This is a genomic window from Sporosarcina beigongshangi, assembly GCF_033485195.1.
Classification (GTDB): domain Bacteria; phylum Bacillota; class Bacilli; order Bacillales_A; family Planococcaceae; genus Sporosarcina; species Sporosarcina beigongshangi.
The window spans coordinates 1-57671 of the sequence record NZ_JAWLIR010000021.1 but is presented as its reverse complement, the minus strand read 5'-3'; the positions used below and the strand labels follow the sequence as shown (position 1 = coordinate 57671).

The 57671-nt window shown below is 42.3% G+C and carries 58 protein-coding genes (1 of these 58 running past the window's edge); 15 read left to right on the top strand and 43 right to left on the bottom strand.

Annotation, left to right across the window (positions count from 1 at the left end; translation table 11 throughout):
* A protein-coding gene (locus R2B77_RS11170) for an MFS transporter (RefSeq protein ID WP_203248136.1) crosses the window boundary here: on the bottom strand, nucleotides 1-343 show its beginning. It extends 971 nt beyond the left edge of the window; the window shows 343 of its 1314 coding nt (coding positions 1-343); the start codon lies at nucleotides 341-343; its stop codon lies beyond the left edge, outside the window.
* A gap of 230 nt (nucleotides 344-573) precedes the next feature.
* Between R2B77_RS11170 and R2B77_RS11165 the strand changes: the two genes are divergently transcribed.
* On the top strand, nucleotides 574-1812 hold the full coding sequence (locus R2B77_RS11165; protein WP_203248137.1) for a helix-turn-helix domain-containing protein: 1239 nt from the start codon (nucleotides 574-576) through the stop codon (nucleotides 1810-1812).
* 45 nt (nucleotides 1813-1857) lie between these two features.
* On the opposite strand, the gene R2B77_RS11160 is transcribed toward R2B77_RS11165, so the two are convergent.
* On the bottom strand, nucleotides 1858-3183 hold the full coding sequence (locus tag R2B77_RS11160; protein WP_322555694.1) for an L-cystine transporter: 1326 nt from the start codon (nucleotides 3181-3183) through the stop codon (nucleotides 1858-1860).
* A 457-nt stretch (nucleotides 3184-3640) separates the two neighbouring features.
* Between R2B77_RS11160 and cls the strand changes: the two genes are divergently transcribed.
* Entirely contained in the window at nucleotides 3641-5092 is a 1452-nt protein-coding gene (gene cls / locus R2B77_RS11155; RefSeq protein WP_203248139.1) for a cardiolipin synthase, read from the top strand.
* 54 nt (nucleotides 5093-5146) lie between these two features.
* Here the strand turns inward: cls and R2B77_RS11150 are convergent, their stop codons facing one another.
* On the bottom strand, nucleotides 5147-6040 hold the full coding sequence (locus R2B77_RS11150) for a M15 family metallopeptidase (RefSeq protein ID WP_203248140.1): 894 nt from the start codon (nucleotides 6038-6040) through the stop codon (nucleotides 5147-5149).
* Between the two features lie 116 nt (nucleotides 6041-6156).
* Between R2B77_RS11150 and R2B77_RS11145 the strand changes: the two genes are divergently transcribed.
* The gene (locus R2B77_RS11145; protein WP_203248141.1) at nucleotides 6157-7314 is read left to right on the top strand and encodes an MFS transporter; all 1158 of its coding nucleotides are present in this window, start codon (nucleotides 6157-6159) and stop codon (nucleotides 7312-7314) included.
* Between the two features lie 53 nt (nucleotides 7315-7367).
* On the opposite strand, the gene R2B77_RS11140 is transcribed toward R2B77_RS11145, so the two are convergent.
* The 4 genes from R2B77_RS11140 to R2B77_RS11125 form a co-directional block, all read right to left on the bottom strand.
* Nucleotides 7368-7616 (bottom strand): hypothetical protein, encoded by a 249-nt coding sequence (locus R2B77_RS11140; protein WP_203248142.1) that lies wholly within the window; start codon nucleotides 7614-7616, stop codon nucleotides 7368-7370.
* A gap of 50 nt (nucleotides 7617-7666) precedes the next feature.
* Nucleotides 7667-8521 (bottom strand): membrane protein insertase YidC, encoded by an 855-nt coding sequence (yidC, locus tag R2B77_RS11135; RefSeq protein WP_203248143.1) that lies wholly within the window; start codon nucleotides 8519-8521, stop codon nucleotides 7667-7669.
* A gap of 58 nt (nucleotides 8522-8579) precedes the next feature.
* Nucleotides 8580-9383: a helix-turn-helix domain-containing protein gene (locus tag R2B77_RS11130; RefSeq protein ID WP_203248144.1), complete on the bottom strand. Its 804-nt coding sequence runs from the start codon at nucleotides 9381-9383 to the stop codon at nucleotides 8580-8582.
* 139 nt (nucleotides 9384-9522) lie between these two features.
* Nucleotides 9523-9864, bottom strand: a complete 342-nt coding sequence (locus R2B77_RS11125; protein WP_203248145.1) for a hypothetical protein — start codon at nucleotides 9862-9864, stop codon at nucleotides 9523-9525.
* 200 nt (nucleotides 9865-10064) lie between these two features.
* Here R2B77_RS11125 and R2B77_RS11120 point away from each other — a divergent pair, with 200 nt between their 5' ends.
* Nucleotides 10065-10559 (top strand): GNAT family N-acetyltransferase, encoded by a 495-nt coding sequence (locus R2B77_RS11120; RefSeq protein WP_203248146.1) that lies wholly within the window; start codon nucleotides 10065-10067, stop codon nucleotides 10557-10559.
* 53 nt (nucleotides 10560-10612) lie between these two features.
* On the opposite strand, the gene R2B77_RS11115 is transcribed toward R2B77_RS11120, so the two are convergent.
* From R2B77_RS11115 to mntR, 5 genes are all read right to left on the bottom strand, one after another.
* Nucleotides 10613-11083, bottom strand: coding sequence for a DUF4064 domain-containing protein (locus R2B77_RS11115; protein ID WP_203248147.1), 471 nt, complete (start codon nucleotides 11081-11083; stop codon nucleotides 10613-10615).
* 329 nt (nucleotides 11084-11412) lie between these two features.
* Nucleotides 11413-11694 carry a GNAT family N-acetyltransferase gene (locus R2B77_RS11110; protein ID WP_203248148.1) on the bottom strand — a complete coding sequence of 94 codons (282 nt, stop codon included), beginning with the start codon at nucleotides 11692-11694 and terminating at the stop codon, nucleotides 11413-11415.
* A 227-nt stretch (nucleotides 11695-11921) separates the two neighbouring features.
* Entirely contained in the window at nucleotides 11922-12818 is an 897-nt protein-coding gene (locus R2B77_RS11105) for a DUF1002 domain-containing protein (protein ID WP_212391649.1), read from the bottom strand.
* A 58-nt stretch (nucleotides 12819-12876) separates the two neighbouring features.
* The gene (locus R2B77_RS11100) at nucleotides 12877-13734 is read right to left on the bottom strand and encodes a CvfB family protein (protein ID WP_203248150.1); all 858 of its coding nucleotides are present in this window, start codon (nucleotides 13732-13734) and stop codon (nucleotides 12877-12879) included.
* Nucleotides 13734-14159, bottom strand: coding sequence for a transcriptional regulator MntR (mntR, locus tag R2B77_RS11095; RefSeq protein WP_203248151.1), 426 nt, complete (start codon nucleotides 14157-14159; stop codon nucleotides 13734-13736). Before mntR ends, R2B77_RS11100 begins: the two co-directional genes overlap by 1 nt.
* A gap of 116 nt (nucleotides 14160-14275) precedes the next feature.
* Here mntR and R2B77_RS11090 point away from each other — a divergent pair, with 116 nt between their 5' ends.
* Complete coding sequence (locus R2B77_RS11090) at nucleotides 14276-14431, top strand: lmo0937 family membrane protein (RefSeq protein ID WP_203248152.1); 156 nt, start codon at nucleotides 14276-14278, stop codon at nucleotides 14429-14431.
* A gap of 107 nt (nucleotides 14432-14538) precedes the next feature.
* Here R2B77_RS11090 and R2B77_RS11085 read toward each other — a convergent pair whose 3' ends face one another.
* The 3 genes from R2B77_RS11085 to R2B77_RS11075 are packed head-to-tail and all read right to left on the bottom strand — an operon-like array spanning nucleotide 14539 to nucleotide 18131.
* Nucleotides 14539-15642: a GNAT family N-acetyltransferase gene (locus tag R2B77_RS11085; RefSeq protein ID WP_203248153.1), complete on the bottom strand. Its 1104-nt coding sequence runs from the start codon at nucleotides 15640-15642 to the stop codon at nucleotides 14539-14541.
* 28 nt (nucleotides 15643-15670) lie between these two features.
* Nucleotides 15671-17779 (bottom strand): heavy metal translocating P-type ATPase, encoded by a 2109-nt coding sequence (locus tag R2B77_RS11080; protein WP_212391650.1) that lies wholly within the window; start codon nucleotides 17777-17779, stop codon nucleotides 15671-15673.
* Entirely contained in the window at nucleotides 17766-18131 is a 366-nt protein-coding gene (locus R2B77_RS11075) for an ArsR/SmtB family transcription factor (RefSeq protein WP_203248159.1), read from the bottom strand. Before R2B77_RS11075 ends, R2B77_RS11080 begins: the two co-directional genes overlap by 14 nt.
* 231 nt (nucleotides 18132-18362) lie before the next feature.
* On the opposite strand from R2B77_RS11075, the gene R2B77_RS11070 reads away from it, so the two are divergent.
* From R2B77_RS11070 to R2B77_RS11060, 3 genes are read left to right on the top strand one after another with little or no spacing between them, the layout of a single operon-like run.
* On the top strand, nucleotides 18363-19808 hold the full coding sequence (locus tag R2B77_RS11070; RefSeq protein WP_212391669.1) for a SulP family inorganic anion transporter: 1446 nt from the start codon (nucleotides 18363-18365) through the stop codon (nucleotides 19806-19808).
* A gap of 15 nt (nucleotides 19809-19823) precedes the next feature.
* A complete protein-coding gene (locus R2B77_RS11065; protein ID WP_203248161.1) occupies nucleotides 19824-20243 on the top strand; it encodes a universal stress protein in 420 nt (139 codons plus the stop codon).
* A gap of 57 nt (nucleotides 20244-20300) precedes the next feature.
* Nucleotides 20301-21311: a DmpA family aminopeptidase gene (locus R2B77_RS11060; RefSeq protein WP_203248163.1), complete on the top strand. Its 1011-nt coding sequence runs from the start codon at nucleotides 20301-20303 to the stop codon at nucleotides 21309-21311.
* A gap of 76 nt (nucleotides 21312-21387) precedes the next feature.
* On the opposite strand, the gene R2B77_RS11055 is transcribed toward R2B77_RS11060, so the two are convergent.
* The 9 genes from R2B77_RS11055 to R2B77_RS11015 all read right to left on the bottom strand — a co-directional run bounded on the left by R2B77_RS11055 (nucleotide 21388) and on the right by R2B77_RS11015 (nucleotide 29939).
* Entirely contained in the window at nucleotides 21388-21564 is a 177-nt protein-coding gene (locus R2B77_RS11055) for a hypothetical protein (protein ID WP_203248164.1), read from the bottom strand.
* Nucleotides 21565-21641: 77 nt separating this feature from the next.
* Nucleotides 21642-24023: a penicillin acylase family protein gene (locus tag R2B77_RS11050; RefSeq protein WP_203248166.1), complete on the bottom strand. Its 2382-nt coding sequence runs from the start codon at nucleotides 24021-24023 to the stop codon at nucleotides 21642-21644.
* Between the two features lie 116 nt (nucleotides 24024-24139).
* On the bottom strand, nucleotides 24140-24520 hold the full coding sequence (locus R2B77_RS11045; protein ID WP_203248168.1) for a Na+/H+ antiporter subunit G: 381 nt from the start codon (nucleotides 24518-24520) through the stop codon (nucleotides 24140-24142).
* Nucleotides 24498-24782: a Na(+)/H(+) antiporter subunit F1 gene (locus tag R2B77_RS11040; RefSeq protein WP_203248169.1), complete on the bottom strand. Its 285-nt coding sequence runs from the start codon at nucleotides 24780-24782 to the stop codon at nucleotides 24498-24500. The genes R2B77_RS11045 and R2B77_RS11040 overlap by 23 nt, the downstream gene beginning before the upstream one ends.
* Nucleotides 24782-25264: a Na+/H+ antiporter subunit E gene (locus tag R2B77_RS11035; protein ID WP_203248170.1), complete on the bottom strand. Its 483-nt coding sequence runs from the start codon at nucleotides 25262-25264 to the stop codon at nucleotides 24782-24784. The genes R2B77_RS11040 and R2B77_RS11035 overlap by 1 nt, the downstream gene beginning before the upstream one ends.
* A gap of 38 nt (nucleotides 25265-25302) precedes the next feature.
* On the bottom strand, nucleotides 25303-26781 hold the full coding sequence (locus R2B77_RS11030) for a Na+/H+ antiporter subunit D (protein ID WP_203248171.1): 1479 nt from the start codon (nucleotides 26779-26781) through the stop codon (nucleotides 25303-25305).
* Complete coding sequence (locus R2B77_RS11025) at nucleotides 26774-27112, bottom strand: Na(+)/H(+) antiporter subunit C (protein WP_203248172.1); 339 nt, start codon at nucleotides 27110-27112, stop codon at nucleotides 26774-26776. The genes R2B77_RS11030 and R2B77_RS11025 overlap by 8 nt, the downstream gene beginning before the upstream one ends.
* 3 nt (nucleotides 27113-27115) lie before the next feature.
* The gene (locus R2B77_RS11020) at nucleotides 27116-27538 is read right to left on the bottom strand and encodes a Na(+)/H(+) antiporter subunit B (RefSeq protein ID WP_203248173.1); all 423 of its coding nucleotides are present in this window, start codon (nucleotides 27536-27538) and stop codon (nucleotides 27116-27118) included.
* Nucleotides 27525-29939 carry a Na+/H+ antiporter subunit A gene (locus R2B77_RS11015; protein ID WP_322555693.1) on the bottom strand — a complete coding sequence of 805 codons (2415 nt, stop codon included), beginning with the start codon at nucleotides 29937-29939 and terminating at the stop codon, nucleotides 27525-27527. Before R2B77_RS11015 ends, R2B77_RS11020 begins: the two co-directional genes overlap by 14 nt.
* Nucleotides 29940-30298: 359 nt before the next feature.
* On the opposite strand from R2B77_RS11015, the gene R2B77_RS11010 reads away from it, so the two are divergent.
* A complete protein-coding gene (locus R2B77_RS11010; protein WP_203248175.1) occupies nucleotides 30299-30973 on the top strand; it encodes a universal stress protein in 675 nt (224 codons plus the stop codon).
* A 95-nt stretch (nucleotides 30974-31068) separates the two neighbouring features.
* Here R2B77_RS11010 and murB read toward each other — a convergent pair whose 3' ends face one another.
* The gene (murB, locus tag R2B77_RS11005) at nucleotides 31069-31983 is read right to left on the bottom strand and encodes a UDP-N-acetylmuramate dehydrogenase (protein WP_203248176.1); all 915 of its coding nucleotides are present in this window, start codon (nucleotides 31981-31983) and stop codon (nucleotides 31069-31071) included.
* A 263-nt stretch (nucleotides 31984-32246) separates the two neighbouring features.
* Here murB and R2B77_RS11000 point away from each other — a divergent pair, with 263 nt between their 5' ends.
* The gene (locus R2B77_RS11000; RefSeq protein ID WP_203248177.1) at nucleotides 32247-32771 is read left to right on the top strand and encodes a YceI family protein; all 525 of its coding nucleotides are present in this window, start codon (nucleotides 32247-32249) and stop codon (nucleotides 32769-32771) included.
* A 65-nt stretch (nucleotides 32772-32836) separates the two neighbouring features.
* Here the strand turns inward: R2B77_RS11000 and R2B77_RS10995 are convergent, their stop codons facing one another.
* The 3 genes from R2B77_RS10995 to R2B77_RS10985 form a co-directional block, all read right to left on the bottom strand.
* Complete coding sequence (locus R2B77_RS10995; protein WP_203248178.1) at nucleotides 32837-33484, bottom strand: DsbA family oxidoreductase; 648 nt, start codon at nucleotides 33482-33484, stop codon at nucleotides 32837-32839.
* Nucleotides 33485-33810: 326 nt separating this feature from the next.
* Entirely contained in the window at nucleotides 33811-34737 is a 927-nt protein-coding gene (locus R2B77_RS10990; protein ID WP_203248179.1) for a manganese-dependent inorganic pyrophosphatase, read from the bottom strand.
* A 42-nt stretch (nucleotides 34738-34779) separates the two neighbouring features.
* Nucleotides 34780-35223, bottom strand: a complete 444-nt coding sequence (locus R2B77_RS10985; RefSeq protein WP_203248260.1) for an RrF2 family transcriptional regulator — start codon at nucleotides 35221-35223, stop codon at nucleotides 34780-34782.
* Nucleotides 35224-35388: 165 nt separating this feature from the next.
* On the opposite strand from R2B77_RS10985, the gene hmpA reads away from it, so the two are divergent.
* Complete coding sequence (gene hmpA, locus R2B77_RS10980) at nucleotides 35389-36576, top strand: NO-inducible flavohemoprotein (RefSeq protein ID WP_203248180.1); 1188 nt, start codon at nucleotides 35389-35391, stop codon at nucleotides 36574-36576.
* 91 nt (nucleotides 36577-36667) lie between these two features.
* Here hmpA and R2B77_RS10975 read toward each other — a convergent pair whose 3' ends face one another.
* Nucleotides 36668-37264, bottom strand: a complete 597-nt coding sequence (locus tag R2B77_RS10975; protein ID WP_203248181.1) for a DNA-3-methyladenine glycosylase — start codon at nucleotides 37262-37264, stop codon at nucleotides 36668-36670.
* 91 nt (nucleotides 37265-37355) lie between these two features.
* On the opposite strand from R2B77_RS10975, the gene R2B77_RS10970 reads away from it, so the two are divergent.
* Nucleotides 37356-37646, top strand: a complete 291-nt coding sequence (locus R2B77_RS10970; RefSeq protein WP_203248182.1) for a nucleotide pyrophosphohydrolase — start codon at nucleotides 37356-37358, stop codon at nucleotides 37644-37646.
* Between the two features lie 5 nt (nucleotides 37647-37651).
* On the opposite strand, the gene R2B77_RS10965 is transcribed toward R2B77_RS10970, so the two are convergent.
* The 10 genes from R2B77_RS10965 to R2B77_RS10920 form a co-directional block, all read right to left on the bottom strand.
* Entirely contained in the window at nucleotides 37652-38296 is a 645-nt protein-coding gene (locus R2B77_RS10965; RefSeq protein ID WP_203248183.1) for a uracil-DNA glycosylase, read from the bottom strand.
* A gap of 70 nt (nucleotides 38297-38366) precedes the next feature.
* Complete coding sequence (locus tag R2B77_RS10960; protein ID WP_203248184.1) at nucleotides 38367-38705, bottom strand: DUF6054 family protein; 339 nt, start codon at nucleotides 38703-38705, stop codon at nucleotides 38367-38369.
* Between the two features lie 117 nt (nucleotides 38706-38822).
* Complete coding sequence (locus tag R2B77_RS10955) at nucleotides 38823-38993, bottom strand: hypothetical protein (RefSeq protein ID WP_203248185.1); 171 nt, start codon at nucleotides 38991-38993, stop codon at nucleotides 38823-38825.
* Nucleotides 38994-39183: 190 nt separating this feature from the next.
* Complete coding sequence (locus tag R2B77_RS10950) at nucleotides 39184-40392, bottom strand: MFS transporter (RefSeq protein WP_212391652.1); 1209 nt, start codon at nucleotides 40390-40392, stop codon at nucleotides 39184-39186.
* 229 nt (nucleotides 40393-40621) lie between these two features.
* A complete protein-coding gene (locus tag R2B77_RS10945) occupies nucleotides 40622-42604 on the bottom strand; it encodes a flagellar assembly protein A (RefSeq protein ID WP_203248187.1) in 1983 nt (660 codons plus the stop codon).
* Nucleotides 42605-42749: 145 nt separating this feature from the next.
* Entirely contained in the window at nucleotides 42750-43724 is a 975-nt protein-coding gene (locus R2B77_RS10940) for a siderophore ABC transporter substrate-binding protein (RefSeq protein WP_203248188.1), read from the bottom strand.
* Nucleotides 43725-43743: 19 nt separating this feature from the next.
* Nucleotides 43744-44505: an iron ABC transporter ATP-binding protein gene (locus R2B77_RS10935; protein WP_203248189.1), complete on the bottom strand. Its 762-nt coding sequence runs from the start codon at nucleotides 44503-44505 to the stop codon at nucleotides 43744-43746.
* Nucleotides 44502-45452, bottom strand: coding sequence for an iron chelate uptake ABC transporter family permease subunit (locus tag R2B77_RS10930; RefSeq protein ID WP_203248190.1), 951 nt, complete (start codon nucleotides 45450-45452; stop codon nucleotides 44502-44504). Before R2B77_RS10930 ends, R2B77_RS10935 begins: the two co-directional genes overlap by 4 nt.
* Nucleotides 45445-46395 (bottom strand): ABC transporter permease, encoded by a 951-nt coding sequence (locus R2B77_RS10925; protein ID WP_203248191.1) that lies wholly within the window; start codon nucleotides 46393-46395, stop codon nucleotides 45445-45447. Before R2B77_RS10925 ends, R2B77_RS10930 begins: the two co-directional genes overlap by 8 nt.
* 536 nt (nucleotides 46396-46931) lie before the next feature.
* Entirely contained in the window at nucleotides 46932-47807 is an 876-nt protein-coding gene (locus R2B77_RS10920; RefSeq protein ID WP_203248192.1) for a DUF6612 family protein, read from the bottom strand.
* Between the two features lie 249 nt (nucleotides 47808-48056).
* On the opposite strand from R2B77_RS10920, the gene R2B77_RS10915 reads away from it, so the two are divergent.
* Nucleotides 48057-49775 carry an ABC transporter ATP-binding protein gene (locus R2B77_RS10915; protein ID WP_203248193.1) on the top strand — a complete coding sequence of 573 codons (1719 nt, stop codon included), beginning with the start codon at nucleotides 48057-48059 and terminating at the stop codon, nucleotides 49773-49775.
* A gap of 98 nt (nucleotides 49776-49873) precedes the next feature.
* On the opposite strand, the gene hflX is transcribed toward R2B77_RS10915, so the two are convergent.
* From hflX to R2B77_RS10895, 4 genes are all read right to left on the bottom strand, one after another.
* A complete protein-coding gene (hflX, locus tag R2B77_RS10910) occupies nucleotides 49874-51145 on the bottom strand; it encodes a GTPase HflX (RefSeq protein WP_212391654.1) in 1272 nt (423 codons plus the stop codon).
* A gap of 83 nt (nucleotides 51146-51228) precedes the next feature.
* Complete coding sequence (locus tag R2B77_RS10905) at nucleotides 51229-51912, bottom strand: VOC family protein (protein WP_203248194.1); 684 nt, start codon at nucleotides 51910-51912, stop codon at nucleotides 51229-51231.
* Between the two features lie 63 nt (nucleotides 51913-51975).
* Entirely contained in the window at nucleotides 51976-53460 is a 1485-nt protein-coding gene (gene putP / locus R2B77_RS10900) for a sodium/proline symporter PutP (protein WP_203248195.1), read from the bottom strand.
* Between the two features lie 386 nt (nucleotides 53461-53846).
* Complete coding sequence (locus tag R2B77_RS10895; protein WP_203248196.1) at nucleotides 53847-55394, bottom strand: FMN-binding glutamate synthase family protein; 1548 nt, start codon at nucleotides 55392-55394, stop codon at nucleotides 53847-53849.
* Between the two features lie 88 nt (nucleotides 55395-55482).
* On the opposite strand from R2B77_RS10895, the gene nfsA reads away from it, so the two are divergent.
* Complete coding sequence (gene nfsA / locus R2B77_RS10890; RefSeq protein ID WP_203248197.1) at nucleotides 55483-56214, top strand: oxygen-insensitive NADPH nitroreductase; 732 nt, start codon at nucleotides 55483-55485, stop codon at nucleotides 56212-56214.
* A gap of 11 nt (nucleotides 56215-56225) precedes the next feature.
* The gene (locus R2B77_RS10885) at nucleotides 56226-57389 is read left to right on the top strand and encodes a class I SAM-dependent methyltransferase (protein WP_203248198.1); all 1164 of its coding nucleotides are present in this window, start codon (nucleotides 56226-56228) and stop codon (nucleotides 57387-57389) included.
* The last annotated feature ends 282 nt before the right edge of the window (nucleotides 57390-57671 follow it).

Sequence of the window (57671 nt, the reverse complement as noted above, 5' to 3'; positions counted from 1 at the left end):
AGATCACGGTCGTTGCATAGATTGCCACAAGAGATAGCCCCGAAGTCAAACTGATGGCGAGAAGCCCCGCAATTGCGCAAGAAGAGGCAATTTGCGCCGTAATGACAATCATTTTACGAGAATATTTATCCGCTATATAACCGGCAAATGGCGCAATGAGCGTCCGAGGTAAGATGCTACAAATAAGGTTCGTTGCAAAGCTCGTCGCAGATCCCGTCAACTGTATAATATAAAAGCTGATGGCAAACGTGTATACCTGTGCACCAAATGAAGAAATAAGCTTACTCGTCATGAATGTCCATAGATGATACGTCGCCTTTTTAAGCTTCAAAGCCTCTTCCATAAAAAACACTCCATTCCGTAATGTTTAATTAGATTAAACAAATGATAACATGCAAATACTTCCATTACAAGCCAAAGTTTAATATAATTAAACTATATTCGAATTAATTCAGTAAGGTTCTAGCCCTAGCTGAATTAATTTGAAGCCTCCGGCGGATGTCACAGATTTTGAATTGTGCTTTACTTAATTCAAAATCTGGACGCAATTACGCCGAGGCGTAATTGATAATCATGGAGGTGTGCCATATCGAAACGTTAGGTGAGCGAATACGGAAATTGAGGAAACAACAGCAGCTAACACTCGAGGCGTTAGCAGGGAAACAGTTGACAAAAGGTATGCTAAGTCTGATTGAAAATAACAAAGCCAATCCTTCGATGGACAGCCTATCTTATATAGCAGAAAGACTCGGCGTTGAGGTTTCAGAGCTACTGGAAGAAGTGAGTACGCAGGAATTAAGGGAAGTGTTGGACAAAGCGGAGAAACTGTATAATACGGAGTTTGATCTATTAACAGATGAATATAGCCAACTTATTACGTTAGTTGGACCGTATACAGAAAAATTGCTGCAAGGATATGAAGCCGCACGTTTATTGGAAATGTACAGCCGCTGTCTTTACCATGAAAAAAAAGAAGCTTGGCAAGAGCCTTCTAACAGAGCTGCACAAATCTATGAGCAGATGAAAATTACTCCAAGGCGCGCGAGTATCGGCATATTCCGAGCAATGATCAAATTTACAGAACATCAATATGACGATGCATTAGCTATCCTTCTCCGAGAACGCTCTGAAATCGAAACTAACAATGCATTTATCGACCCGATGACACGACTGGATTTGGACTACACTGAAGCAATTCTCTACTTTGCTGTAGGTGATTCCGCAACTGCAATCCAAATCATGGGGAGAGCCATTGAATTCTCTAAAAAAGAGCAAGTATTTTATCGTATTGACCACTTGTACAGGTTAGCAGCTGCACATGCAATGATGAAGCGGGATGAAAGCGAATATGCGTATTATATTAAGAAGCTCACGCAATATGGGGACTTTGCAGACGATAGAGATGCGCTCTTTTTCGCAAAGTTTTCAAAGGCTCATTATTTAAATTCATTCAAAAAATCGTATAAAGAAGCTAATTCATTACTACATTTAATTTTGGAAAAAGGTGATTTTCCTAAGGAATTTGATTCATTTCTCAATCTAGAAATAGGGGTCTCTCTTTTCGGACTTCAAGACTTCGAACATGCACTTGTATTCCTTGAAAAAGTTACAATCGCAGATTATATCCATCATCCATTTGACCTATCCTCACTTTACCAAAAGGATGCGTACCAAGCACTTTGCCATCTGGAACTTAGCAATCCAACTGAAGCAATGCGCCTTATTGACGTAGCGGTAAACAATATATCAGTGATGCCACACACGCCTTACAAAGACTTTATCATGAAGACATACGATTTGATCACAACATAAAAATCCCCTAGAAGACAATATAGTCTTCTACGGGATTTTTGATATTTAAGCTTCAGCTGTCTGTTTTGCAAGTGGTTCATTATAGACGTTTGTGTCAAGTTCTCCAGACAGGCGTGCTGTTGTTACGCCTGCCGTCATCGAGCCACTGACGTTTACCGCTGTACGTCCCATGTCGATCAGTGGTTCAACAGAAATTAACAACCCAGCTAATGCGACAGGAAGGTTCATAGCCGAAAGGACAAGAATTGCGGCAAATGTCGCTCCCCCGCCAACACCTGCTACACCAAATGAGCTAATTGCAACGATGGCAACCAATGTGAGTAGGAAAGTCGGTTCTAGTGGATTTTGTCCAACAGATGGTGCAATCATCACAGCGAGCATCGCTGGGTAAATCCCCGCACATCCATTTTGCCCAATCGACAATCCAAATGATCCAGCAAAGTTTGCAGTCCCTTCAGGCACACCCATGCGGCTAGTTTGCGCATCAATTGTTAACGGTAGTGTTCCTGCACTTGAACGTGATGTAAACGCAAATATCAAAGCATCACCAGCTTTTTTCACGTAAGTGATTGGATTCAAACCTGATAATGTGATGATGATTAGGTGAATACCAAACATCACCAATAGTGCAACATACGAAGCGAGCACAAACTTCCCAAGACTATAGATAGCCGCAAAGTCCGATGTCGCGACAGTGCGAGCGATAATCGCCAAAATTCCGTATGGCGTCAAACGTAGGACGATTCTGACGACACCCATAATTAGCGCGTAAATAGCATCAATTCCTTTTTTCACTGTTGCTGCATTTTCCTCATCTCTTCTTGTAATTGCCAAGTAAGCAAAACCAAGGAATGCTGCAAAAATAACTACCCCAATTGTTGAAGTCGGGCGTGCGCCTGTGAAGTCAAGGAATGGGTTTGCAGGTAATAAGTCAATCAACTGAGTAGGTAATGCACGATCAGCTACACCAGTAGAGCGTTCTTCAATGGAAACTCCACGTGCAACTTCCGCTTCGCCTTGTACAATTTCAGATGCATCAAGACCAAAAAGAAGTGATGCTGAAATTCCGACGATAGCCGCAATGGCTGTTGTACCGATTAACATCCCTAAAATCGTTCCCGCCATTTTTCCAAAGTTCTTGCCGATTGTTATTTTTGTGAATGCCGCAAGGATTGAAATGAAAACGAGTGGCATAACAATCATTTGAAGTAATTTAACATAACCGACTCCGATTAAGTTAAACCATGGCATAGACTCTTGCAATATTGCAGAGTCTGATCCGTACGTAAAGTGCAAAATAAGTCCGTATGCAATCCCGAGCCCAAGTCCTGTAAAAACTCGTTTTGAAAATGAAACTTTTTTACGGTTCATCCCATATAATATACCAACGAGCAACAGCAGCCCAGCGATATTCAATAAAAGAAATAGTGTATCCAATTTCTGTTCCTCCTCTATTTTTACATAAGTATAGAATGTACTTTATACCATTAATACCTATCAGTCAAGTAGGTATTCGATTTTATTTAGTAGACATCCCCTTTCTATCAATTATGCCACTTATAGAAGTGCGGGACTTCTGTAGCTGACGCTTCGCTTACAGTAGAAACACATTTGCTGAATCAAATTAAATTTAAATGTCGTTATTAATATAAAATATGCATATCATTCAATAGTGATTCAAATTTATTGCAAAAAGTTAGTATCCGCCTAATACCATTGGGCACAGCATTTTTGATAATAATTAGTTGTTCTAGTCCCTTTATCTTCTTTTACTTTCATTATCCGTTATACTAATGAAATAAACATCTATTTGCAAAGGAGGGCGCTTATGACACAATTAATCGGCCTGGCAGTAATAGCCACCCTTATTTTAAATATTTTTCTTGCGGTTGCCCTTATTTTTCTAGAACGAAGAGATCCAACCTCAACTTGGGCATGGCTTCTCGTCTTATTCTTCATTCCTATTTTCGGATTCTTCATCTACTTATTACTCGGAAGACAGTTACGTGAGAAGCATCTTTTCCGCTGGGAAGGCCGCAGCAAAATCGGTATTGAGAAATTAATTGACTACCAAATTGAGGCGATTGAAGAGGATACACTTGATTTTCGTCTCGATGACACAGCTCACTACCAAGATATGATTTACCTTCATCTACGAAATAATCATGCTGTTTTAACGCAGGATAATGACGTCCAAGTTTTTAACGATGGGGAAGCAAAATTTGAAGCACTGATCCATGATTTGGAACACGCCAAAGATCACATTCATTTTCAATATTATATTTTGCGCCTCGATCACCTAGGGAAAAGAATATTGGATGTGTTAGTCCACAAGGCCAAGCAGGGTGTCAAAGTTCGTGTATTATTCGATGATATCGGCTCTCGCGGGCTTCATAAAAGACATTTGCGGGAATTGACGGATCACGGTGGAGAAGTCGAAGCCTTTTTCCCAGCTACCTTGCCTCTTATTAACCCGCGTTTAAACTATCGTAACCATCGGAAAATCGTTGTCATTGACGGACGAATCGGCTATGTAGGCGGCTTCAATGTCGGAGATGAATACCTCGGTTTAAATAGTAAATTCGGCTATTGGCGTGATACACACCTTCGTATCGAAGGAAGTGCATTACATCCACTCCAGACCCGATTTATTTTAGATTGGAACCAAGCATCTGAAAAACATGATATCGAATATGCAGAACGTTATTTCCCTGCTATTCCTCGAAAAGGTTCTGTCGGTATGCAAATTGTTTCTAGCGGTCCCGATGAGGAATGGGAACAAATTAAAGATGGCTATTTGAAAATGATTTTCATCGCAAAAAAGTATATTTATATTCAAACACCTTATTTCATTCCAGATATTAGCTTCCTTGATGCATTGCGGATCGCCTGTTTGTCGGGCGTTGATGTTAGGATTATGATTCCGAACAAGCCTGATCATATGTTCGTTTATTGGGCTACGTATTCAAATATTGGTAAACTGTTAAAGGCTGGTGCCAAAGTTTATATTTACGAAAACGGCTTCCTCCATACGAAACAAATTGTTGTTGATGATGAGCTCTCAACTGTTGGTACGGCTAATATTGATGTTCGCAGCTTCAAGCTGAACTTTGAAATAAACGCCTTCATCTATGATCGTGAAAAATCGCATGAGCTCGCTGAACTATTCGAACAGGATATTCAACTATCCACTGAATTGACATACGAGGCGTATTTGCAGCGTTCACGTATGATTAAAATCAAAGAATCCATTTCACGCTTATTATCACCTATTTTATAATACAAAACAGGGACGCCCATTTAGTCGGGCGTCCCTGCTTTCTTTATCGGTCCATTAGATTCCAAGATATTCTTCAAGCGTAATATTACGCTCGTAAATAGCGGTTGCTTTTTCAATACCAACAAAACGAAAATGCCAGGATTCATGCATATAGCCTGTCACTGATTCTTTTCCCAAAGGATAGCGTAAGATGAAACCAAAGCGATGAGCGTTTGCCGCTACCCACTTGCCGGCTTCTGTCTCGCCAAAGGATGACGAAGCCCAATGTTTCTCAAAGTTCACTTCGCCAATATCAAATGCAAGTCCTGTTTGGTGTTCGGAATAACCTGGACGGGCACTGTATGTATCAGCTGCTTCCTTACCGTCACGCGCGACATATCGTTCGTAAAGCGTCGTCTGATAGTCGAACGCTCTATATGTGCTAAAAGCTGTAAGTTTAAAGCCAGACAGCGTAGCTTCCGCTGCCATCTGATTAAACGCTTCACGTGCCGTCTTATCTTCACCTGGTGCAAATGTTGAAGGCAGGGGGTGCTTCTTATTAGCAACCAAAACTCCCTTTACGTATGTCGGCTCTGTAGGTAGTTTTTGGCCTTCAATATAGCCACCATTATCAACGGTTGGACTCTGCTCTACATCCGTGTTCGGATCAGTAGTTTCTTCCGGGTCCTTAGCGGGCTCTTTTACAGGCTCATCCTCGTCAATTACAACTTCAGGTGGCTTCACTACAGCTGGCTCCTCTTTTTGAGGCTCAGTAGGCTCCACTTCAGGAGCTGTTGGCCCGAACGCTATTTGAAACTCCTTTAGACTCTTTTCCACACTCCAGTCGTTCATGCCGAGCCAAGTGACGAGTCCCGTCATAATAATTGCTGAAATGAACAACGTTATTGTTAGGGCCTTACTTTGCCCTTTTTTCTTTTTTTGATAATTATATTTGGTTTTCTTTTTCATCGTAATGCCTTCCTTCTCACTATGTATATACAGTTTACCATCATTTCTCTTTCAAGTCTGCGTGTGCTATCATTTAATTCTCAACGAGTGTCATAATTTTTAAGGAGGTGTGGAGAATGATGAATAACCAACGATGGCTGTCAATAAGCTTTCTCGCCTTCTTCTTTACATGGGGCGTATTCCTTCCCTATTGGACTGGTTGGTTAACCATTGAAAAAGGATTAACCGTTACTGCGGCAAGCGTAATTATGGGGGCAGGCATGGTTGCGCGAGCGCTGTCGACTTTTCTTATTTTCCCATATATGACACAAAGAATTTCGCTCATCCGAACAATGAGATGGCTGTCATTTTCAGCGCTTATTTTAGCACTTCTTTACTTACCAAATTCATCTTTCATTGTTTTGCTCGTCATTACAATACTTTTTAGCGCCATCTATCCGATGATTTTACCAGCGGTGGAAAGTGGTGCATCTATACTCATAAAGACAGATCGAATCCACTATGGTAAAAGTCGATCATTCGGCTCTTTCGCATATACCGTTGCCTTGCTAATCATAGGGGCTGCTACGGCTATTTGGTCGGAGCAAGCCATTCTCTATTTGATGATTGCTGGATTAGCTGCTTCTACATTATTCTTTATGCGCCAAGCACCAGCAGCTCTGCAAGTAAACCCTGTGAAGACGGATAAAATAAAATACTCCAGTGACATCAAGGCGCTCTTTAGCTCGAAAGGCTTCGCTGTCGTGTTACTTCTAGTCATTTTATTGCAAGGTGCACACGCCTCCTATTATAATTTTGGCTTCATCTTTCTAGATGATCTTGGCGTGAACGGATTTTACATAGGCGTCATTTTAAATATTGCAGTCATATTTGAAATTTTATTTTTCATACAGGCTGACAAATGGCTCGGCAATATGCGGGTTTCTACGATGTTCCTGATTGCCGGAATTGGTTCTACGGTCAGATGGTTGGCCATTTTCCTATTCCCTTTCACATCTGTTTTCATCGGGAGTCAACTTTTACACGCGGCATCGTTCGGTGTGGCTCATTTCGCATTTATTAAATTCATTTCGGAAAAACTACCACACCACCAAATTGCAGCTGCACAAGGAATGTATGCTGCATTTGCAATGAGTCTGAGTACAGCTATTCTAACATTCCCGGGTGGCTACTTATACGATATTTCACCAAGACTAGCGTTTCTCGGCATGATAGTTTGTACTGTTCCATCCATTTTCATTGTCTTCCTGACCCGAAAAAAATACGCTTACTAACACTCTAAAAGGACGCACAAAGGGAATTTCAGTTCCCTATGTGCGTCCTTTCTTCAACTCACCAAAGTAAAAATGAGTAACACGATAAATGTAACACCAAAAAAGAGTGCCATCCACCGCATCCACTTCGCCTCACGTTCCAATCCTTGATCCTGAAAAGATTTTGCACGTGCTCCATTCGTCAATGAAAAGAGTGCAACCATCGTCAATACAACATAGCCAAAGTTCAGTTGAATAATAAAATAGAGTGACGCAAGAAATGCCACTACAATTCCAATACCAAACACCCATTTCACTTGCATACGCCTCTCAACCTCCAAAAAAAGACCGGAGATTGCTCTCCAGTCTACTTTCATTTATTGCCATCATTCTTTTTTTCTAGCTTTTTTGGTTCATCGACTTCTTCTGTTGATTCAACAGCTTCTTCTACCACTTCTTCTTTAACTACTGGTTGGACTTCCTTGTAGTAAAACTTACGTCCTAAATACGTTTGGAAGATTAAAAGAATTCCTCCAACTGCCCAGTACAAAGGTAAAGCCGACATCGCCTTGAATGATATGAACATAATCATAATTGGAGACATATAGATGAACATTTTCATCTGCTTCTGTTGCTGTTCAGGCATTGTCCAAAGTGAAACACGTGCTTGAACAAAGTACACGACACCCGCCAACACCATCATAATCATATCCGGTTCCCCAAGATTGAACCATAGGAATTGATGCGATTTTACATCTGGCGAATAAAGAATAGCGAAATAGAGACCCATAATAATTGGCATCTGGATGATCAATGGTAGACAGCCCATATTCAGCGGGTTGACTCCGTGCTTCGAATAGAGCCCCATCATCTCCTGCTGAAGCTTAGCTTGCCCTTCTTTATCATCTTTTTCTTTCGCTTCTTTAATGCGTTTTTGAATATCTTCCATTTCTGGACGAAGTGCATCCATCTTCACTTTCATATTTTGCTGCGACTTATAGTTTTTCAGCATAAGTGGCATAAGAACTAGCCGGATCAATACTGTAATCAATATAATCGCAAGACCATAGCTACCATTGAACTGATTGCTAAAGAATTCTAATAACCAATCCATCGGCTTAACAAAAATAGAATAAAACTTACCCTCTTTGTTCTCAACACCGGCACAACCACTTAGGAAAACAGCAGTCATCATTAACATTGTCACTAACCCAATTTTCTTTTTCATCTGAGCTCACCTTCACTAATTCAAACTACTGCAAAGTATACCCTAGTTAGCTACCTGATTACAACGATTGACCGTCCATAGATTGGTTTTTTTCTTCCGGAATTGTGAACTGAAGGTAATCCCCTGTTAAACTACGACGAAATTCCCTTGGTGTTTGTCCCGTATATTTCTTGAATATACGTGTAAAATAGCTTTGGTTACAAAAAAAGAATCGGTTTGAAATATCAGCAATTTTTTTATCTGAAAAACGCAGATAATATTGTGATTCTTCCACTTTACGAATGTTAATATATTCAACGAGTGTGGATCCTGTATTCCCTCGGAATATACGCGATAGATGGCTTGCGCTGACGTTAAAATTCTTCGCAATATCCTCTACAGTGAGCAACGTCTCAATCCTTTCATCAATGTAGCGAATGACGCTGTTCACGGTATTATGCATAAGTATCGGTCGTTTTTTTTCTGCCAGCACATGCATATAAAATTCAATGAGCTCATCCGCCACTTCAATTGCATTGTCATTATTCAGTTTCGAATCTATCACCATAAAACAAACAGTATTGAATGTAAACGCCTTGTTAGCGACGCGTGGATTACTTTCTAGCGACCTGGCCATCATCGAAGACAATGACACTAAATAATATTTAACTGCATTTATGCTACCATTCTCCCCGAGCACCGGTATACAGTTGATAACTTCTCGCACCGCCTGATGTGCTTCTGTTTTTTCCCTTAACAACAGATGATGCAGCAACTTCTTTTCTACAGTAAAAAAAGATATGGAGTCTTCCTTCTTTCTGCTTTGTTCAACTTCATGCATCAAAGCTTCAGTAGACGCTATTTTCTGCCCCCCGATTTGCATCTAATCACCCTTTTCATTCTTTTTATTAACAAAACGTTGGTTTTATTTCGAATCTATATTTTAATTGTATAGATTATTAACTTATTTTCAACAAAAAAATGCTTCTTTATTATGTAAGAAGCATTTTCTATGAAACATTTTACTGTTGGTCTGAAGTGCCTTGCTCTTTCTTGTGATAAAGCCCATCCGTTTCGGACGTCATCTTCACGTTATCCTCAACTTCTTGGTTATAGTAATGGACACTTGTCTGAGCCCCTTCGCTTACCATTTTATTGTCCTGAATATCATATGGGTCTGAGTGACCAACTTTTGTTTCCGAAGAACGGTTAAGCTTTTGTGATCCTATAAAAGAATCCACTTTAGTTTTCATATTATTGAAGGCCACTTGTGCCTTATCACGGTTTTCTTTTTTACTAAAATACGCATAAGCACCCGCTGCCATCGTCGCTATCAGTAGGCTGTTATTTCTTTTACGTGCCATTTACATCATTCCTCCAAACTTAGATTCAAATCCTCTATCATAGTGTACCCGCTTATTATGGTTTACAAACTTTCTTTTTCTTGTGCATTTCAATCGTCTTCATAATCACATTTTTGTTATATAACATTTTGATGACAACAGTAGTTTTCATCCTCATAATTTGTTATGATGACAAAAAGAAATACTGAGGTGACAGTGCAATGATCCGACTGATGACAGCCAAGGATAGTGCGCATGTTCAACATATTGCTCGTGTAACTTGGTACGAAACATATAATGGTCTTATTCCTGAAGATATTCAGAAAAAATTTATCGATCGGTCTTATTCAAATGCTATGATGCTAAAACGCATGGAGAAATCTACTGTACTGATTGCAGAGTGCGAGGGAATGCCTATCGGTTTTGCCAACTTCACTAAAAAAGATGAAGATGGTGATTCTGAATTGACGGCGATGTATATTTTACCGTCACATCAGTCTATTGGCTATGGGGAAAAATTACTTAAACACGCACTGTCCATGTTAAGTGGCGCACAACAGTTTTTTGTCTATGTAGATGGACGCAATTCCAATGGACGTGCTTTTTACGAAAAGCATGGCTTTGAGCTACTAGATGTATTTGAAGAATATTTCGAAGGCCATCTCGTTGAAACAGCACAATATGTCTATTATATTCATAATACCGTCTGTATATGATCCAAAACAAACCGCTTTCCTCCATGTAGAGGAAAGCGGTTTGTTTGTGATTTTTATAGCGGTCTCATCGTTCCATCATACGAATCATCTGTAAACGGTGCTTTGTCTGTTAGTGGCGGTTTTCTTGTAAAGCATAGAATTCCAGCGATATAAAGAAGAATCGATGGGATGGAAATAAATCCAGCCAACACCCCTGCGATAATAAACAGTATACCGGCAAGCTTAGGGTTTTTATCGTTCCAAATCTTCACAATACCGACAATTGTCAATATCAAACTGATGATAAGAGCAATGACGATAAACCACAATGTACCTCCGAAGAGATCAAAAAATACATTCAAAACTTCAATATCCTCGGGCTTTATTGCAGGATCTAAAAGTAGCTCCTGTTCTAGACCGCTCCAGAACATTGGATCTTCTTTCATAAAATTAAATAGCGACACCAAACCAACGCTTATAATGATACCTATTAATGATAGTACGGCACTTATAATGGATAAGGATTTTTCTGCGGTACGCTTCATAAAGTGCACCCCTTTCTTTTATTCTCTATATGAGTATACGTTATTTGGAAGAATAGGTTTCACTTTTTTTCAAATAGGGTACTAAATATATATGTAACAACTACAACTGAAGAGAAAGGGGACGTTACGAATGGAAAAATGGCCAACCTTTAGTCCAGCAGACCTATTGTACACCGTCGCCGGTGCATCTATGTTAACAGGTATTTTGTATTTCATTATTTTATTGTGAGGGATTAGACATGCAGTCAGTATTTTTAGTATTACAATAAAAGGCAATCCGTCGGAAGCACTCAGCGGATTGCCTTTTATAATTATGCCCAAATTTGGAATTATACTTTGACATCGTCATAGTCTTGATAACGTTCGAACGCAGACACTACATAGGAGCAAACAGGCTCCATTTTCAATTCGTTGCCGCGTGCATAGTCAGCAGCGCGATCTAGCAATGCCTTTGCAACGCCTTGCCCGCGAAGAACAGGTGACACGAATGTGTGATCCATCACCATAACATCTCCAAGAAGTGTCCACGTAATTTCAGCAAGCAGCTCGCCTTCTTTTTCGTGGCGGAATGCAAAAGCATCTCCACCTAATTCTACAAATTCAAATTCCATTTTCACTACCCCTCTCCACAAGCTTCGTTTTAACTTTATTCAGCAGAAGTCCCCCACTTCTATAAATGGTGGGATGAATGCTAGACATGCATTTAATTCAGTGGGGGTTCAAAACCCCAGCTGAATCAAGTTAAGCCTCCGGCAGATATCACAGATTTTGAAGGGAGTTAATTGCGCAAGCGCAATTCAAAATCTGGACGCAATTACGCCGAGGCGTAATTGATTAATTACTTAAACCATGATTGAATGGAGTCAAAAATATTCGTAAAGAAATTTTTCACTGCATCCCAAAAACCTGGGTCAATTTCTCCAAGCTTATCTTTAATTTTGGATGCCATATCGTCTAGTTGTTCAGATAGCTTACTGAAATCGATGTCCAATTTACTAATTCGATCCATCAAATCAATGAGTAATTGACGATCTGCTGCGCTTAACTCGATATTTAGCTTCTTTAATTGCTCAGAAACAATTTTTTCAACTTCTTCTTTTGTTGCAGGTTTTTGCTCTGCAATTTGTTTTTTAATTTCCGTTAACAGTTCGGATACTTTATCACTGTCAACGCCCACTTCTTGTGCAAATTTTGTCGCCAAATTCAATTCATCGTTTGCGACATCTGTTCGTTCCGTGTCAAGCGTTTCACCTGACACCTCATAGGCTTTATAAATACCCACTAATGCGGAATGTCCTGTCACTTTTTTTGGTGATGCAACCTCTACAATCGCATCCTCAATTCCGGCCGTCAACATGGCATTCGCATACATATCTGGCGTTACCTGCGTAATATTCCCCTCAGTCACAATTGAAATCACAAGTCCTTTACCTGCATCTCGTCTTGTAATTTTAGCCGATGAATACATCCTTGCTTTACTGTCGCCATCTTTAATATATTTTACAAGATCACTGCCGTCGACCGTAATCTCTTCTACTTCTGCCTCTTTAGCAACGCCTAAGCTCGCCTTTACACTTTCTTTTTCAGCATCAGATAGGTTAGCACCATAAACAACGATTGGCACGCCTAACTTTTCATCAATAACAGTGTCGTCTGCATGGACAAATCCAGGCGCTAAAATACTAACTGCCAATACAGCCACCAACATCCTAGTAACTAAACGTTTCACATACATTCCTCCTTGTTATACGAATTAGTACGATTCGGAGTCAGAAAAGTTCCCATTTCGTAGGTTATTTCAGCGTTGTCCATCCATCACTTTGTTCAATTCTGCCTTCCTTCATCAGCTTCCCAAGAGCACGTTTGAACGACGCTTTACTGATTGAGAACATTTCCTTGATTTCATCCGGCGAAGATTTGTCAGTGAACGGCATTCTTCCTCCTACTTCATCCAAATAGCGTAAGATGATTTCTGCGTCATCGCCTAGTCGCTCCTCTTTCCGTGGGAGCATAGAGCCATTCAACGTTCCATCTTCATGGACAGCAATGATACGCACATCCACCTCTTGACCGAGGCGCGGTTCACTTACCTGCTCTGTGTTATGGATAAAAATACGGTGATTTCCCGGAATGCTCAGCATGAAGGAGCCGACGGGTAATAAGCGATATGCTCTTGCTTTAACATTCATATTTAAAGAGGCCGATGATGCTTCGTTAATTTGCTCTAGCACACGTTCCTCCGTTGCAAGCCGACCAAAAATATTGCCGCCTAAATCCATTCGCAACGTCATATACAATGCGTCGTCTACCTTTGGCCAAAGTGAACGCACTCTAGGCATATCCGTTCGGTTGACAAGCACTTCGAAGGAAGAACCGATGTCAACATAGACACCTTCTTTATCATCCACACGAATAACACGCGCCCAGCCATACGTTTCAGCTGTCATTAACGGCATTTGCATCGTCGCTGTCAGCTCGCCTCTGCGATTCGTATACAAGAAAACATGAACTGTATCTCCTACTTGAATCGTATCGTCTGCATCGGATGCATTCATCATAATATCGTCACCATTGCCATCCAAAATCCAGCGCGAGCCATCTCGTTCGATTACATCCAAGTCGGCTGTGTAGCCCGATTTAAGTTCTTCCACTATTGATCTACCTCTTCCTTATGATCCATTACGCGCAATTTCCTAACAAACTCTTTGTCTTGCCCCATCGCTTCGACTAGGTCTGTTATGCGATCCATTGCATTCCAGCTAAGATGATGTTCAATTCCTTCCACATCACCGTAAATATTCTCCTCATCCACCCCAATGATGCGAAGAAACTGTTCTAGAAGCTCATGACGCCTTACAAGCTTCTTTCCGAACACCAATCCTTTATTCGTCAATTCGAGCCCCTTATAACGCTCGTAGACGATGTATCCCTCGCGATTGAGTCGTTGTGCCATTTTTGTAACGGAAGAAGGAAGAACTGCAAGTGATTCCGCAATATCCGACACGCGCGCAGCGCCTTTCGCTTCGATATGCAAATAAATCTGTTCAAGATAATCTTCCATACCTGGTGTTGCCAACCGTACCACCTCCAGTATGTAGTAACTCCCTAATTACTCCCCTTTAAACCATAAAATGTTTAAGCTTTCTTTTAGCAGGGTAAATATGGATTAGACAGAGTAAAGGAGTGAATGCTATGGGACGAATTATTTGGTTCATTATTTCAGTACTTTTCGTGTTTTGGTTACTGGGACTTGTATTCAAAATTGGCGGAGGGTTAATCCATATCCTCCTCGTTATAGCAGGTATCATCTTTATCATCCAACTCATAACTGGGAAACGATCATTGTAAGGAAAGGGATGTCGACTTAAAGTCGGCATCCCTTTTTATTGCCTAGCTCCAGCAATGGCATACAGGATGTCTCGGTTTAGGCAGCTAACGGTAGATTTTTGCTTCTCTTAGTCTATTTTCGCATAGATACATGTGTTTCGTAAAACATTTCCATCAGGTGATAAGGAATCTTGTTGTAAAATCCCTTCTAGGCTGAAGCCTGCACGTTCTGCAACACGGCGGCTTTTCACATTTTCTTCATCACATCGAATTTCTACCCTGCGTGCCCCTAGTTGCTCAAAAGCAAACTGCTCAATTCGTTGAACGGCTTCTGTTATATAACCGTTGCCTTCAAATTCCGTCGCAAGCCAATAACCAATTTCGAATTTTGGAATGGACCAATCGATTCTATGGAGTCCTGATGCGCCAATGAATTCCCCGGTCTCTTTACTATAAAGATGGAATCGCAAATCTTGACGCGTAATAAAATCAGCAACTGCTTTACGCAAGTTCTCTTCTGTCTCATGTAACTCGGGTTCCTCTTGCGCCCACACCATCCATTCACGTAATGAAGGTAATGAGTTCTGTTTCGCGTTCCAAACATCCAACGCATCACCAATTTTAGGCGCTCGAATAATTAGGCGCTCCGATTCAAACAACTCTGTGAAATCTGGAATTCTCGGTGAAGTCGCTGCCTTTTCACCATCTTCCCAAACGACGGGGGTTGTTGTCCCCGCTATAAAGTCTTCTCGCGTAATCCCATAAGTTACCGCGTCATAATAGGAATTCTCTTTTGGTGAAAACCAGGCATTACGCAAATGTGCTTCTTTGACAAAGCCGGCTCGCTCGAACGTTTTCCGCATCGCAAGATTATCCTGCCTTGTATGGCCCTCTAACCGGATTTTCTTACCTTGTAAGCCAAAGACATATTCTGCAACAAGGCGAAGCGCTTTCGGACCATACCCATAACCTCTCGACATATCTGCAATGCGCAGATCAAATAATGGGATTTCATCTTGTAAATCATGAATTTTAACGATTCCTACTTTATCTGCATTATCATTTTCCACCCAAAATGTCTTCACTTCATCTGATTCATAGCCGCCTTCTTCAATCGCCTTCTCGATTAGCTCACGTCCCGGATGGGAGTTCCCGTGAAAAGGCCATGAGTTAGTCGTCATAAAATGGATGAGCTGCTCCTGCTCTTCCATTGTCCACTCTTGTAATCGCATTAAAATTTGCCTCCGTTCAGCCTACTTGTTATTTATGGATACGCAACAATCGTAAAGAATTCAGCACGACCAGTAGCGTTGCACCCATATCCGCAAAAATGGCAATCCACAATGTTAACCACCCTGGAATGATAAGAAGTAGTGCTACAATTTTTAAACCTAATGCAAACATAATATTTTCCTTGATAATTCGCAACGTTTTTCTACTTAATTTTATTGTATAGGGTAGTTTTTCTAAGTCATCTGCCATCAGTGCGATATCTGCCGTCTCCAATGCGGCGTCTGTTCCCGCACCGCCCATTGCAATCCCGATAGATGCTGCCGCTAAGGCTGGCGCGTCATTTACACCGTCACCAACCATAGCAACCCGACCATATTGTTCACTCAATTGTTTAATAGCTATCAATTTATCCTCCGGCATAAGTCCCGCACGCACATCCTCGACACCGAGACCATCAGCAATCGCCTGTGCCGTTGTCTGATGATCGCCTGTTAGCATCACCGTGTGACGAATGCCAATCGCTTTTAATTGATGTAAAACAGCTTGACTTTCTGCACGGATTGGATCTGCGACCGCCAATAAGCCGCTAAAGGCTGTATCTGTAACAATCGCCATAACCGATTTACCCTCACGCTGTAAAGAAGCCGCTTGCTGCAACATCGCTTTCGGTAGTGTGGAAAGCTCCTGTGCCCAGCTAAGACTGCCGATGGCTATTTTCATACCATCAATTTCCGCGCAGGCACCTTTACCTGTCACCGATTGGAAATTGGTCACGGAAAGGTTTTCCGCACCATTGGCACGTGCATAATCGACAACCGCCTTCGCTAATGGATGCTGAGACAACGATTCCACTGCCGCAACCGCGCTCAACAGCTGTTCTTTTACAACTCCTTCATTGACCATGAAATCAGTCACTTCAGGATATCCTTTCGTCAATGTACCTGTTTTATCGAAAGCAATTGCATGCAGACGTCCTGTTTCCTCGAGGTGAACGCCACCTTTTATCAAGACACCTTGACGTGCTGCATTGCCGATTGCGGTCACAATGGCAACTGGCGTAGACACGACAAGTGCACAAGGACAGCCCACAACAAGCACCGCCAGCCCTTGATAAATCCAAGTGTTCCAATCGCCACCAAATAACGGAGGCACGATGGCAATTAAAATCGCCAATACGATAATCGCAGGCGTATAATACTTCGCAAATCTGTCGACGAATTTCTGTGATGGTGCTTTTTCTGCTTGTGCTTCTTCAACGAGGTGAATGATTTTCGCAATCGTTGTATCGCCAACTAGCTTCGTCACCGTCACTTCTAGCGCACCTTCTTCATTCAGCGTACCTGCAAACACTTCATCATTTGCGATTTTACGAACAGGGACAGATTCACCAGTAATCGCCGCCTGGTTAACGGTAGAGGATCCTGCCAAAACTTGACCGTCCATCGCAATTTTTTGCCCGGGCTTCACAAGCAATATATCCCCAATGACAACATCTTCTGTTGCAAGCTCTAGCTGCTCATGACCACGTTTGACGATAGCTGTAGGCGGTGCAATATCCATCAGCAGACGGATGGACTGACGGGCTTTATTCATCGAATAAGCTTCCAGCGCCTCGCTCACCGCAAAGAGGAACACGACAACCGCTCCCTCGCGCCATTCGCCAATAATCGCTGCACCAATGACCGCAATTGTCATTAACGTTTTCATATCAAATTCGAAACGGACAAGATTTTTAAGACCCGTTTTAAATATACCCATTCCACCAACAACGATGGCTATCGCAAAGAGTCCAATCGCCACTGGATGCGTTTCTACATAACGAAATGAGACAATCATCCCGGCAATTAAAAATAGGAACGATGCAATCGTCACAATACTTTCTTTCCGCTTGAGGAAAGGGGTTTTAGCTTCAATACGCTTCGTTTGTAGCGGAACTACTTTAATACCATCAAAAGCTCCAGCTGCTTCTATGTCTTCAATCGTTGCATTGCCGCTAAATGATAATTTCGATGCACCAAAATTCACTTGCGCCTCTTCAACTGAGGGAAGTTTTTTAACGTTATTTTCAAATTTCATCGCACAGCTGGCACATGTCAAGTTTTCTAGTCGATACTCTGTTTTTTCAACTGTCGCCATGGTCATCACCTTCCACTGTATGCTCGTATGCAACTTTTACAAGTTGGTGGATATGAAAGTCGGCAAGCGAATAATAGACCATTTTTCCTTTGCGCTGTGATTTCGCTAGTGCGTTGTCACGCAAGTAGCGTAAATGATGCGATGCTGTCGCCACAGAGGATCCAATGACAGCCGCTACATCACAGACGCACATTTCTTCCTCCAGCGTTAGTGAATAGGCTATTTTCAATCGTGTTTCATCTGCGAGCGCCTTGAATAGTTGAACAGCCGCTCCTACGTCTGGTAATGCTTGTTGCACCCGTTCGACTACTTCCTCATGAACGACCGTCACTTCACATGTTTCCTTCATCATATATACACCTCATTCAAATGGTTGTTTGATTAACTTTAGTATATGTGAATGTTTATGAAGTTTCAAGGCGAATCAAATGGACGTTTGAATGCCCTCCCTACCCCTTCGAGTTAATGAAACTATGTGGACACTAGTTCTTAACTTTGGTATAGTATGGCACAGCTAAAACGGATGGGTCATCTAAGGGATGATACCAAATAAAGAGATGGGAATGATTTAACTGTGAAAATAATGACTTGGAGAGAGGCATGGTTTGGCAATATCCGTGGTGATATTTTAGCTGGACTTGTCGTTGCTTTGGCACTTATTCCTGAGGCAATTGCCTTCTCTTTAATAGCAGGTGTTGATCCAATGGTAGGATTGTATGCCTCATTTAGCATCGCGGTTATCATCGCATTCGTCGGCGGACGACCAGGAATGATTTCTGCCGCAACAGGTGCAATGGCACTCGCGATGGTTTTATTGGTAAGAGAGCATGGGTTACAATATTTGTTTGCAGCCACCATTTTAACCGGTATATTACAAGTGCTATGGGGAATATTGAAAGTTGCACGGTTCATGAAATTTATTCCACGCGCGGTTATGATGGGCTTTGTCAACGCATTGGCTATCTTAATCTTTAGTGCGCAAATTCAATATATTTTCGGTATGTCCACAATGACTTACATACTTGTTTTCGCAACACTTGCGATTGTTTACTTATTTCCCTTTGTTACAAAAGCTGCACCTGCAACACTTGTCGCTATTTTGTCCGTGACTGCAATTGTCCTACTGTTTGGCATCGATGTTCAAAACGTCGGCAATCTTGGAACGATTTCGCAAACTTTACCTACATTTTTAATCCCTGATGTGCCGTTCAATTTTGAAACATTGAAGATTATCTTCCCTACTGCACTCGCACTATCCATCATCGGATTATTGGAGTCACTACTTACCGCCTCCATTATCGATGAAATGACCGAAACAGATTCTGATAAAAATAAAGAAGCGCGCGGTCAGGGTATTGCGAATATCATTACTGGTTTCTTCGGCGGCATGGCGGGCTGTGCAATGATTGGTCAGTCTGGCATTAATGTTCGGTCTGGCGGGCGTGGAAGACTGTCCGCACTGACAGCCGGAGTCGTTCTGATGTTTTTAATTGTCGTTCTTGGGGAATGGGTAATATTAATTCCAATGCCAGTTCTTGCCGCTATTATGGTGATGGTGTCCATTGGGACATTTGATTGGTCTTCATTCAACTACTTAAGAAAAGCACCTCGCGCGGATGCTGTCGTCCTTGTCGTCACTGTCCTCGTCGTCGTGTTCACGGGAGATTTGTCTAAAGGTGTTTTTGCAGGTGTACTTCTAAGCGCCATTTTCTTTACTGCAAAAATCTCCAAAATCACCGTCAAAAAGGAGGTTTCCGACAACTCTTTGCAGAATATTTATAGTATCCACGGACAACTATTTTTTGCGTCCGTACAGGATTTCACGAATGAGTTCGATGATGTAATAGAAGAAAGCCGGCTCATCATAGACTTTACAGAAGCACGGATATGGGACGATTCAGGTGCGGGTGCTATTGATCGTTTAGTAACGAAATTGAATCAGAAAAAGGTCGATTATGAATTGATCGGGTTAGACGCTGCGAGTATTCGTCTACTTGATAGCTTGTCTGTTCCATATGCTAAGGAGTAAGGAGGGGGAGATTGAATGTATAAACGAATACTTGTTGCGGTCGATGGATCGAATAACTCAAGACGAGCAGCGGAGCACGCCGCCTATATTGCTTCTGTAAATCCAGGGGCAATCGTTAAAGTTCTCTACATCCTCGATTACGACCGGACACGCTCCGATGTTCTCCACAACGCAGGAAGTGACGATCTTCATGTCGATCGCAAAAAGCAACTTGCGCCGATTGAGAAGGCGTTCGAACAGCGTAAAATTGCTTATGAACTCGTTATTAAGCATGGGGAACCTGGACCAACTATTGTTATCTTTGCCAATAGCAATGATTTTGATCTCGTTGTGATTGGAAGTCGAGGCCTAAATTCATTTCAGGAAATGGTGCTGGGAAGTGTCAGCCATAAAGTTGCCAAACGTGTGACGGCACCGGTGTTGATAGTCAAATAAACAAAAGCCCTTTTTCGTGCACATGGAAAAGGGCTTATTTCTTAAGGGGCGAATAGAATGGTTCATGGGAAATGGAATACAATTACAGACGTACCAGGCGTGAAAGTCGGACATATCACGCTTGATGAGCAATTGCCAGATGGGGACTATGTATGTACAGGCGTCACTGCTATTTTGCCACATAGCGGAAATCTGTTTGAGCAAAAAGTGCCAGCCGCGAGCTTTGTGTTGAATGGCTTCGGCAAGACCGCGGGGTTGATTCAAATTGAAGAGCTCGGGGTGATGGAATCTCCTATTATGCTTACCAATACGTTTAGCGTCGGGGCAGTTTTGGAGGGTACACTAGCTTATATGCTCAAAGAAAATCGTTCGATTGGCGATTCGACCAGTTCGTTGAATGTCGTTGTGGGCGAATGCAATGATAGTTACTTGAACTCCATGCGGTTGATGAAAGTGAAACCTACGCATGCGATCGAAGCCATTCAAAATGCTGATGGAGGACCTTTCGTACAAGGCGCAGTCGGTGCTGGTAAAGGGATGATCTGTTATGGAATGAAAGGCGGCATTGGTTCGTCTTCAAGGATTGTTCAGAGAGATGGTGAAAGTTATACGGTTGGCGTGCTGACACTAACGAATTTCGGGAAGGTCGAGGAGTGCAAAATCGCGGAATGGCTTAAGCAAAACATAGATGTCCTTCCGCAATCCGATGCAGATGCCGAAAAGCCAGATGGTTCGGTTATTATTGTTGTTGCAACAGACGCCCCCGTCAATGAACGGCAGTTAAAACGCTTGGCCAAACGCGCAGCCATTGGACTTGGGCGGACTGGAACACATATTCATAACGGAAGTGGAGACATCATCATTGCATTTTCAAATGCTTTCACAATTCCTCATACTAGTGAAGGAATGACAGTCGCATACGAGTTATTGCGAGATGATCATCCGATGATGAATGATTTGTTTCAAGGGGTTATCGAAGCAACAGAAGAAGCGGTGTATCAATCGATGATTCATGCGGAAACGACAAGTGGACGGCAAGGACGAACTGTGGAGAAGTGGCCTCTTTAAAGCAACAAAAGTAAAACACCTCATGAATTTATAAGGTGTTTTACTTTTGTTTAGGTTCTTTTCATATAGACTGCTTTTATTTCGACCATTCATCTTCTAATTCTTTTTCAATTTCTTCATCACTACTAATAACTATCTCTTCTTTTTCTTTAATATCAAGATGTTTTACAATCAATTTTAATTGATGGCTAATAGTTGATAGCACGGAAATTACATATAACATAAATATGACTGCCAATATGATCAGCAACATTTAAAGGTCCCCCTTGTTTAAGTATTATAAAACAACTAACTTTCCAAAAGGCGTCTCTGTTTTTTATACATATTATCTTAACGTCTCGCCTTCAATGTTAATGTTGAACCATCTTTAATATCTCCATCCAATACGGTTTCATGGTAATTCCCTTGTACCCAATCGTCCACTTGGTTATGGAACCATTGCGATTTCATATGACCACTTTGACCCGGGCCTAAAATATGATACGTTGTCGACAAATCAGAGAGATCCGCAACAAATCGCCACGGTGCACCATGATCCACTGTACCATCCTCTTGGAATGCCGCTGCCTGAACCGTAACATTCGATCCACCAATCGCTTGCGCCTTCGGATTCAAGAAGTATTCAAAGATTGGCGAAGCCCCCGACAATGCATGTGGGAACTCTACCTGATGAAATTCTCCCCACTTCCAGCTCGCTACCTTCTTACCAAACTGCTCCTCAATATCTCCCACAGACTGTTCAAATGAATCGAACACCCATTTATCGACACCACCATATTGCTCTATCCACGCCCCAGGCTCACCTGCATACGCCGCGCGCAACAGTTGGTCAGTAATCGAACCTTTCCCCGGCAACAGCTGATAGACATCTTCTGGCATCTCTTCACTAAACATGACAATCGGCAACTGTTTCATCAACTTGTGGAAAACAAGTGGAGCCGCTGCATCTGCGGAATCGAGTTGATCCCACTCACGCATCATCGTCACAATCTCTTTATATTTCCCATCGCCATCTTGCGCTTCAATCGAGCTAAGCAAATGGTCTAAGAATTCACCCGCATACATATTTTTCTGATCCATCTGCAATTTCATCATATCTTCCGGCGTGAAATCAGTTCCTTCACGTAACACTTCCGCTATCCGTTCATAGCGATAAGGCTGTGCCCACATTTTTGTAATATGGTAAGGATAAGCGTCATTTATGACTTCATTATTTGCTGTCGCAATGAACCCTTCTTCCGGATTCACGACACGTGGTAATTCATCATATGGCACATAACCAGTCCATCCATAGTCCGACGAATCTCCAGGAACCGGTAGCTGTGCATCTCCTTTTTTACGAATTGGAATACGTCCATTCGCTTTATAAGCGATGGTGCCATCCTTCGCCGCAAAGACAAAGTTCTGTGCAGGGGCATTGAAATCCTCCAACGCCTTTTCAAACCCTTCCCAATCCTTCGCCTTGTTCATATTCAAGATAGCTTCCAATTCTTTCGTTGGTTCCAAAGCTGTCCACTGCATAGAAAATAGCGCACCTGGATCCTCTTCCTTATACAAAATGTCTGAAATAATCGGCCCATGTCTTGTAGCCACAACTTCAAACGGTATATCTTCCTCACCTTTTACGGAAATCGTTTCATCCCGCACTTCAGCCTGCTCCCACTGCCCGTCATACATAAATTGCGTTGGGTCATCAGGATTCGGTATTTCAATATAAAGGTCCTGTACATCTGGCCCCACATTCGTCACGCCCCACGCAACATCTTCGTTATGTCCAAGGATAATCCCTGGTACACCCGCAAAAATTACACCGCCAACGTTTTGCTCTGGTGACTCAAGATGCATCTGATACCAAATCGATGGTGTATCCAGCCCTAGATGCGGATCATCTGCTAACAACGGTAGTCCTGATGCTGTTTTATCACCCGATACGACCCAGTTATTACTGCCATTGAATTCTGGCGGCTCAAGATCCGGGTCAAATCGGCCAGCAACCGTCACCGGATTAGCAATATTCGCTTCGATAATCGACGGTGCATTATCAGGATACGTTATGAACAACTCCCGCGCCTTATCTTCTGGGAAATTGTTCAGTGCCCAGTGACGAACCGCCAAGCTATCCCAGTTCCCTCCAAGGTCATACGCCATGAATTTTCCAATCGTTAACGAATCAATCGGCGTCCATCGCTCTGGCTGATACCCAAGAATCTTGAACTCATACGGCAGTTTGTCATCCCACTGCGCCTTTTCGATAAAGGCATTAACACCTTCCGCATACCAACCAAGTACTTTCTTCGCTTCTTCCCCGTAGCCATCATAGGACGCCTCCGCAGCTGCCCGCAAACTAAAGGTCCGGAATTTCTTATCCGTTCCTACCGCAACCTCTCCAACAACTTCGGATAATCTTCCGCTCGCCTGCCTACGCGCCATATCCATTTGGAATAAACGATCCTGTGCCTGTACATAGCCCTGTGCCCGGTACAAATCCGCATCCGACTCCGCCCTTATATGCGGTACTCCAAACGAATCTCGCTCAACGATAACATCCGAATCTAGAAAATTAGTCAAGATTTCTCCTTCAATAAAAGGCTTTGATTTCCCTATGTACGTATTTACCATAATCAATGCTACTATGACCACCGCAATCAATACCCCCAGCACTGACAATAGTAGCTTTGACCATTTCCCCATTCGCTTGCCTTTCTTCCCCATTCATACACCCTCCTATTCCTTCTTTAATATACTATTCTGCTATTCTAGTTAAATACCTTTTTCTCTGATTCGCTACGGGTTTAGGCCACTCCAATGAAAAAAGAACGAGCTAGCCATCATTGGCCAGTCTCGTCCTTTTTCAACTCTTCCTTATGCAATACTTCATACAGTGCATCCTCTACCGAAATATCCGCTAGCTTCACTTTCGACCGATAAGCGGCACGAATAATTAGATGCCCTGCAACGGGTGCTGTTAAAAACACAAAAACAATCCCGAGCAATACACGAACACTAATGAATTGCTCGCTGAACCAAAAGTACAAAAATGTACCTGATAAAGTCAACAAGACAGCCAACGTCGAGCTTTTCGTCGCTGCATGGGATCTCGTATAAACATCAGGCAAGCGAATCAACCCAAATACACTAATGACACTCGCAATCCCACCTGTCAAAATAAGCAGTGCACCTATAAATTCACCGATTTCGTTTACGCTCAACGATAACCCCCCTCTCGATAAATTTGGAGAAGGCAATCGTACTAATAAATGACAGAATACCTAATATCAAAATAACTTCTAGAAAAGCCTTCGTTTTCAGCATAATAGACACTACTGCAATCATCGCAATTAGGTTCACAGCAATCATGTCGAGTGCAATGACACGATCGGGCATGGACGGCCCAAGGATAATTCGAATGACAGCAATCGCGATTGTCGTCGAAAATAGCACTAGCGCAATCGTCAGCATCGTTTCAATCATCAGCGGGTCACCTCCATAATCGCTTTTTCAAAATTGCCCAACTGATTTAACAGAGCATCCTTTGATTGCTCTACATCCATCGCGTGGATGTAGAGCACATTGCCCTCAGGTGATACTTCCATCACGACCGAACCGGGTGTCAACGTTAACAGGAGCGACAGCATCGTTACTTCCACATCACTTTTCAATACAGTTTCATATTTAAAGATGCCTGGCTTAATCTTCAACCTTGGACTTAAAATCTGTTTTAACACGATAATACTCGACTGTGTTAACTCGGATATAAAAATGAAAATCAATTTAATCGTCGAATACACTCTACGCAAATAAAATTGAGTCCCTAAAAATCGGTGCATGAAAAAAATGATGCCAATTCCGACAAGGAAGCCGGCAAAGAAAGTTGTAAAACGTAGTTCATCTTCATCCATCAACGTCATCCATAGAAAAGCAATGAATAAGTTTAGTAATAACTGGGCCGGCATCATCCCTCACCTCTTCTTTCTTCTGAATCAGGTTACTGTCAATCTTTCAAAACTGCCTCAATATAGATTTCTGGATTCATTAATGTGTGGGCAGCATCACTGACATACACTGCAATTCCTTCTGCCCCTAGTCCAAGCGCAATCGTCAAAACACCGAGTATAACACAGGGTATGAGTATCCCTTTTTTCAACGGTACATCATCATCCTCGTTAATAATCGTCTCTCCCCAAAAACAATTCAAGAAGATACGCAACAATGAGTACAGCACAAAAATACTCGATATGAACGCAATGGCAAGCAACCCAAACGCACCGGCTTCAATCGCTCCCTGCCCCACATACACTTTACCAATGAACCCACTTAGCGGTGGAATTCCAGCAAGCGATAGCATCGTGATGAAAAATAACCATCCTAAAATTGGATAGTTGCGGATGAGCCCACTCATCTGCTCAATTCTCGCTGTACCCGTCAAATAAATCATCGTTCCAGCGAGCAGGAACAATAGCGCTTTAATAATCATGTCATGAATTAAATAGTAAATGGATCCTTGAATAGCAACCTCTGTTGAAACAGCAAGACCCACAAGGATAAATCCAACCGCAATCACTACGTTGTAAGAAACAATTTGCCGTACATCATTGTGAGCGATGGCACCAATGCTGCCGCCAATTAGCGTCACAGCAGCCATCACACCAATCAACGTATGGGTAATCTCAGGCTCATGATAAAAAATAAGCGTAAACACGCGGAACATTGCATAGATACCAACCTTTGTCAGCAAAGCTCCGAACAAAGCCGCAATGACAGTCGGTGGTGCGCTATACGAACCTGGTAGCCAAAAATACAGCAATAGACCTGCCTTTAAACTGAAAACAATTAAAAAGATAATACTAATCACTGTCAATAATGAACCCTGTCCCACCTCTGCCACACGCACCGACAAGTGCGCCATGTTCAGCGTGCCAACCGTACCGTATAAATACGCAATCGCTACAAGGAAAAACCATGATGACAATACGTTTATCGAGACATATTTAATCGATTCAACTAACTGAACTTTTCGTCCACCAAGCGTAATGAGCACATAAGAGGATAATAGCATAACTTCAAAACAAACAAATAAGTTAAATAAGTCCCCCGTCAAAAATGAACCATTTACCCCTGCAATAAGGAAAAAGACAAACGGATAGAAAAACATATTTTCAAACGACGGACTCACTGAAGAAAACGCATAAAACAATAAAATGCCCGTTATAATTGCTGTCGTCACAACGAGTAGCATGGAGAACGAATCTGCAACAAATAAAATACCGTAAGGAGGTAGCCAGCCACCGAAATCAAGGCGTAAAATACCATCCGTCTGAATGCGATTCAAAATATAAACGCTAACCCCTATTGTCGCAAGAATTGACAGGATACTCAAAACGCGTTGAATCTTTACATAGGGTCTGAGAAAGATTAGAAAAACTCCTGTTAAAATTGGGATAATCATTGGTAAAACGATCATATTATTCATCTTCGGTACCTCTCAATACACTGAGATCATCTGATCCAGCTTCCTTATGTGTTCGATAAGCTAGAACAAGCAAAAATGCCGTGACAGCAAAACTAATAACAATCGCGGTCAAAATTAGGGCCTGCGGTAAAGCATCCGTATAATTTCCTGAACCTGCTCCAATTATTGGAACACCGCCCTTCTTCAACCCGCCCATCGTCATCAATAGCAAATGGACCGCATGAGATAGAATAGCAGTTCCCAAAATGACTCGAATCAAACTACGGGACAGCAGCAAATAGACCGCAACGGTAACTAGCACTCCAACAAGTATCGTTATTAACGTTTCCATTCGCTACACATCCTCACTAATACTTAAAATAATCGTCACAACAACACCAACAACTGTCAGTGCCACTCCAGCTTCAAACAAAATGACCGTGGATAGCTCTGTATCTCCGAACACAGGCAAATTGAAATGACTGGCTGTCTGTGTCAAAAACTGTACGCCGAACACTGCTGCCGCTACACCCGTACCAACTGCTAACAACACACCGAACGCAGCAATTTTCTTGTAATCAAACGGAATTCCTTTTTGCACCGTTTCGATATCATAGACCAAATAGAGCAAGACAAATGCAGAAGAAAGGACGAGACCACCGATGAAACCTCCCCCAGGATTATTGTGCCCCGATAAGAATAGCTCCACACCGAACGTCAAGATAATGAATACAACAATCTTTGTCACCGTTTCTAAAATGACATCATTGATCTTCAACGTCCTTTTCCCCCTTCCCCGCCTTCAATTTAATCAGCGTGAACACACCGATTCCAGCGATGAAAAGCACAACAACTTCAAGCATCGTATCAAACGCACGGAAATCACCTAATATTGTATTGACAATATTTTTTCCGCCCGCCAACGCATAAGAATCTTCAAAATAAACCGAAATGGATTCAAACATCTTATTCCCTTGAACCGCTAAAGCAAGGACAGTAACAATTGTTCCAACTGTAATCGCAATGATTGCATTGATTACCTTTGTAGGACGTGTCGATTTCTCCTTCTCCCATTCGGGTAAAAAGCGGAAACAGAGTAGGAATAATGCCGTTGTAACGGTCTCTACGATAATTTGTGTCAGTGCTAAATCTGGCGCACGGAATACAACAAAGAAAATCGCGATTGAATAACCAAGAACCCCATTCAAAATGATGGCTGTCATGCGTGATTCCACAAATATTATGGCGATTCCAGCACCCATCATGACAAATACAACAATGTATTCATTAATGGTAATTGGTGAGTCTCCTGACAAATCGAATATGTAAGTGCCCGACAAAATCATGCTGCCACCAACAGCCAAAATGAAGAACGTGAAAATATAAACGAGATAATCCCTCAAATAGCCGGTCATATAGAAGCGTGTTAAGTAAGACGAACCTTTTTCCGTCTGTACCAAGATGCCATTGTAAAGGCTATCGAGCGACCAACTTAACGGTGCAACCTCATACACACTTCGCCAATAGCGAAGGAATAAATAGAGTGCTCCCCCTACGATGACAACACCAATCGTTAGTAGTAAAGGCATATAAGTAAATCCATGCCAAGCAGAGATATGTGGCACTAAGCCTGGTGCGCCTTCAAATGGTGGGTAGACCGCTGCCATTGCGGGTCGTAATATATAATTACCAATGACGTTAGGGAAAAAGAAAATCCCAACAACAAATACAGCTAGAATAGACGGTGCGATTAGCATACCTAACGGGGCTTCATGTGGCACTTTATCCAACCGGGCAGGCTGATGTTGACCAAGGAAGGTCTTGAACACAATAATCATGCTATAAACAAACGTCAATACGCTCGCAATCCACGCAACGACAGGAAATAGAGTTCCCCACGTCCCCATAGCAAAAATGTCAAGATTACGCACATTTAACACCGACTCAAAAAACATTTCCTTACTTAAAAAACCGTTGAATGGCGGTAAACCAGCCATCGAGAAGCTTCCTATTAGCGCAATGGTAAACGTGATAGGCATGAAGGACATCAATCCACCAAGCCTTCGAATATCCCGCGTCCCCAATTCATGGTCGACAATCCCTACCACCATGAATAATGCACCCTTAAAGGTGGAGTGGTTAATAAGATGGAACAGCGCCGCAAACGTCGCCTGCGTATAAATAACCGAATCCGCACTATATCCCTCGTTGAGTGCGGCAGAGCCCAAACCAAAGAGACTCATGATCAGACCCAACTGACTGATTGTCGAGTAAGCAAGCAGCGCCTTTAAATCTGTTTGCCGCACTGCGTTGAATGAGCCCCAGAACAATGTAAAAATCCCGACGCAACTAACCGTATAAAACCACACCGCTTCTCCACCAAATACAGGCGTAAAGCGAGCCACAAGGTAAATCCCCGCTTTGACCATTGTTGCGGAGTGCAAATATGCACTTACTGGTGTCGGCGCTTCCATCGCATCCGGCAGCCAAATATGGAATGGGAACTGTGCAGACTTTGTAAAAGCACCAAGTAGAACGAGGAGCATGGCCAGCAGGAACAGACTTTCATCCGTATACTGACCAATCGTTGCAATAATCTCACGGACACTAAACGAGCCCGTCAATGTAAGCAGCATGATGAAACCAGCAAGCATAGCTACTCCGCCCGAAACCGTAATGAGCATCGACTTTTGTGCTCCGTAACGCGATTTTTTCCGATGATACCAAAACGCGATTAATAGAAAGGACGAAATACTCGTCAATTCCCAGAAAACGTACAGTACCATCAAGTTATCCGAAAAGATTACCCCAAGCATTGAACCCATGAACATGAGAAGATACACATAAAAGCGCCCTAACGCTTCTCGTTCCGATAAATAATATATAGAGTAAAGGATCACAAGACTCCCTACTCCTGTAATAAGAAGACCAAAAATCATACTTAAACCATCGAGATAAGTTGTGAAATTAATGCCAGCAGAATCAATCCACTTTAGTGTATGTATATAAGTTTCACCACTGGAAACCGCAGGAATAAAGCGAGCAAGAACGATGAATAACACAAGGGGAACAAGCAGGACAAACCACCCAATATTTCGACTTGGCACCCTCTTGTAGATAAATGGAACGAGGACGGCTGCCAAAAATGGAATTAGAATTGCTATCGTTATCGTCAAAATACAACCTCCAATACTAGAACAAGTTAAAAAGGGGCAAATGAATTTTATACCGGCAAACCTAACTCTTTGCACCCGGGCTTATATATTTATATAGGGGAAACTTGACGCGCATCGTGACTAGCGCCATAATAGGTAGCTAAAGATACCCATTTTAGGGGAATTCCAATATGTTTATACAGTAAATTATACACTAAAACGAAACTCTTGGCACTTTGCAATAATTTTACACGCAGGTGGGTTGTCAAGTTCAATTTTTTCATATATACTAATTGGGTTTTCAAGCACCATTTATCTAAGTCATTTAAATGGAACTAAACGGATTTAAACACACTAAAACATTTAAGAGGTGAACTACCGGCATGGGCAAAGTAAAAGGTCGTATGGACGAGAGCATTCTCGTTTGTGTCTACTACGGTCCAAATGGTGAACGTCTCATTAGACGCGGACATAAAATGGCAACAATCATGGATTGTCCACTGTATATTTTAACGGTTGACCCACTGCCATATGATGAATTTGACGCGGAAAAGTCTGATTACATCGAACGCTGGCAAGAACTTGCTGAAGAGCTTGACGTTGAAGAATTCATTATTCGTGATAACGAAAAACGTCCTTCCGCTAAAGTCATTAAAGAGGTCGCACACGAGCATAACATTACGCAAATTATTATTGGGCAAACCGCACAAAGTCGCTGGGAAGAAATCACAAAGGGCTCGTTCATGAACGTTTTGTTACGCGAAATCACATTTGTCGATTTCCATGTCGTCTCTGTCGATCGTGCAATCAAGGAAGAAATTGATGGTATGTTTGAAAAAGGAGTGCGCGCTTATTTAATGGAGGACGGCGACGGTTTCCGAGTCTGTTTCACATTATCAAAGGAAGCTCGTTTTGAGGGGATCTTCTTTAAGGAGATTGGGACAGATTTCAATAATGGGTTATTCAAATTTATGAGCAACAATAAAATGTGCCAAGTGCATATTACAGACGACCAAGTGACCGACCCTTCACTGCTTAACTGTAAAGTTGAGAAATAACCATTTTCTTCATAACGCTTGGGATCTCTCCCACGCAAAACGGATATAGTAATGCTTAAAAGCGGATGCCCCTTTCAAAAGGGCATCCGCTTTTCTTATTGCTCTTCACCAACAATTTTCACTTCCAGCTCTAAATCCACGTCAAACTTCTTTTTCACTTCTACTTTCACCATATCAATCGTCTGAATATAATCAGAAGCTGTCGCATTGTTTTTATTAATAATAAAACCAGCGTGCTTCAATGATACTTCGGCGCCACCATGCCCTTTTCCTTGCAAGCCACAGTCTTGAATCAGCTTTCCTGCAAAATAGCCAGGTGGACGCTTAAAGACGCTACCCGCCGAAGGATATTCAAGCGGTTGCTTGGACTCGCGCTGAAATGTTAAATCAGCCACCTTTGCATCAATAGCCTCTTGTTCTCCTTCTGCTAATTGGAAATCAGCAGACAGTACATAATAACCTTCTTTCGCGATAATACTCTGGCGGTAGCCAAGCTCTAATTCCTCTTTTGACAAAACAAGCTGTTGTCCAGACCTCGTTAACACGGTTGCTTGCACAATAATATCTTTAATTTCTCCACCGTATGCGCCAGCATTCATCGCCATTGCGCCTCCAATAGAACCAGGGATACCGCAGGCAAACTCAATCCCTGTCAAAGTCGATGCTGCGGCGCGCTTAGACACATCAATTATGAGTGCACCCGCCTCCGCATGGACATGCTTCCCTTCAATCTGAATTGCATTGAGCTTCGCTAAATGAAGAACAATCCCTCTGACACCGCCATCTCTCACAACCATATTGGACCCATTGCCTAGCAATAATAATGGAATTTCACGTTCATGGGCATAGCGCACTGTCACCGCAGTTTCTTCAATCGTTGCAGGAATGACTAGCAGGTCTGCTGCGCCACCCAATTTAGTCATCGTATATTTACAAAGCGGTTCATCTACGAGTAATGTACCTTGTGTAATTTTAGTTTGTAGCTCCTCAAGCCATTGATGCTTCGACATCAACATTCAATCCCTTCAATAGACCATATCAAATATATTCAGCGTGTTTGAAAACTCACTGGACTGGGTAAACCTTTTACATCTTGTTCCCTTTCATAGTATGCGTGGAATTTTTTCTTTTGACAAGCAATTTCATCAACTGCAATCATACATTTTGCACTACAAATAAAAATATATCTTAAATTCAAGATTTTTATCTTGACTTCAAGGTATGCAGGAATTATAGTAAGAACAGATCTTATTTCAGAAAGGAAGTTTTAACAATGACAAAATGGACAGTAGATGCTTCACACACGAGTGTTGGTTTCACAGTAAAACACATGATGGTTTCAAAAGTAAAAGGTAGCTTCGGAGTAGTTGAAGGAACGCTTGAAGGAAATCCTGAAGATTTAACAGGCGCGAAAATCGATTTCAAAATCGACGCTTCTTCTATCAATACAAATAGCGAAGACCGAGACAACCACCTTCGTTCAGGGGACTTCTTCGATACAGAAACGTACCCGAGCATCACATTCGTTTCAACAGATATCGTGAAAAAAGGCGGCAGCTACGATGTAACTGGCGATATGACAATCAAAGACGTAACGAAAAAAATTACGTTTGAAGTAGAATACGAAGGTACAGGGAAAAACCCTTGGGGCATTGATGTTGCAGCTTTCGAAGTTGAAGGAAAAATTTCAAGAAAAGAGTTTGGCCTTACATGGAACCAAGCACTTGAAGCAGGCGGCGTTCTTGTAGGAGACGATATTAAAATTTCTATCGACCTACAAGTAAACCCAGCTCAATAAAAACAATAAACGGACGCACGATCTTTTGATCATGCGTCCGTTTTTTCATCTTCAGTTTAGGATATTCAGTGATTTTCTAATTCTTCTGCCGCTACTTTGCGCAGCGCTTCTGCAAAGGCTTCAGCGGGCTGTGCACCTGAAATGGCATATTTGCGGTTAATGACGAAAAACGGTACGCCTTGTACGCCAATCTGTCCCGCTTCTGTGATGTCTGCCCTTACCTCCGCTGCAAATTCGTCAGAATCAAGCACTTGTTGCGCACGCTCTCGAGAAATCCCTACTTCCTCTGCAAGTCGAAGTAAGACATCTTCTGTACCAATTTTCTCAGCATCAATAAAATACGCTTTCAGGAATCGTTCTGACACTTGTGCTCCAAGACCTTGCTGCTCAGCAAGCTTTGCAAGACGATGTGCATTAAATGTATTCGCAGGTGTCATCTTACTGAAATCATAATCTAAACCGACTGTCTTCGCTTGAACGACGACATTATCCGTCATCTTCTTCGCCTCATCAATGCTCGTTCCATATTTCTTAGCAAGCACTTCTTCCATCGATTCATCTGACGTCGCAGGTGAGTTCGGATCCAATTCAAATGCTTTGAAAATAACCTCTGCATTTTCCTCTAGGCCTGTTTCCTTCAGAGCTTCCTCAAACCTCCGCTTACCGATATAGCAAAATGGACATACATAGTCCGACCAAATTTCAATCTTCATTTTTACACACACCTTTCTTATCTCCATTTTAGGTTCAATCAAAGGAGGCAACAATGAATATGCTTACCGGCAGGGTAAATTGGGGTGTTGTAATGGCAAACTAGCAAACTGTAAGAGTGAATTGCAAAACTGTAAGAGTAATCACGCAAACTCTATGAGTAAACCACGAAACTGTAAGAGTAACTGGAAACTATAAGAGTAAACCGCGAAACTGTAAGAGTAACCATGCTAACTATAAGAGTAAACTACGAAACTGTAAGAGTAACTCACAAGACAGATAAAAGGCTGCGCCCAATTCATCTGGGCACAGCCTTTATTCAATCAACTCACTTCAACGCATCCGTCAATACTGGCACAATCTGCTTCTTACGCGAAACGACGCCTTGCAATGTTGCTGTATTATTAACCAGCTCTACATTGAATGCTGCGCTTGCCCGCTCCGCCTCTTTACCAAGTGCCAAAACGACCGAATCATTATTCAAAATGTCCGTCACAACAAATAGGAACAGACCAAGCTCTTTCTTCGCAATAACGCCGTTCAACAATTCTTCAAGTTCAGCCTGACGGTCCATAACATCGTTAATATCAATAGCATTCACTTGCGCAATCTCGATTTTGACATCTCCAAACGAAAATTCTTTCGCATCGAGTTCAATCAAATCTTCAAGCGTTTTATCGCTTAAATCTGCACCAGCCTTCAACATAGCCAGTCCATATTCTTGCGCATCTACACCAGCAATCGCAGTCAATTCCTCCGCTGCTGCACGGTCTTCTTCTGTAAACGTTGGTGATTTGAATAGCAACGAATCTGAGATAATGGCAGACAGCATTAGTCCTGCAATCTCTTTTGGCACCGCTATACCATTTTCCTTGTACAGCTTATTCAAAATTGTTGCCGTACAGCCGACTGGCTCTGCACGGTAATACAACGGATCACTTGTTGCAAAGTTAGCAATTCGATGGTGGTCAACAACTTCAATGACCTGTACATCATCCAAATCGTCCACACTTTGTTGTTTTTCGTTATGGTCAACAAGAATTACCTGCGCCGCATCTGGTGCCGCTTTATCAATCAAACGTGGTGCTTCAAACCCGAAATAATCCAGCGCGTACGCCGTCTCATTCGTCACAACACCAAGTCGTACCGCTTCTGCATCCATTCCCAACTGTTGCTTCAAATATGCATAGCTAATTGCCGCAGTAATTGAATCCGTATCAGGATTTTTATGTCCAAACACTAAAACTTTTCCCATTAAACTAGCCCCCTACTTTTCTTTCTATTCACTAACATTTTATCACAAAGGTTTACCAAATAATATCTCGGTCAATTCATCTTTATTAACGATGAAGTCTGCAATGGTATAGCCGTCTAATACCGTGAGATAAGCGGCAAGCGCTTCCCGTAGTGCATCCTTCAGTCGACATGCAGGAGATAATATACAACTGTTGGACTCTGAATTAAAGCACTCTACGATATGAAAGTCATCCTCCGTCTTTCTAACAAGCTCTCCCACACTAATTAGTTCAGGCGCCACTTTCAGGCGAATTCCACCACCACGTCCCCGAATCGTCTCAATCAATCCCATTTTCCCAAGCTCATGGGCTACTTTTGTTAAATGATTTTTAGAAATCCCATATGTACTTGAAATTTCCTGCACCGTCGCTTTTTCTCCAAATCCCTTTGTTCCAAGATAGATTAGAACACGCAAGGAAAAATCTGTATACATTGTTAAACGCATAATTTCACCATACTTTCTACCCAATATTATAACACTTGTGACGTTTGAGTGAAGAATATGTGGCTAACTTTCTAACTCCGTTTAAAGACACATATTTTATATAGCTTTACATTTTCATATCCTTTATTGTGATAGTAATAAAACAGAAAGGTTGTGCATGATCACATGCTATCTCAAGAAACAATCACTATTATAAAATCCACAGTCCCCGTATTAGAACAACATGGTACAACAATTACAACGGTTTTCTATAAAAATATGTTCGAAAAACATCCTGAACTACTAAATATTTTCAACCACGCGAACCAATCACAAGGTCGTCAACAAACAGCCCTTGCCAATGCCGTCTATGCAGCAGCTACAAATATCGATAATCTTGCTGCTATTTTACCAGCTGTTACACAAATTGCCCACAAACATAAATCATTGGGTATCAAAGAAGAGCATTACCCAATCGTCGGCTACCATCTTTTAGGCGCGATTAAAGAAGTACTCGGCAATGCAGCTACACCTGAAATCATCACTGCATGGGGTGAAGCTTATGGAGTCATCGCTGATGCATTTATCGGTATTGAAAAAGGAATGTACGAGCAAGCTAAGCAAGCAGATGGTGGCTGGGAAACATTCAAAAGCTTCATCATCGCAGATAAGATCGTTGAAAGTGATGTCATCACTTCATTCTATTTAAAGCCAGCAGATGGTCAACCATTACCTACTTACAAACCGGGTCAATACATTTCAGTACGACTGAACATTCCTGGCGATGCGTATACAGTGAACCGTCAATACAGCTTATCACAAGCTGCAACAGGTGACCTTTATCGTATCTCCGTGAAACGGGAAGATGAGTTCAATCCAAATGGTAAAGCATCTGTCTTTCTTCATAATGAAACAGCGATTGGCGATACAATCGAAGTTAGTGTTCCGGCTGGCGACTTCTACTTGGACACGGATAGCAACAATCCGGTCACACTAATTAGCGGTGGTGTCGGTATCACGCCAATGATGAGCATGTTCGACACGATTGCCAAAACCAATGCGGAGCGCTCTGTTGCCTTTTTACACTCAGCACGTACGCGTAAACACCAAGCATTCGATGACGTTCTCCATCAATTGAATGACACGATGGCTAACTCAACATATGCTGCTCTTTATTCAGAAGAAGGCGATGGCTTTATCGACCGTGAATTTCTAGCTGCAAACGTTTTGGAAGGAAGCGACATTTATGTTTGTGGACCAACACCATTCATGCAAGCGGTCATTAAGGGATTATACGAGTTAGGAATGCCAGAGGAAAAAGTTCACTTCGAATTCTTCGGTCCATCCGTTCAACTTGAATTAGCACACGCATAATAGACTCAGAAAACGCCGTCACTGGGATGACGGCGTTTTTTTGTTTGATTTTTGAAATATACTTACAAAACTAACTGACCAATTCTGCAAGCTACGCACGGTATTTCGACACAAACGGATTATCCTTCTCGTAATAACGCCATGGATAATGGACCGCCTCGCCTGAATTGCCAATCCCCACACGCGGACCTGCTACTATTTCTCCCACGCCAGGACCTTCAGCAATGAATAGCGGACTTTCAGACCAATGATGACCGTAATAATCCATTGTAATATCCAGCGCTTTCGTCAGCTTCCCCGGTCCATTCGTCCAGTCATGCATCTTCAGATGAACACCGCGATTTTCTTTCATTTGTTCGTATCCTTCAATCGGCTCCACCGCGCGGATTAAAATCGCATGTGGTGTCCCAACTGGTCCACTGACAACATTAATGAGCGTATGTGTGTGCATTCTGTACGTGTAAACCAGACCGGCCTCTTCAAACATAACGTCTGTCCTCTTTGTCCGACGATTGCCAAAGCTATGCGCCGCCTGATCTTCTGGCCCATGATACGCCTCTGTTTCGACAATGCGGGCTACTAGTAGTCCATCTGCTTGCTCATGGACGATGTACTGTCCAAGTAAACTTTGTGCTAGCTCAAGCACAGGTGCTTCAAAAAACGTTTTATCCACGGGTGTATAAATCATAATCGTCCTCCACTTCCCTTTCACTATTCCTTTAAATCTGTCTAACAATACCGTATACTCAAGAAAAGTTAGTAGACGGGATGGGATATACATGGAAAAATTACAAGCTGACATTCGACAATTCACGAAAGCACGCGGGTGGGATGGTAATCACGATGCACGAAATCTAGCCATTTCCGTATCTTTAGAAGCAAGTGAACTACTAGAGCATTTCCAGTGGCTCTCCGCCGAGGAGGCCATCGCAAAAAATAAAGACGAAATTGCAGAAGAAGCCGCGGATGTGTTCATCTATTTATTGCAGTTTGCAGATGTTTTAGGTATCGATTTAAAAGAAGTAGCACGTACAAAAATGGAGAAAAATGCTGCCAGATTCCCCATTTAACTCATTCACAAATGTTCCAACATACGCCCAATCGCCAACCAATCCGCGTCTAATGCTGGTCGATGTGACGGTCTGTAAAAAACGGATGCTGGATGGAAAGTCGGCACAATTGGATACGTTTTCCGCGTCCATTTAAACGTCGTATCATCCAGCTCATTCAAATACTGAACAGGACGTTCTAATAATTGCCCATGCAGTTCCGTCACCTTGGCTCCTTTGCCTAATAACCGCTGTAATCCTACGTTACCAAGTGTGACGATTAGTTTGGGCTCAATATTGGCTAGTTCATAGTCGAGCACAGGCGCATGTGCCACAATCTCCTTCTGCGTTGGTGGACGATTGTATTTCCGTTCTGTCGTCGTACCATCGCGCTCTTTTTTCGTTCCCCATCTATACGGCCTGCTACGAACTGCACTAGTAATATAGACATCCTCACGCGACAAACCAATCGTTGCGAGTGACTTCATCAATTCCTTCCCAGCACGACCGATGAACGGAATGCCATCAACCAGCTCAAACTCCCCAGGCGCTTCCCCAATTAGCATCAGCTTAGGTTTTTGCGGACCTCCACCGTAAATAAACCCCTCTACAGGAAAGCCTGCGATTCGCTCTTTGCCAAGTATCGCAATCGACTCAGGAATACGGAACATCAGAACACCCCCTCATTTCTTTTTAGTCTATCAAAAAAAGCCTTCCCCCTAAAGGTAAGACTTTATACGCTTATATAATCGAAGTTCCTAGTGCCGTCTCCACGCTATTCGCAAAATTATTGCCAGCGCCCCAGTCAAAACGGAAGAAAACACCTTCTGATCCTCCCGATGCAACTACATGAACTTTTGTGTCTTTTCCAAAATCATCAATTGTAACCGTCAATGATGCCCGATTACTCGACCGCATATAATACTTCTCCAACACCATGACATGTACCTCTTGCTCCCCAACCTGCCTGACATACCGATCGACAAGCGTACCACTAATGCTGCCACCTACCACATAGGACTCAATCACAGTCATCGCAGCCATTGGCAAAATATTTACAGTAAACTCACGAACCGCCACATCCTCATCCCCTTCCATCCTTACATTCTTTTACGGATGAATAACGACAAAGGTTTCAATCGTTCACAAATTGAAAATAAACCCCACCTCAATTCATTGAGGTGGGGTTCCAAATGACTACTTCCGAGGCGGAAGTGGATAATAGCTACTTTTCGGTGGTCGTTCTTTTTTCAAGACAATCCATGAAATTTTCTCAAATAGACTGCCACTTTCATTGACTCGTCTTGAGTTACCAGTTATTCGTTTTGATGAAGTTTCCATTTCTACATTCGGTTCGAACATCGCCAATACCTATCTCCCCTTTTCGATTGAACGCTTCTTTCAAATTCAACCATATCGTAACAATATGAAGGGAAGATGGATTGTATGTAATGAACTTGTAAAGATTTCGCTATAGATTTAAGATTTTCCGCAAAATCTCATAATACCTTTATTGACGATCGTGAAATACTCCTCTCAGAAAAGGGAGGCCCATCATTTATTCCAATTCTAATTGTTTCGTTTCTGTCCCTAACAATACAACCGCTAACACACCAATGACAATTGCTCCGCAGAATATGCCGAAAATCAAACCAAAACCATATCCTGCTGCCAGCAATGAGCCGACAAGCAATGGACCGAAAATACCACCGACTCGTCCAATTGCGGCGGCCATCCCTGATCCAGTTGCACGAATCGCCGTAGGATATTGCTCCGGTGAATAGGCATAGAGTGCTCCCCAAGCGCCTAGATTGAAGAAGGATAACAACGCACCAAAAGTAAGCAGCATCGGTAATGTTTCCGCACTTCCAAACACCAATGCACTCGCCGCTGTTCCTAGTAAATACGTTGCCAAAACAAATTTCCGCCCGACACGCTCAATTAACCAAGCAGCTGAAAAATAACCCGGTAATTGTGCAAGTGTCATAATGAGTACATAGCCAAAGCTTTTGATTAAGCTAAAGCCTTTCAGCACCATTACACTTGGCAACCAAAGGAACATGCCGTAATAGGAAAAGACAACCATGAACCATACAATCCATAACATTAACGTTCGACGTGCGTACTTTTTCGACCATAATAATTTCATTTTTTCCAAAGCTGACTGCTTCGGCTTGCCATCCGCCACGAACTTTGGCGAGTCAGGCAATTTTCGACGTAAGTAAATCGCGTAAAAGGCCGGTAATGCCGTAATAATTAATGCGACCCTCCAACCAAAATGCGGAATAACAAAGTACGCAATGAGCGCGGCAATCAACCAACCCGCTGCCCAAAAACTTTCTAGTAACACAACAACGCGACCCCGTTCATGTGCCGCCACACTTTCCGATACAAGCGTTGACGCAACCGGCAATTCTCCACCCAGTCCAGCGCCGACAAAAAAGCGCAAGATTAAAAACGCAGTTAACGTCATCGTCAATGCTGACAACCCACTTGCGACTGAGAATAAAACAAGAGTTATCATAAAAACATTTTTACGTCCAATTCGATCCGCCAGCAAACCAAATCCTAGTGCCCCAACAGCCATCCCAATGGAATTAACGCTACCAATCCAGCCCATCTCACCCGGTGACAATTGCCACTCTATCGCCAATGCTGCAATGACAAACGACAAAATGCCGACATCCATCGCATCGAACATCCAGCCTGTCCCCGCAAGCCCCAATAATTTATTTCTAGAAATCCCCTCATGCTGTTTACTCACCATTCTTCTTCCTCTCGCTAAAACTATAGTGTCTTGACAGTTGTCATTATACTCTCATTTTTAAAGTTATACAATGCGTTTTATGCAATATTCACCGAAAGTAGACAATATAATCACGTAACTAAACCATTTTTACGCAAACCCTACCAACTTTTCTCCCAAACTAAACAATATTCACCTATTTTTCTAGATTAAAAAACTTCCACCCTTCTATAGGATGGAAGCGTATTTTTCAATTAACAACTAAATCACCATCATCGTCAAGATAAGCATGTACACCCAATTTTTTATCCATAAACGTGTAATGCCTTTGACCAATTTGAATTTCTGTTCCCGCATGGGCAAGCCCTATCGTAATCATGCCTTTTTCACCTGTACGGACAACCGTCTTCACAAGATTCTCCGATCCAGTTTCTTGTAGAGATATTTTATGTGTCGCAATAATTTCCCCACCACGACACACACCTTTTACTTTGATACTATCACCGGCTGTCACGGAGCTATGGTACACACCCTTCGACGTCACTTCAATCATGCCACTACTATACAACACACTGTTGATGGCATAGGGTACCGTAAGAAGTGCCTGCGACATTTTCGCCCCGTATAATTCCAATAAATCTCGCGTTTCTTCAATCAACAAAGTAAAACTATCTGCATCCTCTAATCCTGTATGCTGCGCAGTGACAAATATCGAATAAAATTTATTTGCCAAATCTGTCCATTCGGGCGATAGCTCCTGCGCATTATTTTTCACCTTCTGAATGAAATCCTTATTTAACTCTTGAAACGTTGGATATTTCTTTTCCAATAGTAACCGAATGAGATGATTGAGCTCTGGCGTCGTCAAATCATCCCCCTCGTTCCCTCGCATGACCAACACCCGCTGAATAGCATCCTGGATTTGTTCCAATAAAACAATGATTTCCTTTAGCTGCATCGTTAGTTCACCAATGATGAATTCCTGTTGCCCAACACTTATCCTCGATGAAAAAACATTGCCCATCACAACCGCAGATTTCATGGCGTGAATCGTAGCCTTCGTTACGGCTCCACTGACAAATATTGTACCTGTCGCACCAACATACATAGACGTTTGAATACCGCCACCAATTCGCACATCCCCTTCAAAGCGGATATTTCCACTTTCTAGATCGACCTCACCTGCATGGAAATGCTCAGGGTTAACTTCAATAGTAACTAGCTTCTCTCGCCAATCGACAGCGGGTCTTCCCGATATTTCTGCCACAATATCAGTACCTAGTTGCGAGACGTTTTTACCTGGGCGAATGACAATGTCCTTCACCTTTTCAGCAGCAACGACCTGTCCAAGCAAGTTGACGCCATCCGTTCCAGGAACCGAAGGAATATAGGTTGCAATCACTTGACCCGCCTCCACCGAGAGAATCAAATTCAATTCACGAAAATCAACCTTCTCTAATTCCCCTGGTGTTTTTTCCTTGTAGTCGATATGCATTTCTAAATCCCCATCAAGCCCTTCAACAGGCGGTACCCCTTTTGCTACTATAATTTCATAAGGCTTAATGACTTCTGTTAATTTCTTAATCGCTGGGAACAGCAAACCTTTGTGTATACCCATCGCTTTCAGCCGATCCACAATTAGCTGTGGCTTGAGGTCATTGTAGTAGTCGATTTCCTCAACAGCCTCAATCTGAAGCACTTGTTTAAACTCTGTATCGTGAATCGTCCGTTTTACTTTTTTCCCAGGCGTGAAACTAAGCATCGCAAGCATATCCTGCTCAAGTAATTGGATTGAAAACTGCGGGGGAATTAATTCATCGCTGACGATTACATGGACTTTATCGTCTGGTGAAAGAATTGTTCGCCCCAAAACTTGTCTATAATTCACCTCTACTCTACAATTTTTCCCGGGCAAGATCACTGGATAATTATCACCATCAAAGAGTACGTCAATCTTACCATTGAGTATACGAGCGCCCACTACTTCTTGATCGTCCTTCTTTTCTGAAGGTATTTCCATGTTAACGTATTGTTCAACTGTTTCGTCCAATGATTCGCTTTCTAGCTGTGTGACAGTCACTTCCGCCATCATTTTCCTTAAACCAAAAAGGTTTCTTTTAGGATTTGATACAACTTCCACATGAACTTCCTCAATCGTTAATTCTAAAATGGATAACGCCATCTCAACAGCTTGTTCCACTGTTTCTGCTTTCACCGAAATCGATTTTCCCATAACGATTTCACCTCACTAAAATTTCCCTACTAGTCCCTTTATCTTATCATACTTTTCTTTATTATCTAACAATATACCCACTCTTCATCTTCAAACAAAAAAAAAGAACCGATTCACTTTTCAGTGAACCAATCCCTTTTTCATCTTATAATACTTCTTCGATTTCTTTAATCATTTCTTTCACAGATTGTAGTCCGCCACCAGATAGGTACCAGTAGTTAGGATCCAAGTAAATGATTTTCCCATCTTTATAAGCATTTGTTTTAATGACTAACTCATTTTCGATTGAATCTTTAGCACTTGCGTCGCCACCAACTGCTGCGTCACGATCGATAACGAAGAGAATGTCTGGATTCGTTTCAAGAATATATTCGAATGAGATACTTTGACCGTGTGTAGATACTTCAAGGTTTTCATCAGCCGCTTTAAAACCAAATACGTCATGTATAATACCGAAACGTGAACTTGGCCCATATGCACTTACTTTTCCTTCATTTCCAAGAACGATCAATGATTTTCCATCAGTGTTAGCTGATTTCTCACTAACTGTAGCAATTCTGCTATCAATATCTGCAAGCTCTTCTGCCATTTTATCTTCTTTGCCAAATAGCTTCGCAATCATTTCCATGTTTCCTTTGAAGGATTCCATGTACTTCGCTGTATCCACGCCGACAAAAATCGTTGGAGCGATGTCATTTAACTCTTCGTACATAGCAGATTGACGTCCTGAGATGAAAATAACATCTGGTTTCATAGCATGGATTGTTTCAAAGTCAGGCTCTTTCAAACCACCCACATTTGTATACTTCGCATCCTCATATTTTGATAAATAAGAAGGAATATTAGCTTGCGGAACACCTGCAACTTCAATACCTAACTCGTCTAGCGTATCAAGCATACCGAAATCGAAAACAACAATTTTCTCAGGATTTTTTGCGATTTGCGCTTCTCCAAGATCGTGCTTAATTGTGAGGAGTTCTGATTCTTCCGTTTCGGCTACTTCTGGTTCTGCACCGCTACCCGTCGCTTTATCGTCTGCTGCTTCATCATCTTTCGCTCCACATGCTACAAGTAAAGCCATTAACGCTATCATCAATAATGCCATTGCAAGTTTTTTCATCTAAAACCATCCTTTTTTTTTATGAATTAAAGTACACACAGATACGGCAATTATTCATCTGCTTAATAGGAATATCCATATCGTAAATTTCTTTTAATGAATCAGAAGTAATAATGTCATTCGTCGGTCCATCTTTCACAACGCGACCATCCTTCAGCGCAACAATCCGATCTGAATAAACGGAGGCAAAGTTAATATCGTGTAAGACAATGACAACAGTCTTTCCAAGTTCATCAACCAGCCTTCTCAAAATCTTCATAATCTGAACAGAATGCTTCATATCCAAGTTATTAAGTGGCTCGTCAAGTAGAATGTAATCTGTATCTTGCGCAATAACCATCGCGATGAATGCGCGCTGGCGTTGTCCCCCCGATAATTCATCGAGGTAATCATGCTGCATATCCATCAATTCCATGTAATTCATCGCTTGATCTACAACCTTGACATCTTCTGCCGTCAGCCTTCCTCGTGAATGTGGGAATCGTCCAAATGATACTAATTCACGGATCGTCAGACGTACATTCATAAAATTCGATTGCTTCAAAATGGAAATCCGTTTTGAAAACTCATTCGACTTCATCTTCTTAACGTCATCTTTATCGACAAGCACTTCACCAGTATCTGCATCTAGAAGGCGACTAACCATCGACAGTAGCGTCGATTTCCCCGCACCATTCGGCCCGATGAAAGAGGTAATCTTACCTCGATGGATATTGACATTGACCTTTTCAACGACCGCTTTCTTACCATAAAACTTCGATAACTCACGGACTTGGATCATGTAGATCGACTCTCCTTTAATAGTAGATAGATGAAGTAAACACCGCCGACGAAGTTGATGATCACACTAAGCGTTGTTGAAAATGTAAAGATCCTTTCAACAACCCATTGACCTCCGACAAGCGCAATCACACTCATGACGGATGCACCTGCGATTAACACAGAATGCTTATACGTTTTGAAAAACTGATAAGACAAATTCGCAACAATCAAACCAAAAAATGTAATCGGCCCAACAAGAGCCGTTGATACTGCAATCAGGACAGAGGACAGGATGAGCATCGTTTTGACGACTTTATCATAAGAAATCCCTAAGTTAATGGCAGTATCTCTTCCAAGTGACAGAACATCAAGTTCATTGATAGATCTCCAGCCTATGAAAAATGTGATGACGACAATCGCAAGCGCCCACCACACGAGCTCACCACTAACATTATTAAAGCTTGCAAACATCTTATCCTGTACGAGCATGAATTCATTTGGATCAATCAATACTTGTAAAAACGTCGTAATACTTCCGAAGAATGTTCCGACGATGATTCCAACGAGTAACAGGAAGTAGATAGGCTGTTTCCCTCCCCGGAATAAAAACCGGTAGAGAATGAGCGCAAATAGGATCATTGCTCCAATCGATAAGACAAAGTTCACATGTTTGTTGATGATCATCATATGACCTGAACCAAAGAAGAAAATGAGAACTGTTTGTAAAAGTAAATAGAGAGAATCCAATCCCATAATACTAGGTGTCAAAATCCGATTATGCGTAATTGTTTGGAAAATAACTGTCGAATAAGCAATTGCGACGCCTGTAATGACCATCGCCAATACTTTAATAGCCCTACGAGGCAACGCATAATCATAACTTCCGTTTAAACCTTGAAACAGATAAAGACTACAGAAGAGAGCAGCAATTATGGCAAGTATGAGTAGCTTCGTTGAATTACGCATAGGCCTTCCTCCTAAACAACAAGTAAAGGAAGATTCCGCTACCAATTACCCCAACCATCAAACTGATTGAAATCTCATAAGGATAGATAAGCACCCTGCCCAAAATATCACAAATGAGTAGGAATATCGCACCGAGTAATGCAGTATGTGGCAAAGTCTTCTGTAAATGGTCTCCTTTAAATATAGAAACGATATTTGGAATGATTAATCCGAGGAACGGAATCATCCCAACCGTTAACACAACCGTAGTCGTAATAAGAGCAACTAATATAAGTCCGATATTGACAATTCGTCTATAAGCAAGTCCGAGGTTTTTAGAGAAATCTTCCCCCATTCCGGCAACCGTAAATCGATTAGCATAGAGATAGGTTATGATGAGCACCGGAATGCTTATGTATAGAAGTTCGTAACGCCCCTTCATAATCATCGAAAAATCACCTTGTAGCCATGCCGACATATTTTGGATGACATCCGCTCTATAGGCAAAAAACGTCGTAATCGACGATAGAATATTTCCGAACATCAGCCCGACAAGTGGAATGAAAATCGCGTCCTTGAACTTGATACGGTCAAGAATTTGCATAAACAGTAGCGTGCCGGCAAGCGCAAATACAAAAGCGACGATCATTTTTTCAATCGTGGATGCGTTCGCAAATAACAACATCGAGACGAGAATCCCAAGACGTGTTGCATCTAGCGTACCTGCTGTCGTCGGAGAAACAAATTTGTTCCGGCTTAGCTGTTGCATAATGAGACCCGCAATACTCATCCCTGCTCCTGCAAGGAGAATGGCGACCAGTCGAGGCAGACGGCTAATTAAGAATATTTCCGTTTGTTCCGATTTAAAATCTAGCAGATCCATCGGCGTAATACGGCTCACCCCTACAAAAAGCGATAGGAATGAAAGAGTGATAACTGCGACTATCAAATAACGTTTCTTCATGGGTATCACCGATATCGATTATTTGCATTCAATTGAGAATGATTCTAATGAAAACCGTTATCAATTAGCTGCAAATTCAATTATAGCATGACTGAAAGTCGTGTCAACGGATAACTGAAAATGATTATCAACGGAAAGGACGTTGATATGAAAAATGAGGTTCTATGCCCATAACGGAGGGAATATCAAACTACGTCAATTTTGTGAACGGTTTGATTTTAGGGTGAAAGTGGAGGGTAAATAATGAATTCCATTAAAGATTGCTACGGCACTGGGGGAGGTCATTGCTTAGCTGATCCACTCTTCACCGTAACAATGGAAATCGAACGGATATAGCCTAGTATTATAATTCCAATGAAAACTCGACTACCTCGCGTGAACTGGGATACCTATTCCCGAAACTGGGATACCCGGAACGCAAACTGAACTACCTTTCACGAAAACTCGACTACCTCGCGTGAACTGGATAGCACTGTCACATTTCAGCATACCAAAAAAGCACCGGAATGGTTATCCGGCGCCTACATTTACTGTCCTTACTGCCCCATCGCTTCATTAATATCCAAAGCGTTATCAAGTATTTCTTGTGGGATTTCAATTTTATCAATTTCGTTAATCTTACTTAGTTTCGCATTGACCTTCTGATCAATACGCATTTCCTCACCATCAACTTGCATCTTCATATCCATTTTCATGTTGAACGCATTTGTGTAGAACGTCTTTTTGTCGATGTAAATCTCATACTCTAAGCTTTTCATTTCAATATTCTCCATCAATTCCGCTGCTTCTGCGCTTGCATCTACATCCGCTGGTAAATTTTCCATAGCAATTTCCTTAAACAGCTTACTAAATTTCTCGCCAGAAGCTGACAATTTAAGAATGTATTCATCATCCGTTTGTTCGAACTTGAAATCTTCCACAAATTCTTTGAACATGTTCATGTCAAGCGTCGGGTCTGCGCTGCCTGCTTGTGCTAGTAAATCTTCGTACATTTCAGCCGGTAATTTTAACCACTGACCAGACATTGGATCATTCATGAAAAATCCTTCTTCTGTCATGTAAATTTCCATTTCCGTTACACCTTGCTCACCCATATCCACATCCATCTTCTGATACATCGCAAGCGGGTCAACAACCATATCCATGTCCATTTTAATTTTACTGTTCATCGTTCCTTCTTGACCTGGAATTTCCATCAATTGATTAATATTCATTGTTGCATGCATACTCACTTGTTCCGCGGATGCCTCCGTCGCCTTTTCGAATACTTCCTGTGCCGTCAACCCGCTCGGCTCCTCAAGTTCTACTTTCTTCCCCGTCTCAGCATCTGTTTTCGGCTCCGCCGGTGTATTGCATGCCGCAAGTCCGAGGGCGAGAACACCAACTGCCATCCCTTTTATCCAATTCTTCATATCATTCAATTCCTTCCTTTACTCTTTTTAACTACATCTATTCATACGAGACATAATAGAAAGAGTTCCCTTTTTTGATGAATGCAATGAAGTTGAATAATAAGTCCTATACGGATTAAATAGCTAAATATATGCATTTCGCTAGCAGACATGCACTCCATTTCCTTCGATTTCAGAAATAAATAAGTCGTCTTCTCAAAGAAAATCCGCTATACTAACCAATATCAATGAAGTGGAGGATTTTACCGTATGCTAAAGAAATTCTTTTCTTATTATAAGCCACATAAGCGACTGTTCATTATCGACTTTTCTAGTGCGATTTTTGTGGCACTACTCGATCTCGCCTTCCCCGTTGCCGTCAAATGGTTCATTGACGATTTGTTACCAACAGGGAATTGGGGAAAAATCATTGGTATAAGCATTTTACTGTTGCTTGTCTACTTACTCAGTACAGTTCTTCAATATATCGTTAGCTATTTGGGACACAAGCTGGGTATCAATATCGAAACCGATATGCGTCAGCAGCTATTCACTCATGTACAACGGCAATCATTCCGATTTTTCGATAACACAAAAACGGGTCATATTATGAGCCGAATTACGAATGATTTATTCGATATTGGCGAACTAGCTCATCATGGACCAGAGGATGTTTTCATCGCAATCATGACGGTTATCGGTGCTTTCATCATTATGTATAACATTAATCCAGAACTTGCTATTATCGCCATCGTCATGGTTCCTTTCCTGGTTGTCCTTGTCACATTCTGCAATAAGAAAATGAATGCAGCGTGGCAAAACATGTATGGCAAAATTGCAGATGTCAACGCACGTGTCGAAGACTCGGTTTCAGGGTCACGCGTCGTTAAATCCTTCACAAACGAGGAGTTTGAAATTGCACGTTTCCGTAAAGATAACGGTAATTTTCGAATTGCCAAGCTCGTCGCCTATAAAGTGATGGCCTGGACGCATTCTAGCATGTTCATGATGACGCGGTTAGTGACGCTTATTGTACTCGTCGTCGGTGCATGGTTTGTCCACGAAAAAAATATGTCTATCGGGGATCTTGTCAGCTTTGTGCTTTTCGTCAATGTACTCATCAAACCTGTTGACAAAATTAGTGCGCTACTTGAATTGTATCCAAAGGGAATGGCTGGCTTCCGCAGATTCCTAGATTTGATTGAACAGGAGCCTGAAATCCAGGATCGACCGAATGCCATTGCCGTGCCTCATTTAAACGGCAATATCGTCTTCGATGACGTCCATTTCCATTACGATGGCAACAAAGCAGTACTGAAAGGCATTGATTTGAACATTCATGCGGGACAAACAGTCGCATTCGTCGGGCCATCTGGTGCCGGAAAAACAACAATTTGTTCACTGATCCCACGTTTTTATGATGTCAATGAAGGATCCATTGCCATTGACGGCTTGGATATTCGCGATATGACGCAGCACTCCTTGCGCTCCCAAATCGGAATTGTTCAGCAAGATGTCTTTTTATTCACAGGTACTATCAAAGAGAATATTGCCTATGGAAAATTAGACGCAACGACTGAAGAAGTGCTTGAAGCTGCGAATAAAGCACATCTTGAAAATTTCATTGCATCACTTCCAGATGGTTACGATACGCAGATTGGAGAACGCGGCTTGAAATTATCAGGCGGACAGAAGCAACGTCTTGCTATCGCTCGGATGTTTTTGAAAAACCCTCCGATTCTTATTTTGGATGAAGCGACATCCGCACTCGATACAGAAACAGAACGGATCATTCAACAATCACTTGCCGAACTAGCGGAAAACCGAACAACACTTGTCATCGCGCACCGTCTAGCTACCATTCGTGATGCAGACCGCGTCATTGTCGTCACAGAAGACGGCATTGCGGAAGACGGTAAATACGATGAATTAGTCAATCAAGGTGGGATTTTTGCTAAGTTGCATAATAATCAATTCGTGGAGGTTTAACTTCCGAGAAAGTGGCTATACTAGGAGCATCCCACCCCCCTTTCTCTTATATAGAAAACAGCACCGCATGACAGTAATTGTCATGCGGTGCTGTTTTTTTAATGACTGATGATAAACTGTTCAAACTTTTTCCGCTCAGAAAGGTCCATTTCAACCGTCATCAACGTGCCGTCTTCCTCGTACTCCGCGCTCTTCACATTTGCCCTATCATTTAAATAGGACACGATATCACCGCGATCAAATGGAATGAGCAATTTACACGTAATGTATTGGCCAAAAATCTTTTTCTTAATTAATTCTACGAGTTCGTCCAGCCCTTGTCCTTCTTTCGCAGACAGCCAGACGCTATCATCGCTCACTTTTGGATAGCGGATACCCGCAAGATCCGCCTTATTATAAATATTCAGCGTCTCCACATTTTCTACCCCTACAGCGTGTAACGTATCATTCGTCACTTCCATCATATAGCTATGCTCGGTATTCGACACATCGACAACATGTAGAAGAAGATCCGCATCTCGCGCTTCCTCCAATGTCGAGCGGAATGCTTTGACGAGATGAGTGGGGAGCCTAGACACAAAACCAACCGTATCTGTTAATATGAATTGCTTATTATCAATCAATTTTACATTGCGGACGGATGTATCGAGTGTCGCAAATAACATATCCTCTTCATAGACTTGCTTTGCATTTTCGGCATCCATCTTCATTAGCAATTTGTTCATCAATGTCGACTTGCCCGCATTCGTATACCCTACAATCGACACAACGGGCGTACCACTTTTCTTACGTTGCTTACGCTGTGTATCACGCTGATCCTTGACATGGTCCAGGTCACGACGTAGTTTAGCAATCTGGTCTTCAATTTTCCGTCGGTCGAGTTCAAGCTTCGTTTCCCCAGCACCCTTATTCTGGAGTCCCCCGCCTGTACCTCCCCCTTGTCGTCCGAGTGAAGCACGTAAACCGACAAGGCGTGGCAGCATATATTGCAACTGCGCCAGTTCAACTTGCATCCGAGATTCACTTGTTCTAGCACGCCTCGCAAATATATCCAAGATCAGCATTGTTCGATCAATGACCTTACACTGCAGTTCCTGCTCCATATTTCGAATTTGAGACGGTGACAATTCATCGTTAAAAATCACTAGATTAGCATCTAATTCTTCATAGAAATGGCGAATTTCTTCAATTTTTCCTTTACCAACATAATGAGAGGGATGGCGACGTTCTAAATTCTGCGTCACTTCACCGACCACCTCGACAGCAATCGCTTCCGCTAAATTTTTCAATTCTTCCATTGCATAGGCAAAATGCTCATCTTTTTGCTCATGCACGCCGACAAGCACCGCGCGTTCCACTAACACTTCCATCCAACGACCCCTCTCCAGCCTTACCATAGGTCTATTTATCTTACCATATGTAGATTCACGCACCAATTAGGGCGGTTTCTCTTCTAGTCAGCCTGCCCAATGACAACATCCGTCAATCTATCCATGCCTCCTTCATGCTCCACAAATTTCAACACAACATTCGATAAAGCGATATCATTGGCGTCACCCACTTTTTGTGACAATAAAATCGCCCATTCCGCCGTTTCACGTAGCGGATCCTCGACACTAAAAACGCATTCCTTAATTTCCAGTTGTTCATTAGCCGCTGAAATTGTCCCCTCTTCACGTAGCTTAGCAAAACGAATGTCCTCCGCGTCCTCCCACTCAATAAAAAAGGGATACGGCAATTCATTCGATACGGGTTGATCGACAAACAGCATCTTCCACTTTCGCAATTGCCCCGTAGCCGTTCTTCGTTCTGCATTGAGCACACCAGACGTGCGGAATCCTTTATTCTCAATCTCATCTTTAAATTGCTCAATTCCATCAATCGATAGACAAATCGTTCCCCAGCCTTCACCATCTTTTAGGTCATGTAGCAGCAACCTCGTAAGTGGATGGTCCACCGTGCCCGCAATATCCGGCCGTTCAACAGCCAACCATTCAATATAAGCATTTTTCACGTACATCAATGCATTATGCGTTCCCCATTGCTCGTGACGACCACCCACAACAGCATGCTGCTGTTCCGCAACCCACTCATCTGGTGTTCGACTTGTGAAATAGACAACATGATCCAGTTTCATAAGTGCAATTCCTCCTTTTGAAGTAGAAGAAAAGCCTGCAGTATGCACCACAGGCTTTCCATCTTACTTATCTTCGCTAAGAATTTTCAGTGCTTCATCAAACTCTTTGTCGATTTCATTATTTTTCTTATAAGTCATATTACTTACAAGAACCGCAACAATGAGACAGAGTATGAAACCAGGGATAATTTCATAAAGAGTGCCAGTAAGCGCCTCGATATTACCCCAAATCATAACTGTAACGGCACCCGTAATCATACCCCATAGCGCGCCTTTTGTTGTCAGCTTGCGCCAGTAAAGAGATAGCAGAATGATTGGTCCGAATGAAGCACCAAACCCTGCCCAAGCAAATGATACGATACTCAAAATGGACTCGTTATTCGGCCAAGCAAGTACGATTGCAATTAACGAAACAATCAGGACAGACATTCTTCCTAAGAAGACGTAATGCTTATCTGTCGCATCTTTCTTCATAAACGTTTTGTACAAGTCTTCAACAAGCGCTGAAGACGATACAATCAATTGTGAAGAAATCGTACTCATAACCGCTGCAAGAACAGCTGCAAGCATGATACCTGCGATAAATGGATGGAAAATAATTTGTCCAAGAACGATAAATACCGTTTCATTATCTACCAGTGTTGCATTCGTATTTTGCTGGTAGTAAGCAATCCCTACAAGTGCCGTCGCAACTGCACCGAATAAACTTAAAAACATCCAGCCAATTCCGATACGACGTGCTTTTTTCGCTTCTTTATGTGAACTTATTGCCATGAAGCGGACGATGATATGCGGCTGGCCAAAATAACCCAATCCCCAAGCAGCCGCCGACAAGATTCCTAAGAACGAAGCCCCCGATACAAAATTCAATAATTGTGGATCAACAGCACGGATACTTGCTGCCGTTTCTCCAAATCCACCTGTAATGAAAACGCCTACAATTGGAACAAGAAGAAGAGCTAAGAACATAATAACCCCTTGCACAACATCCGTATAACTAACCGCCAAAAACCCGCCAAATAATGTATAGAAAATAACGACACCAGCAACAATTAATAAACCTAGATGATAATCCAAGCCGAATGAGCTAAGGAAGAACTTACCCCCTGCTACCATTCCTGAAGAGACGTAAAACGTAAAGAAAATAAGAATGATAATTCCTGAAGCAATCCGTAACAGACGTGATTTGTCCTTTAATCGACTTTCCAAGTAACTTGGAATCGTAATGGAATCACTTGATACTTGTGTATAGACCCGAAGTCGTGGTGCAACAAATACCCAGTTCAAGTACGCACCGATTGTTAATCCGATAGCGATCCAAGCCTCTACCAATCCATTGAGATAGATTGCACCTGGCAATCCCATCAGCAACCAGCCCGACATGTCAGCAGCACCGGCACTGAGAGCGGTTACAGCTGGCCCGAGCGCTCGCCCACCAAGCATATAATCCGTTAGATTAGACGTGCGCTTGAATGCGTACCAACCGATAAAAATCATTGCCCCCATGTACAAAATAATAGAAATTAGCTGATACATTTCATTTGACAATTATAATTCCCCCTTTCAAAAGTTATATTCATCATACCATTTCCTTAAGAACATTAAGATAGTTATTTTAAAATTTATCCTAAAACAATATTTGCCAAGCAATGTGAGACAAATTCATAGTGTTTTCGTGTCATTCCCCGGGAAATAATTAGGTTTCGACACAGATTTTTCAGATGGAAAGAGATGTGTTTTTATAATCGAATAATCACTTTTAGGTTTAACATTCTTTTTTTCGGGAATCGTCATGATAAGGTGACGGCACATGCATCTAACATCATAGAAACAGCCACCGGAATAACTCCCATTTCATATAGAAAAAGTGCATTTCTTGTGGTCAGGCAAGAGATGTGCTTTTTCTCATTTGTTCATTCTGTATCGGAACCAATCTATTCCATCGGAAAAACCCTTCCCCGTGCATCTTTATAAACAACATGCTGGCGGTCAAACTTTGTCGGTGAATCAAGGCCAGCTGCTGCTGCAATTCGAAATAGTCCCTCTCGCATTGTCAAAATATAATTGGTCACACGATATTTCTTTTCTTCTACAACAAGTGCTTGTTGCAGTTTTTTATCTGTCGTTGCAACACCGGTTGGACATTCATTCGTATGGCATTTATGCGCCATAATGCAACCGACAGATATCATAAAGCCACGGGCAACCTGGACAAGGTCCGCCCCCATCGATAGGGCGATTGCTGCGCGATCGGGTGTTGTAATCTTACCCGATGCGATAATTTTAACGCTATCGCGCACCTCGTATTTTTTCAAGGCATCGTCAAGGAGAATGAGTGATGACCGAAGCGGCAAACCAACACTGTCCGCTAAATCCTGATACGTTGCTCCCGAGCCGCCCTCCCCACCATCTAATGATATGAAGTCCGGTCCCATACCTGTTTCATGCATGAATGATGCGAGCTCTTCGGCATCCTGCTTACTGCCAATGACAATCTTCATACCGACTGGCTTACCAGAATGCTGTCGAATCTTTTCGATAAAATCAAATAAAGTCGGATAGTCATCGAACTGGTGAAAACGGTTTGGACTGTTGATCGTCGTGTAAGGTACAACATTGCGAATCGCCGCAATTTCTTCCGTCACTTTTTCCCCTTCGACATGCCCACCGCGCATTTTCGCCCCTTGCGCTAACTTAATTTCAAATGCTTTGACCTGTGGAATTTCGGCTTTTTCACGTAGCCGCTCCCAACTGAACTCGCCGTCCTCTGTTCGGAATCCGAATAAGCCAGAACCAATTTGCGCAATGATATCCGCCCCACCTGCTAAATGATGTTGAGAAAGGCCACCCTCACCCGTATTCATCCAAGCACCTTTCGCCATGCCAATCCCCTTCGATAATGCGGTAATTGCATTTTCCCCAAGTGCCCCGTAGCTCATCGCAGATTGCCCAAGCATACTGCGCACATGGAAAGGTTGCTGACAATTCGGTCCAATAATAATCGCATCCTCTTCAGGCAACAGCCAAGGCAACGCCGGTAGCTCCTCACGATGCTCTTTCCGAGAAAATAAATAATCACCGTCGACCACATAGCGCATCGTATCCACAAGTCCATCATTGTCCACTCGCATTTCCTCATTTTGTTTCGTGAACATCGCATTGCGGATAAAATAGCCAGCCTCATTGAAATCCCGCTTCGAGCCAAAACCAATGATACTGTTCAAATATTTCCCCGGCATGACCATGTGCAAATATTCCTCACGGTTGAACGGTTCTCCGTCATTGTCATCGTCGAATAAGTATTGACGTAGCTCCGGTCCGGTTTTCTCCAACATATAACGCATCCGTCCTAAAATCGGATAGTTCCGCAAAATCGCGTGTTGCCTTTGCCTTCTATCATAAAAGTAAAGAAAAAGGATAATCGCAATCGGTACAATAATGAGCAACAATGTCGTAATTGAAATACTCTCTATCCAAAACATATCTCCACCCCTTCTCCAAGCGTTAATAAGTGTTTACCACTAATGAAATCTGTTAATCTTATTCTACAGAACTTTTTGGAGGGATTCCATGGTCATCGAATTATTAACCGCACACGCATCCGTACGAAAGTATAAAGACAGTCCACTATCTAAAGAAAATGTAGCCGAACTTGTTCGTGCAGGGCAACATGCCGCAAGCTCTAATTTTGTCCAAGCATATTCCGTTATCCATGTGACAGATGCTGACAAACGAGCGAAACTGGCCGAACTTGCAAAAAATCCACAACAAATTTTAACAGCAGGTGCTGTACTTGTTTTCTGTATGGATTTTCATCGCATCCAACAAGGAGCAAGTTTACTTGGAAAAGAGATCGACTTTTCACATGCAGAAAGTCTACTTGTCGGCGTGACAGATGTTGCTTTATTTGCCCAGAACGTCGCGATTGCAGCAGAGTCACAAGGATACGGCATTTGCTATATCGGCGGCGTGCGTAATGCACCCGAAGAAATAAGCACACTGTTCAACCTACCCACAGGCGTTGCACCAATGTTTGCTATGACAATCGGTGTTCCAGACGAGGCCAATGAAGTGAAACCGAGATTGCCGATAGAAGCCATCCTCCATGAAAATAACTATGATGCCAACAAATACGAAGACGTCATTCCAATCTATGATGAAATCATGAACGACTATTACTTAAGCCGCGGATCAAACCGAAAAGATGCCGCCTGGTCTGACGCTATGGCAACGTTTTTAGGCTCACCAAAACGGACATATATGAAAGCATTTTTGGATAAGCAAGGATTTGAATTTAACTAGGAGAGATGAACATGCAATTTGAAGAATTACTAAAGGAACTCACACGTCGGATAACAGATGGATCTTTCATCAACGCAACCATCAGCCAGCCCCGAACAAAGACAGACGAAGTGAAACGGGTAAAAGTGAAGCCTGTGGAGATAAAAGGACAGCTGCATATCCAATTTGAATATCAGCATGAACGCATTTTAAAGCACGAAAATGTTACACCCGATGAATTACAGGATCACTTACAACAACTGCTTGAGCGCTTCAAACAGCTCCACGCCGAATTTTCAGATGAAAAAATCCATGTCCAACTATCTAAAAAGTTCAAGGTGATGTGGAAATCGGACAAAGTAAACTCCGGAAAAGTGGCTGATCTTTCCCACAACCGGAAGAAAAATTATTTATTAGATGAAAACACGCCGTATCCATTTCTTGTACGCCTCGGTGTTCAAACACCAGACGGCAAAGTAAAAAAGCAAAAGCACGACAAATTCAGGCAAATTAATCGCTTCGTTGAATTCATTGACGACTCACTTGCCCACTTGCCAAAAGACCGCACCGTGCGGATTCTTGACTTTGGCTCAGGGAAATCCTATTTGACGTTCGCACTGTATCATTACTTACGCATCGAAAAAGGACTCGATATTAAGGTAACTGGCCTTGATTTGAAAAAAGAAGTGATTGAGGAGTGTAGCCGCATTGCGCAAGATCTTGGCTACGATGATTTGGAGTTTCTTGTCGGTGATATTAACGACTACAACGACGAAACGTCTGTCGATATGGTCGTTACTTTACATGCGTGTGATGTCGCGACAGATATGGCGCTTGCTCGGGCAGTGAAATGGGGGGCAAAAGTCATCTTGAGTGTTCCTTGCTGTCAGCATGAACTGTTCTCACAAATCAATTCCCCCGCGCTCGACATCATGCTCCAGCACGGGCTCATCAAAGAACGATTCGCCGCACTTGCAACTGACTCTATCCGTGCCGAACTATTGTCACTCGTCGGCTACGAGGCGCAACTGCTAGAATTCATTGATATGGAGCATACGCCGAAGAACGTCTTAATACGAGCCTACCTTACAGGTCGCAAGCCATCTGCCGATGACTTTACACGCTACCATGCATTCAAAAACCTGTTAAACGCTGAGCCATTTTTGGAAAATGAATTACGGGATTTATTAATTTAATAAGCAAACCCCTCCCCATTTATACGATACAAATGAGGAGGGGATTTTTCAACTTAATTCAGCAAATATGTTTGTGCCGAAAGCGAAGCGTCAGCTACAGAAGTTCCCCACTTCTATAAATGTTTGGATGAATGCTAGCTATATCTTCAAATTCAGCGGGGTCCAACCCCTTGCTGAATAGTAGAACTCAGACTAAAACCGCCGCGTCCTGCGGCAACATCTGAGTAACCAACATCCTGTTGGCCCAAGCCTCCAAGGAAGGATGCAGTTCAACCCTTCCCC

Bases quoted from the DNA above. Each gene is read 5' to 3' on its own strand.
- R2B77_RS11165 (WP_203248137.1), top strand. From the start codon at position 574: ATGGAGGTGTGCCATATCGAAACGTTAGGTGAGCGAATACGGAAATTG.
- R2B77_RS11160 (WP_322555694.1), bottom strand. From the start codon at position 3,183: ATGAACCGTAAAAAAGTTTCATTTTCAAAACGAGTTTTTACAGGACTT.
- cls (WP_203248139.1), top strand. From the start codon at position 3,641: ATGACACAATTAATCGGCCTGGCAGTAATAGCCACCCTTATTTTAAAT.
- R2B77_RS11150 (WP_203248140.1), bottom strand. From the start codon at position 6,040: ATGAAAAAGAAAACCAAATATAATTATCAAAAAAAGAAAAAAGGGCAA.
- R2B77_RS11145 (WP_203248141.1), top strand. From the start codon at position 6,157: ATGATGAATAACCAACGATGGCTGTCAATAAGCTTTCTCGCCTTCTTC.
- R2B77_RS11140 (WP_203248142.1), bottom strand. From the start codon at position 7,616: ATGCAAGTGAAATGGGTGTTTGGTATTGGAATTGTAGTGGCATTTCTT.
- yidC (WP_203248143.1), bottom strand. From the start codon at position 8,521: ATGAAAAAGAAAATTGGGTTAGTGACAATGTTAATGATGACTGCTGTT.
- R2B77_RS11130 (WP_203248144.1), bottom strand. From the start codon at position 9,383: ATGCAAATCGGGGGGCAGAAAATAGCGTCTACTGAAGCTTTGATGCAT.
- R2B77_RS11125 (WP_203248145.1), bottom strand. From the start codon at position 9,864: ATGGCACGTAAAAGAAATAACAGCCTACTGATAGCGACGATGGCAGCG.
- R2B77_RS11120 (WP_203248146.1), top strand. From the start codon at position 10,065: ATGATCCGACTGATGACAGCCAAGGATAGTGCGCATGTTCAACATATT.
- R2B77_RS11115 (WP_203248147.1), bottom strand. From the start codon at position 11,083: ATGAAGCGTACCGCAGAAAAATCCTTATCCATTATAAGTGCCGTACTA.
- R2B77_RS11110 (WP_203248148.1), bottom strand. From the start codon at position 11,694: ATGGAATTTGAATTTGTAGAATTAGGTGGAGATGCTTTTGCATTCCGC.
- R2B77_RS11105 (WP_212391649.1), bottom strand. From the start codon at position 12,818: ATGTATGTGAAACGTTTAGTTACTAGGATGTTGGTGGCTGTATTGGCA.
- R2B77_RS11090 (WP_203248152.1), top strand. From the start codon at position 14,276: ATGGGACGAATTATTTGGTTCATTATTTCAGTACTTTTCGTGTTTTGG.
- R2B77_RS11085 (WP_203248153.1), bottom strand. From the start codon at position 15,642: ATGCGATTACAAGAGTGGACAATGGAAGAGCAGGAGCAGCTCATCCAT.
- R2B77_RS11080 (WP_212391650.1), bottom strand. From the start codon at position 17,779: ATGGCGACAGTTGAAAAAACAGAGTATCGACTAGAAAACTTGACATGT.
- R2B77_RS11075 (WP_203248159.1), bottom strand. From the start codon at position 18,131: ATGATGAAGGAAACATGTGAAGTGACGGTCGTTCATGAGGAAGTAGTC.
- R2B77_RS11070 (WP_212391669.1), top strand. From the start codon at position 18,363: ATGACTTGGAGAGAGGCATGGTTTGGCAATATCCGTGGTGATATTTTA.
- R2B77_RS11065 (WP_203248161.1), top strand. From the start codon at position 19,824: ATGTATAAACGAATACTTGTTGCGGTCGATGGATCGAATAACTCAAGA.
- R2B77_RS11060 (WP_203248163.1), top strand. From the start codon at position 20,301: ATGGTTCATGGGAAATGGAATACAATTACAGACGTACCAGGCGTGAAA.
- R2B77_RS11055 (WP_203248164.1), bottom strand. From the start codon at position 21,564: ATGTTGCTGATCATATTGGCAGTCATATTTATGTTATATGTAATTTCC.
- R2B77_RS11050 (WP_203248166.1), bottom strand. From the start codon at position 24,023: ATGGGGAAGAAAGGCAAGCGAATGGGGAAATGGTCAAAGCTACTATTG.
- R2B77_RS11040 (WP_203248169.1), bottom strand. From the start codon at position 24,782: ATGATTGAAACGATGCTGACGATTGCGCTAGTGCTATTTTCGACGACA.
- R2B77_RS11035 (WP_203248170.1), bottom strand. From the start codon at position 25,264: ATGCCGGCCCAGTTATTACTAAACTTATTCATTGCTTTTCTATGGATG.
- R2B77_RS11030 (WP_203248171.1), bottom strand. From the start codon at position 26,781: ATGAATAATATGATCGTTTTACCAATGATTATCCCAATTTTAACAGGA.
- R2B77_RS11025 (WP_203248172.1), bottom strand. From the start codon at position 27,112: ATGGAAACGTTAATAACGATACTTGTTGGAGTGCTAGTTACCGTTGCG.
- R2B77_RS11010 (WP_203248175.1), top strand. From the start codon at position 30,299: ATGGGCAAAGTAAAAGGTCGTATGGACGAGAGCATTCTCGTTTGTGTC.
- murB (WP_203248176.1), bottom strand. From the start codon at position 31,983: ATGTCGAAGCATCAATGGCTTGAGGAGCTACAAACTAAAATTACACAA.
- R2B77_RS11000 (WP_203248177.1), top strand. From the start codon at position 32,247: ATGACAAAATGGACAGTAGATGCTTCACACACGAGTGTTGGTTTCACA.
- R2B77_RS10995 (WP_203248178.1), bottom strand. From the start codon at position 33,484: ATGAAGATTGAAATTTGGTCGGACTATGTATGTCCATTTTGCTATATC.
- R2B77_RS10990 (WP_203248179.1), bottom strand. From the start codon at position 34,737: ATGGGAAAAGTTTTAGTGTTTGGACATAAAAATCCTGATACGGATTCA.
- R2B77_RS10985 (WP_203248260.1), bottom strand. From the start codon at position 35,223: ATGCGTTTAACAATGTATACAGATTTTTCCTTGCGTGTTCTAATCTAT.
- hmpA (WP_203248180.1), top strand. From the start codon at position 35,389: ATGCTATCTCAAGAAACAATCACTATTATAAAATCCACAGTCCCCGTA.
- R2B77_RS10975 (WP_203248181.1), bottom strand. From the start codon at position 37,264: ATGATTTATACACCCGTGGATAAAACGTTTTTTGAAGCACCTGTGCTT.
- R2B77_RS10970 (WP_203248182.1), top strand. From the start codon at position 37,356: ATGGAAAAATTACAAGCTGACATTCGACAATTCACGAAAGCACGCGGG.
- R2B77_RS10965 (WP_203248183.1), bottom strand. From the start codon at position 38,296: ATGTTCCGTATTCCTGAGTCGATTGCGATACTTGGCAAAGAGCGAATC.
- R2B77_RS10950 (WP_212391652.1), bottom strand. From the start codon at position 40,392: ATGGTGAGTAAACAGCATGAGGGGATTTCTAGAAATAAATTATTGGGG.
- R2B77_RS10945 (WP_203248187.1), bottom strand. From the start codon at position 42,604: ATGGGAAAATCGATTTCGGTGAAAGCAGAAACAGTGGAACAAGCTGTT.
- R2B77_RS10940 (WP_203248188.1), bottom strand. From the start codon at position 43,724: ATGAAAAAACTTGCAATGGCATTATTGATGATAGCGTTAATGGCTTTA.
- R2B77_RS10935 (WP_203248189.1), bottom strand. From the start codon at position 44,505: ATGATCCAAGTCCGTGAGTTATCGAAGTTTTATGGTAAGAAAGCGGTC.
- R2B77_RS10930 (WP_203248190.1), bottom strand. From the start codon at position 45,452: ATGCGTAATTCAACGAAGCTACTCATACTTGCCATAATTGCTGCTCTC.
- R2B77_RS10925 (WP_203248191.1), bottom strand. From the start codon at position 46,395: ATGAAGAAACGTTATTTGATAGTCGCAGTTATCACTCTTTCATTCCTA.
- R2B77_RS10920 (WP_203248192.1), bottom strand. From the start codon at position 47,807: ATGAAGAATTGGATAAAAGGGATGGCAGTTGGTGTTCTCGCCCTCGGA.
- R2B77_RS10915 (WP_203248193.1), top strand. From the start codon at position 48,057: ATGCTAAAGAAATTCTTTTCTTATTATAAGCCACATAAGCGACTGTTC.
- hflX (WP_212391654.1), bottom strand. From the start codon at position 51,145: ATGGAAGTGTTAGTGGAACGCGCGGTGCTTGTCGGCGTGCATGAGCAA.
- R2B77_RS10905 (WP_203248194.1), bottom strand. From the start codon at position 51,912: ATGAAACTGGATCATGTTGTCTATTTCACAAGTCGAACACCAGATGAG.
- R2B77_RS10895 (WP_203248196.1), bottom strand. From the start codon at position 55,394: ATGTTTTGGATAGAGAGTATTTCAATTACGACATTGTTGCTCATTATT.
- nfsA (WP_203248197.1), top strand. From the start codon at position 55,483: ATGGTCATCGAATTATTAACCGCACACGCATCCGTACGAAAGTATAAA.
- R2B77_RS10885 (WP_203248198.1), top strand. From the start codon at position 56,226: ATGCAATTTGAAGAATTACTAAAGGAACTCACACGTCGGATAACAGAT.